Here is a 57168-nt window from a genome sequence, read left to right on the forward strand (position 1 = left end):
CAGCATCGCTGTCGTGTTGAGCACCGGAGCATTGCGTGCACACCTGCTGGCCGCCCGGTTGGCAGGGGCGGAGGGGGCGAAAACCGCTTTGCCCCCGCCACCCGGGTACGTCATCGCAGCTCCTCCGGGCACGGGGTTCCCCGGGGGAGCTGGTACGGCGCCGCGAGGCGGTAGGTGCCCGGGGTCGGGGCCAGGAGCTCCGTCCACTTGTCGCCCGCCGCGGTTTCCGGCGTCGGCATCAGACAACCGTTCAGGTTGTCGTACGACTTGGGCGCACCGTCCCCCCGGTGCTTGGACGCCGCCGTCTCCCGCGGTACCTTCACGCTCTTGCCGCCCGCGTCCACGATGCTCAGCCAAGGAGAGTACGGAATGCGGATCAGAATGCGCCCGGCCTTCTTGACCTCGATCGTCAGCTCCCCCTGCTCCGCCCGGTCGACCACGGCGTTCGGCTCGGCGAGCGGCGCCGGATCCGTCACCGCGAACAGCTGCCAGTTCGCGTCCCCCCAGATCTGCCGGAGATAGGGCATACCCCGCTGCACCAGCTCACGCTCGCGTTCCCCCCCGTCCCCGTCCGGCTCCCCCTTCGGCAGCACCACGTAGTGCACGGCCCAGCGCTGCAGCCACTCGTGGTAGTTCGCGGAGTTGAGCGTGTCGTCGTAGAAGAGCGGGTTGCGCTCCATGTCGGCCTGCCGGTTCCAGCCGCGGGCGAGGTTCACATACGGCGCGAGGGCGGAGGCCTCCCGGTGCGAGCGGGCGGGTACGACCTCCACGCGGCCCTTCTCGGCGCCCACCACCTGGAGCTGGTTGACGAGCGGCGCCAGCTCCCGCGCCCAGGACGCCGCCGGAGTCGTATGGACGATGTCGTCGACCGACTTGAACCCGATCCACCCGGTGAACCCGACCAGGGCGAGGACGATGGCGTACCACTTGCGCGAGCGCGGCACGGCGAAGGGCAGGGCGGCCAGCAGCACGACTCCCGCGAAGAGCATCGCCAGGCGGGTGATGTTGGAGCCGATCTGCGAGCTGATCAGCCAGACGAGGAGGACACCGATGCCGTACACCGCGGAGGTGATGCGGACCGTCGTCCACTCCTTGGGGACGAGGACGAAGACCAGGACGGCGTACAGGAGCGGCAGGATGACCGAGTAGAAGGCCATCGGCTGGGTGCCGGAGAAGGGGAACAGCCAGGCCGAGACGGCCACCACGACGGTCGGCGCGATTCCGAGGGCGTATGCGCCGGGGCGGCGTTTTTGCAGGAAGAGGGCCACCGCGACCAGGCCCACGAACAGTCCGGCCACCGGCGACGCGGCGGTCGCGAGCGCGGCGAGCGGCGCCGCGCACAGGGCCTTCGCCCAGCGTTTGTAGCGCCACCGGTGGGGCCAGCAGAAGACGACGGCGGCCGCGGCGAGCGCGAACACCATGCCGAGCCCGTACGTCACCCGGCCCGAGGCGGCGTTGCACAGCAGAGCGAAGACGCCCGCGAGCGCCGGCCACAACGGCTTCCGTACCGCACGGCTGCGGATGAGGATCATCGTCAGCAGGCCCGCCGAGATCGTCCCCGCGATCATCATCGTCGTACGGACGCCGAGCACCGACATCAGATACGGCGACACCACGCTGTACGACACCGGGTGCATTCCGCCGTACCAGGCGAGGTTGTACGCCGAGTCCGGGTGCCGTCCGACGAACTCCGCCCACGCGTCCTGCGCGGCGAGGTCACCGCCGCTGTTCGCGAACGTGAAGAACCAGACGAGGTGGAGGACTCCGGAGAGGGCGGTGGTGAGGGTGACGGGGTGGTGCAGGAAACGGCTCAGGCGGGTACGGGGTGCCGCCTCCGTGCTGCCGGGTCCGCCGTCGGATCCCTCGGCTCCGTCGTGAGTTCCCCCATGGCCAGAGGCGCGCGGCGGTATTCGCGGGCCGGTCTCCGGTCCCGGATCGGCGTCGTCGGCGTGTGTCGTCTCCGCTGTCGCCACTGCAAGGCACTCCCCGTGTCCCGTGTCCCGTTTCCGTTGTCGGCCGGGACCCGCGGCCCGCGACCTGGCCGCTTAGCGACGCTAGCACGCACCCCGCCGGGGAGCGCCCGGGCGGGGCGCTGTCGGCGGGGTGCGGGGCGCGTGCCCGTGACCGGCGTACGTCACCGATGCGCATCTCGGAACGTCATCGGTGGGTACGTCCGTTCAGCTGACGCGGGTCAGCTTGGCGCCGAGGCCTGGCTCGGCGAGGTCCGACTGCAGCGCCACGGGGATCGTCGCGGCGTGCCGGGAGCCATCGCCGACCGTCAGCACGCCGACGGTCCTGCCCGCCTTGCCGGAGTGCGGGACCGTCTCGTCACCCTCGCCGATGGAGAGCTTCGTCTTCAGACCGGGCCAGCCGACCGCCGTCATGTCCTTGGTGGCGACGACGGGCGTCTGCCCGCCGAGCTGGTCGTCCACATAGCCGACGACCTGGCCCTTCTTCACCACCGTGGCCGAGGTCAGGCTCTTTTGCACCTTGTCGATCAGCTTCTGGCTGTTGACGAGGGCGAGGTGGAGGCTGTCCCACACCTTGCCGGTACCGGCGTTCTGGTTCATCACCGCGCCGTAGATCGTCTGCGTCTTGCCGTTGACCGTCTTGGTCGCGGCCCACACCAGGTTGCCGCCGGCGGGCGTCGACGAGCCGGTCTTCAGGCCGATCACGCCGACCTGCTGCACCAGCAGGTCGTTGTTGTTGTAGATGGGCTTGTCCAGGCCGGGGATCTTCGCGCTGGCCATGCCGACGATGCCGCGGAACACGGTGTCCTGCATGACCGCCTTCGTCAGCTTGAGCTGGTCGGTGGCGGTGCTCACCGTCGTCTTGTCCAGACCGCTCGGGTCCGTGTACGTCGACTTCGTCATGCCGAGCTTCTTGGCCGCGGCGTTCATCTTGCCGACGAAGGTCTTGTTGTCGGAGTCCCAGCGGGCCAGCAGCCGCGCCGCGTTGTTGCCGGACGGGATCATCAGCATCTGGAGCATCTGCCGCTCGGTGAACTGCTGGCCCTTCGTCATCGCCGCCGTCGACTCGTCCTCGTTCCTGGACTCGTCCTCGGCCTGCTGGTCCACGGTGATCTTCTCGCCGCCCGCGTTCCCCTTCAGCGGGTGCTCCTGAAGGATCACGTACGCCGTCATGATCTTGGCGACGCTGGCGATGGGCGCGGGCGTCTGCTTGCCGTCGGTACCGAGGCTGCCGACGCCCTCTACCTCGACCGCCGACTGGCCCTGACCCGGCCAGGGCAGGTCGAGGGTGCCGCCGTCGAAGGTGTACGTCTGGTTCGCGGTGAGCGCGAGTGACGGGGTCGGGAGCGGGCGTACGGCCTGTGCTACCGCAAAGATCACCGCGAGCAGCAGGACCAGCGGGGTCCAGATCTTGACCCGCCGCACGATCGTCCGGACCGGGGTCTGCGGGGGCGGCGGCGTGTTCGTCAGCTCCGCCAGCAGGTCCAGCGGGGGCTTCGGCGGAAGGGGCTGCTGGGTGGTGCGCTCGGGACCGACCCGCGGGAACGCGGCGGTGGCTGACGCCGGCTTGTCAGCGGGGGCCGCGGGCGGCTTGTCAGCGGGTTGGTCCAGCGGCTTGAGGGCGACGAACTTGCTGGTGCGCTCGGGGTCCGATTCCCGCTTGGGCTTCGGCTTGGTGACGGGCTTCTCTGTGGCCGGCTTGGGGGTGCCGCCCAGCTTGAGCATGGTGGTGGGCTGGTCCACCGCGGGGGGCCGGGGCGCCTTGAAGATGGCGGTGGGATGGTCGACGGGAGGCTCGGACGTGTCCTCGCCATCCGCCGCGGCGCCCTTCGGGAAGTCCTTCGCGTCGCCCTTCGAGCCGGGGGCGGCGTCCTTGACCGGGCGGCGGCCATCCGGCGTCTCGCCGTCGGCCCCGGACGTGGACGCGGTCTCGCCCTCGCTCTCGGAGGCGGAGGCGGCTTCAGAGTCGGCCTCGGTGAGGTCGTCCCCGGACTCGCCCTCGGACGCGGACGCCGAGGCAGAGGCTGAGGCTGAGGCTGAGACTGAGACTGAGACTGAGGCAGCGTCGGCCTCGGTGAGGCCGTCCCCGGACTCGTCCTCGGACGCGGAGGCGGAGGCGGAGGCTGAGGCAGCTCCAGCCTCTGCCTCGGTGACGTCATCCTCGGACGCGGCGGCGGACTCGGACTCGGTGACGACGTCCCCGGACTCGCCCTCGGACGCGGCCACGGACGCCGAATCGGCGGCAGGTTGAGCCTCGGTGTCGTCGCCCGCGGATGCGGAGGCGGCTTCAGCCTCGGCCTCGGTGACGTCGTCCTCGGCCTCGGCCTCGCCCTCAGGCGCGGACGCAGACGCTGACACGGACGCGGCTGCGGAACCGGGCTCGGAAGCGGCCCCAGCCTCGGCCTCGCCATCCCCGGGCTCGCCCTCAGGCGCTGACAACGCGGATGCGGAACCGGGCTCTGAGGCGGCATCAGCCTCGACGTCGTCGTCCCCGGGCTCGCCCTCGGACACAGACGCGGACTCGGGCTCGGAAGCGGATTCAGCCTCCGTCTCCGTCTCCGTGTCGTCATCGCCGGACGCGCCCCCGGCCTCGGGCTCATCGGCCACCGGAGCATCGCCGGAGGCGGAGTCCCGCACCTCGTCGGTGTCGGTGTCGGTGCCGCCGACACCGGCCCCTGCGCCAAGTTCTGACGCCCCGTCGGACGCGTCCTCAGCCTCCTCCGACGCCTCAGCCGCCCCCTCCGCGTCACCGCCACCGCCGCCCTCGACGTCGGCCGTCGACTCAGCGGCGCCCTCGGCGTCGGCACCGGCACCGGCGTCGGCACCGGAAGCGTCGCCCTCTCCCTCCGCCACGGAGCCAACGGAGCCCAATGAGCCCACAGAGCCCCCGGAGTCCTCCGCCCCCGCCACCCACGCGGCCACCGCCGCCCGTAGCCGGGAGTCGCCCTCGGCGCCCTGGTCGCCGGCGTCCGGCGTCCGATCGGCCTCCTCCGCCGCCAAGGCCTTCGTGGAGAACACCGCCGTAGCCTGATCCACCCGTACCGTGGCCGCCCGTTCACGGGCCATCGCGATGCGGGGGTCGGCCGAAGCCGAAGAGGAAGCCGCGGCCGGGGCCGGGGCCGAGGTCGGAGCCGGGGTCGAGCCGGACGCAGTCACCCGCGCCGGACCCGGAACCGTGGCTGGTGCCCCCGGCGTCGGTTCTGCCGACGACGCCGACGACTCGTGCTGCTTCGACCTGTCGGGGGACTCGCCCGCCACCGATGCCTCCTCCATGCGGCACACGCCCTCCGTGCGCCAACCGAACCGTCAAACCCTGAACCACCGCCCGGACACCGCTGTCCGAACCATGTACCAGTGTCCTGTGTGAGGGCTTAACCCCTGCGGTAGACGAGAACGACATAGTTACCGGTTCCACTACATTCCGGTCACGCGCTCTCGACAGACCAATGTGAGAGGGGTCACCCTGTCATTCATCCACGCGGGGAGGCATGGATGGGCAGGAGCCGCAGAACACTTCCGGAGGAGCTTCTGCTGCTGGCGTTGGACCCGACCACGGGTACCACCGCACAGCCGCAGTCGCTCGACCTCGGTCTGGCCGGAGCACAGCTAGTGGAGCTGGCGCTGGCCGGACGGATAGCCCCAGACGGGGATCGTATCGCCGTGGTGGCCCCACGGCCGACTGGAGATCCAACACTCGACTGTGCGTTGGAACTGCTTCGCCGACGCGGAGCACCCGTACGCGCGGTCAACTGGATTGGCGGACCCCGACTGGGGCTGCGCCAGACCTATCTCTCGCATCTGGAGAGGTGCGGCATGGTCCATGCCGTGGCCGGCCAGATGTGCGGGGTGCTTCCGACGACTCGCTACCAAGCGACGGACACGGAGATCAGCCGGGAGATCAAGGCCCGGCTGGACAACGCGATCCGCACCGGCGTCCCGCCGGACCCGCGGACCGCGGCGCTCGCCGCCCTGGCCCACGCGGTCGGTCTCGGCAAGCACCTGTACCCGGGGAACGAGGGACGCTCGTCCCGCTCCCGGCTGCGGGACTTGATCAGGCATGACCCCATGGGCGGCCTCGTGGCCCACGCGGTCATGGACGTCCAGAACGGCGTGGCCGCTCAGCCGCGCCGCAGCCCGGCACCGGCAGGCCGTCCGGCCACCGCCGGAGTCAGGTCCGCGCCGGAACCCGCACGCGGTGTTCCGATGCAACCGCGCCGCGGTTCCATGGCGCGCGCCGTGGCCCACTGAGCCGCAGTCCCACGGCACCACCGCAGTACCAGCACCGCCGCACCGCCGCACCGCAGTCCCCAAGACCCGGTTCGGGAGCCGCTGGCTCGCGCGGGGCGATGAGACCGTACGTCCGGACGACGACACGGTCCCACCGCCCCGCGCGGCCGCATGTGCGCGAGCCCAACGGGGCCGGGAAACCCGCATATACACGCCGGAACCCCGAACTGGCGCCTACCCAGCGCATATCCGCTGTTTCCCAGCGGCAGAAAGCACCTTGGTGGCAGTCTGCTCAACAGCAGATACGCAAAGTAGAGGCCCGCAGCCGGAGGTGCACGTCCCGTGGCGTCCAATGTCAATCCCACCGTCCGGCGGCGCCGACTGGGCCAGGAGCTGCGCCGGCTCCGCGAGCTCAAGGGCATGACGGCCGAAGAGGTCGCCGAGCGGCTGCTGGTCTCGCAGTCGAAGATCAGCCGCCTGGAGAACGGGCGGCGCAGTATCAGCCAGCGCGACGTCCGCGATCTGTGCGGGGTCTACGAGGTCGAGGACCATCGCATCGTCGACTCGCTGATGCAGATGGCCAAGGACTCCCGCCAGCAGGGCTGGTGGCACGCCTTCGGCGACATTCCGTACAGCGTGTACATCGGTCTGGAGACCGACGCCGCGTCGCTGAGAGTCTACGAGTCCCAGATCGTCCCCGGCCTGCTGCAGACCCGGCCGTACGCCGAGGCACTCATCCAAGGTGCGCTGCCCGAGACCTCGACCACCGACGTCGACAAGCGCGTCCAAGTGCGGCTGCGACGACAGGAACGTATCTCCACCGAAGAGAACCCTCTTCGCCTGTGGGCGGTACTGGATGAGGCCGCCTTGCACCGGATCGTCGGAAACCGGCAGGTGATGCGCGAGCAGCTGGAGCATCTCGCGGGGATGTCCCAACTGCCTCACATCACCGTGCAGGTACTGCCGTACGAGGTGGGGGCCCATCCTGGGCTGAATGGCCAGTACGCGATCCTGGAGTTCCCCGACGCGGCTGATTCGAGCGTCGTCTACATCGAGGGCGTCACCAGCGATCTCTACCTGGAGAAGGCCGCGGATGTGCAGAAATACAGCGTGATGTACGAACACCTCCGGGCTCAGGCCCTGAATGTGGACCAATCACGCCAATTCATCTCAGACATCGCGAAAGAGTACGCGCGCTGACGGTCGTGAAGCCGCCCGCCGCGGGGGGTGCCGGAAGGTACACCGTTACCGCACCGGAGCGGAAGACCCTGTGGAATATGCCATCCGGTCGAGTGAATCGCTCCTTCGGGGAAGGATGTTGGCGAGTAGCGTCGATCACGCCATCAAGCAACAACGTTGGCGCAAACCGAACCGCGGGTTCCGCAGCGATCCCGCAGCGCGGTGACAGCAACTCAACGACTGGCTACCGGAGCAACCATGGCAATTCTGCAAGGCATCACGGAAACGTGGACAAAGTCGTCATACTCCGCTGGAAACGGTGCATGCATCGAGGTCAAGTCCCCGATTCCGTCAGCGCTGGCCGTACGGGACTCCAAGATTCCCGGAGGGCCCACGCTGGCCTTCCCGGCGGAGTCATGGAACGCCTTCGTGGCAGAGGTGAGCCGGGGGGCATTCGACCTCGACTGACACATGGACACTCACAACTTCATACGCACCACTGAAAGAGCCCTCTCGACCGGCCCGCCGTCCCTGCCGAGGGGGCTCGGTCTTTTCCCGCCCGCGCCCGCTACCGCAGCCGGTCCACGTACTTGTCCGTCCCCGGCACCGTGGGAAGGAAGGGCGCCACCAACTCCACGTTCCCGAGGCCCGCTTCCCGTACCTGCGCGTCCAGCCCGGTGAAGTACCCCTCCCAGCACTCCCGTGGATCCGCCTCCAGGAACCACAGCAGCGTCAGCCGGGTGTCCACGCCCTCGACCTGCTTGACGTACGTCATCCGGTCGCCGGGCAGCGGGGTCGGCCGGAAGACGGTGACCAGGGCGGCGGGTGAGCCGGCGAGGCGCTTCGGGAGGTGGCGGGAGCGCAGCCACTCCAGCAGCTCGGCGCGCTGTGCGGCGGATTCGGCGTCGATGACTTCCAGCACCAGGCCCGCGTACGGGTGGTCGAGGGCGTGGAAGTCACGGGGGCCCGCGGGCCCGTCGCGGTACACGGTGGCCTCGTGGTCCTGAAAGGCCGTGAAGACGTGCGTACGGTCCTGGTAGACGCGGGCGTCGCGGTTGAGCCGCTTGTTGATCCCGACGGTCCACTTCATGTGGTCGTCGTAGCGGCCCTCGGTGACCCAGTACGTGGAGAGGTAGCAGCCCGCGGTGACCGGCTGGGCGACCGCCGACTTCTCCGGGTAGCGCAGGAGCTGGAGATCGCGGGTGGCGACCCAGCGGCGCCCGGCGTACATCCAGGGCATGGCCATCGCGCCGGCGTAGTAGTGGTCGTCCTCGTACCAGCGGTTGTACGCGTACTCGTGGCCCGGGTGCGGTTCGACCATGGTGATCAGGGCATGGCCCGGACGGACGCCGTACGGGCCGAGTGCGGCCAGTTCGGCGTACGTCTCGCTGCGGGTCTCCTCCGACATGACGATCCCCTTCCTTCTTCCGCCGGACGCCCATACTCTGACGCTCCGTCAGACAATGCGCCAGGGTCAGGGAGGCCTCCGATGTCACTGCTCGCGGGCAAGACCGTCGTCGTGTCGGGGGTCGGGGCCGGGCTCGGTCATCAGGTCGCGGCAGCCGTCGTGCGGGACGGCGGGAACGCGGTGCTCGGGGCGCGTACCGAGGCGAATCTCGCCAAGGCGGCGGCCGAACTCGATCCGGACGGCGCGCACACGGCGTACCGGGCGACGGACATCACCGACGAGGGGCAGTGCGAGGAACTCGCCGCGGTGGCCCGGGAGCGGTTCGGGCGGATCGACGCCGTCGTCCATGTCGCCGCCTGGGACAGCTACTTCGGGGGTCTCCAGGACGCCGACTTCGCGACCTGGCAGTCGGTCATCGACGTGAACCTGCTCGGCACGCTGCGGATGACCCGCGCCTGCCTGCCCGCACTGAAGGCGCGCGGGGGCTCGGTCGTCATCATCGGCACCCAGTCGTCCGTGGCCGCCCCCTCGCAGGTACGGCAGGCGGCGTACGCGGCCTCCAAGGGCGCGCTGACCAGCGCGATGTACTCCCTCGCCCGCGAACTCGGTCCGCACCGCATCCGCGTCAACACCGTGCTGCCGGGCTGGATGTGGGGCCCGCCGGTGGAGGCGTATGTGCAGTTCACCGCGCACACCGAGGGCGTACCGGAGGCGGACGTACTGAAGCGGCTCGCCGAGCGGATGGCGCTGCCCGAGCTGGCCACGGACGGGGACGTGGCGGACGCCGCCGTGTTCCTGGCGTCCGACCGGGCGCGGGCGATCACGGGGCAGTCGCTGCTCGTGAACGCCGGGGAGTTGATGCGGTAGCCCGGATCGAACCGTTTGAGATGCTCTGTCGTTCATGTAGCTGAATCAAGGTCAGCAATCAGAACGATTTTACCCCCTCTTGACCATACGGTCGCTTGTCGGCGCCGTGCTGGCGAACCCACGATGAGCGGGCACTTCGCGGCCTTCCTCGCCCTTACCCCGCTCAGGCGAAGTGCCAGCCAGCTGGGCGGTGTTCACAAGGCGGACCCTGGAAGGGGGCACATGAACGGTCTCGACTGGGCCGTCCTGGTCGCGTACTTCGGCGTCATGACGGCGATCGGCGTCTGGTCCCACAAGCGGGTGGACGATGTCAGCGACTTCTTCACCGCGGGCGGCAAGATGCCGTGGTGGCTGTCCGGCATCTCGCACCACATGTCGGGCTACAGCGCGGTGATGTTCACCGGGTACGCCGGCATCGCGTACACCTATGGCATCACCTCGTACGTCACTTGGTCGCTGCCCATCGCCATCGGCATCCTGATCGGTGCCAAGGCCTTCGCGCCCCGGATCAACCGGCTGAGGTCACGGCTGCACGTCGCCTCGCCGCTGGAGTATCTGAAGGACCGCTACAACCTCCCGACACAGCAGGCGCTCGCCTGGTCCGGCATCCTGCTGAAGATCGTGGACGTCGGCGCGAAGTGGGCGGCCATCGCCACGCTGCTCAGCGTCTTCACCGGCGTCACGCTCACCCAGGGCATCATCATCACCGGCGGCATCACAGCCGTGTACTGCACGATCGGCGGTCTGTGGGCCGACGCGCTGACCGAACTCGGCCAGTTCGTCATCCAGTTGCTGGCCGGTGTCTCGATGCTGATCATCGCGCTCAACAAGATCTCCGACCAGGGCGGCCTGTCCAAGGCGCTCGACTCGCCGAAGCTGGACGGTCACGCGGACGGATTCGCGGGCCCGTACCTCACCGTCTTCTTCATCGCGTATCTGTTCATCAAGCTCTTCGAGTACAACGGCGGCATGTGGAACCAGGCCCAGCGCTACATGGCGACGGGCAGCGCCAAGCAGGCCACGCGCTCGGCGTTCCTGTCCGCCGGGCTGTGGTTCGTGTGGCCGGTGATCCTCTTCATCCCCATGTGGCTGTCGCCCTTGCTCGTCACGGCGAAGAAGCCCGACGGGTCGGACGCGTACGGCCTGATGACCGAACAGCTCCTGCCCCACGGCCTGTTGGGCCTGGTCGTCGTCGGCTTCTTCTCGCACACGATGGCCATGTGCTCCTCGGACGCGAACGCGATCGCCGCCGTGTTCACGCGGGACATCATGCCGGTGCTCTCGAAGGCCGCGCGGGCCTGGGACACCCGGGCCGGGCTGATCGCGGGCCGCGTCACCACGGTCGCCTTCCTCGGCTTCTCCATGGCGGTGGCCACCCAGGTCAACTCCCCCACCTTCAAGGACATCATCACGGTCGTCATCAAGTGGGTGGCGGGACTGATGGGCCCGATCGCGATCCCGTTCATGCTGGGCCTGCTGCGTCCGTTCCGTAGGTCCGGCCCGACGGCGGCCCTCACCAGCTGGGCCTGCGGTCTGCTCGGCTTCTTCTTCGTCAACTACAACCTGGACTTCTCCCAGCGCACCGACGTCAAGCTGGAATACCAGGTCTCCGTCCCGATGGTCATCTCCCTCGTCCTGTACATCCTCATCGGCTTCCTGAAGCCCGAGGACACCCCGGAGCGGGACGCGGTCATCGATAAGATCAACACCGATGACGACGGAACGACGGCGGCGGCGATCCCGGCCCCGGCGGAGGCCGCCGACGGGGTGCTGGGCACCCCGGTCAAGGACTAAGCGCGCGGATACCGGGCCAGCCACCCGGGCGACGACCCGCCCGGCCCGTGCAGGGCCGGACCCTGCGTCATCTCGATCGCGAAGTCGTCCGCCAGGACCAGGATCGTGGGACGGCCCTCCAGCTCGGCCAGCCAGGCCGGCGGGAGGGCCGTCTCGCCGTGCAGGGCGCCCAGCAGGCCCCCGGTGAGGGCGCCCGCCACCCCAGAGGCCCCACCGTGGTTCACCGCGAGGCACAGACCGTGCCGGATGTCCTCCCCGACCAGCGCGCAGTACACCGCGACCGCGAGCAGCCCCTCCGCCGTACCCTCCCCGGCGAGTTCCTCGACCCGCCCCGGCGAGGGCATCCCCTGCCGTACGGCGCCCAGCGCGTGCTGCAGCGCGTCAGCCACCGGCTGCTGCCCCGGCCGCGCGGCCAGCAGACCCAGCGTCCGCTGCACCGCCCCGTCGAGGCTCTCGCCCCGCGCCAGGCCGTGCACGATCACGGCGTACGCGCCCGCCGACAGGTACGCCGTGGGATGCCCGTGCGTCTGCGCCGCGCACTCGACGGCGAGCTGCATCACGAGCTGCGGCTCCCAGCCGACGAGCAGTCCGAAGGGCGCCGAGCGGGCGGCGGCCTCCGGGCCGGGCTCACCGGGGTTCTTCGGAGCGTCCAGCGTGCCCATGATGTCGTCGCCGAAGCCGAGCAGACAGACCCTGGCCGGGTCGCGGCGGGCGTACAGCCACTCCTCGCGGGCCAGCCAGCCGTCGTCCTTGCGGCGCTCGTCGGGCCCCCAGTCGCTCTGGGTGGCGGCCCAGCGGCGGTAGGCCCGGTGGAGGTCGGTCGGCGGATGCCAGGCGCCGGTGTCGCGGCGCACCTGGGCGCGGATCAGCCCGTCCACGCTGAACAGCGTGAGCTGGGTGAGATGGCTGACGGCGCCGCGTCTGCCGTACCCGAAGGCCAGGTCGGTGAGCCCCTCCGCGCCGTACGCCTCGCGGATCTCCTCCAGGCTGAGCCCCTCGAGCGGCGCGCCCAGCGCATCGCCGACGGCGGCCCCCAGGAGCGTTCCGCGCACCCGGCCGCGGAAGTCCTGCTGTTCGCCACGGCCCCAGACGGCACCGGCTGTCGCACCCACCGAGACCTCCCCAGGCACCGTCCGAACGTCCGACAGCTCAGCACTGTAATCGAACGAGAACGGTCGGTTCAGGGCCTGGCACGGTATGCGAAATGTGACCCGCCTGAACCAAGTGGTCACTTATGGACGGCGTTCAGCGGGCATTTCCGGCCCCGTGCACGAGGGCCGGGATCAGCCGTTCCAGGTCACATTGCCCACGTAGCGCACTCTTGGCGTGGCACGGTCAGGAAACTGATCAAGCCACGCCCGCCGAGAACGTCGGACTCGCGCACACCGCCCTCTCGGTCGAGAGGCCCCGCCGACCTTCACAGACTCATGACCGAGCGCCGCCAACTCGGCGGCGAGCCGCTCGACCTTCGCCTCGGGCGCCTCCCGGATCGCGCGGACAGGGCGCGCGGCCCGCGTTCACGGCCGTCGCCTGGGCCGAATTCGTGGGCTTCGCGGGTCAGTGCGCGTAACGCGCCCGGACGGCGTCGCGGGCCGATGTGACCGCCGCGAGGCGGGGGGTGAGGCGGGAGAGGTCGGCGCCAGGGCTGTGCAGCAGGTCGGTGAGGATCTCGACGAGGTCCGCCAGGTCGTCCCAGGCGGGCTCCGTCGCCAGGACTGCGGCCAACCCCCGGTCGGCGTCGGCCCAGTCGGCGAGGGCCCAGCTGACGATGCACCGTCCCGACAGGCGCATTGCTTCGTCGAGTTCGCCCGTGCCCAGGACCCGTGCCAGTTCATGCCAGAGGGGTTCCGCGGCCTCCAGTCCCCGGGACCTGCTCTCGATCATCGCCAGTTGGAACGTGCCCGGGACCACGTCATGCTCGCGGAACCGCTCGGCGAGACGTCGGGCCTGTGCCCACCGCCCGGTGTGCCGGAAGGCCTCGATGCGCAGGTAGTCGAGGTCGTCGTCCGGGGCCGCCGCCCGGTCCGCGTCGGCCATCCGGGCCAAAGCCTCGTCCCATCGACCGCAATAGATCAGTGCCCCTATGGCTTCGTTGCGGGCGTCCGGGTCCCGGTCCAGGGTGAAGCACCGGTCCCAGTCGGCCAGGGCCTGCTCGGTCCGCCCGGTCACCAGGCAGACGCGCGCACGCTGGTCGTACGCCCACGGGTAGTCCGGGTTCGCCCCCAGGGCGCGGTCCAGATACGCCAGAGCTTCCGGGTAGGCCTTCAGGAGACGGTGCGTCGCTCCCAGACTGGCCAGCGCCGAGGCGTTGTCGGGATCGCGTTCCACCACGTGGTGGAAGACGGCGATCGCCTCCTGGTGCCTGCCCGCGAGCCGGTAGGCGTCGCCCAGTTCGGTCTCGATCCAGTTGTTGTCAGGGCTCGCCGCGACCGCTCGGCGCAGATCCTCGAACATGCCGGCCCGGTCCTCCAGCCGGCGCCTGACGCGCGCCCGCATCACCAGGGCCCAGGAGTAGTCCGGGTCCAACTCGATGGCACGGTTCAGGTCGGCCAGGGCCTCCTCGGTCCGGCCCAGCTCGTGGCGGGCCATTCCACGGCCGGCCAGGGCCGATGCGTGGTCGGGGTCGAGACGGACGGCTCGGCCGAGCTCGGCGACGGCCTCTTCGAACCTGCCCGTGGCCCGAAAGGCCTCCCCCCGCTCCGAGGCGACCCAGGCGGAGTCGGGTGCGAGACGGGCCGCCCGATCCAGGTCGGCGAACGCCTTGTCCAGCTCCTCCCTGTCCCGGAACAGGCGAGCCCTGCGCACGAGCGCCCACAGGTAGTCCTCATGGAGGCCGAGGGCGCGGTCGAAGTCGGCGAGTGCTTCGTCGTACTGCCCGGCGAAGTGGCGGCACACCCCCCGGCTGGCCACGGGCTCCGGATCGGTCGGGTCGAGGGTGACGGCCCGGTCGAAGTCGGCGACGGCCTCCTCGAACCGGCCCGCCATCCGATAGGTCTCACCGCGCTCCACGAGGATCCAATCGGCGTCGGGCACCAGTTCGTCCGCACGGTCGAAGGCGGCCAGGGCCGCCGGATAGTCGTCCATCAGCTGGTGGGTGAGACCACGGCCGTAGTAGGCCTGAACCAGGTCCGGATCGAGCTCGATCGCCCGGTCGTACTCGGCCAGCGCGCGCTCGTACTGTCCGCCATTGCGCAGCTCCCGTCCACGTACCCCGTGCGCCATGGCCCGGCCGTCCTGGTCCAGGCCGGGGCGGGCCAGCAGCAGATCCATCGCCCCGGTCAGCCCGTCCGCGTCGTCCGCGAGCACCTCACGCAGGTCCCGGCCCCAGTCGCGCACGGCCGGGGCGGCCGCCGCGACGCCCGCCTCCTCCAGCATCCGGGCCCAGTGGCGACCGAGTACCTGGTCCTCGCGGCAGGCGGCGACGACGTCGCGCAGTGCCCCGGCCAGTGCCGTGCGCGGCCGGGCACACAGCGAGTGGTACACCTCCTCCAGCCGCAGCTCGCGCCACTCCTCGTCCTCCCACTCCAGCGCGGGCCGCAGATCACTCCCCGCTTCCGCACACCACCGCCCGAACACCCCGGCGAGCCTCTCGTGCCGCTCGGTCCAGCCCCGCGGGGAACGCCGCCGCTGCAACCGGAGCATCGGCTCGCGCACCAGGTCGTGGTACTGCACCCGGTCGCCACGGTCGTCCACGAACGGCAGCCCGCGCAGCCAGCCGAAGAGCGTGTCGCCCGCCGCGGTAGCGGCTGATGTCACAGCCTCGTCCGGGCAGTCCACGGCCGCCCGGAACACATCCGCGTCCAAGCGCCGAGGCAGCGCGCACGCGAGTGCCGCCGCCCGGCGTACGGGATCCTGCTCCCACTTCAGGAAGCGTGCGACGGCCGTTGCGCTGGGGTCGCCAATGCCGTCCGGGTCGGCGGGACGCTGCTCGGCCAAGGTCGAGACGAGTACCGGCAGACCGCCCGTGAGCCGCAGTACCTCCTCGACCACCGGCTCCGCCACCACCCCTTTTTCGGCCAGCAGCCCGCGCGCCTCCGCCTCCGTGAACGGCCCGAGCGGCGCCTCCGTCACGAAGTCCGCGAGGCCACCCCAGCGGGCGGGGTCGAGGGAGTGTTGCCCGGCGATGACCACCACGACGTTCGCCGGCAGGGCGCCGCCGTACCGGTCCGTGGTCATCACGTCGTGCAGCCAGCCATCGAGGAAGGGGCCGGTCCGTTCGTACGTGTCGAAGACCAGGACCAGCCAGGGGACTTGGGCCGCCGCCTCGGCCAGTTCCTTCAGAAGCACGGGGGTGAGGACGCGCTCGGGGGCCAGGACCAGTTGCACGTCCTCCTGGCTGCGGAAGCGCGCGCTCATTCCGGCCCGTAATCTGTCGGCGCCCTGGGCCAGTTGAGCCGGATCCAGAGCTCCCGCGAAGGCACCGACGCCCGGCACCAGGCCCAGCCCCACCAGGCTCGCGCGGGCCGCCGCCATGCTCGCGGCCGACGGCTCCCCCGGCTCGGGACCGGCGTCCACGACCGCCGCCGCCTCGTGCCGCCGCTCCCGCTGCGTGGCCAGCAGCCGCTCCAACTCCTTGAAGCGGTGGCCCTGACGCACGAAGTGCTCCGCGATCACCCCCATCGCCTCCGGCACGCTGCCGACCGACTCGTCGACGTAAGCGGTCAGGGCGCCGCGTTCCCGCGCAACCTGCTCCAACTCCCTTACCAGGAAGGTCTTTCCGACACCCGCGTTGCCGTGCACGTGGAAGAGGAAACGGTGCCGCTCGTCCTCCGGCGGCAGCTCCAGATTTTCCCGGAAGGCGGCGCGTTCGGCACCCCGGCCGACAAAGCCCCGCCGTCTGCGCTGCGCGATCAACTGCTGCATCGACCGCCGCGTGTTCACCATTCGTGCGCCCCCTCGCCCCCAGAGCCCGACAGTCACCATTCTGTCTCAATGCGTACGGGAGGCGGCGGCCGGCGCAGGGAAGGAGACCGGCATGGCCACTCCCACTTCCCGCACCCTCCCCCTCACCTCCGCCCTCCTCACCGCCACCGTCGCGCTCTACATCACGCTCGTCGCCTTCGGGAACATCACGGACTTCGGCACGAACCAGCAGTTCGTACGCCATGTCCTCGCGATGGACACCACCTTCAAGGACGACGACCTGATGTGGCGGGCCATCACCTCGCACGCCTGGCAGGACACGGCGTACGTCGCGATCATCGTGTGGGAGACGGTCGCGGCACTGGTGCTCATCGCCGGGACGTATCTGTGGGCCCGGCGCGACTACCCGCGCGCCCGCCGGACCTCCGCCCTCGGCCTGCTGATGCTTCTGCTGCTCTTCGGCGCCGGTTTCATCGGCATCGGCGGCGAGTGGTTCGCCATGTGGCAGTCGAAGGACTGGAACGGCCTCGACGCCGCCACGCGTGTCTTCACGCTGAGCGGGATCGTCCTTGTGGTCATCCATCTGCCGTGGGGCGGCGGACCGGAGACGGCCGGGCAGCCCGGGCGCCGAAGCGATGAGGAATCCATCCGCGTTTGAACACCCTGCGCCGCCTGCCGTCCCTCTTCGTGGGAGGTTCGGCAGGTGGCGTCTGGCGTCGCGCTCCACGTTTCGTCGGCGGAGCCGATGGTGGCCTCGACGAGCACGTACCACCGGTCGGCCGATCCCGCACTCACCGCGTCGTTGCCTGCTTCCCGGGAGTTTCCAACACAGGGAGGAGCTCGGGTAGATGCCCGTCGGAAGCCGAGGCGGCCCGCTGCCGTTCCTCCGCCACCTCTCCGTAGAGCGTCGTACGCGGTTTCGCCGGGCGGCCCGCCGCCTCCGCCACCGCGATCAGGTCCTTGACGGACTTGTACGAGCCGTACGACGAGCCCGCCATGCGGGAGATGGTCTCCTCCATGAGGGTGCCGCCGAGGTCGTTGGCGCCCGAGCGGAGCATCTCCGCCGCGCCCTCCGCGCCCAGCTTGACCCAGCTCGTCTGGATGTTGGGGATGTGCGGGTGCAGCAGCAGCCGGGCCATCGCCACGACCGCGCGGTTGTCGCGGGTCGTCGGGCCGGGGCGGGCGATGCCGGCCAGGTAGACGGGGGCGTTGGTGTGGATGAAGGGGAGGGTCACGAACTCCGTGAAGCCGCCGGTCTGTTGCTGGATGCGGGAGAGGGTGCGGAAGTGGCCGAGCCAGTGGCGGGGCTGGTCCACATGCCCGTACATCATGGTGCTGCTGGAGCGGATGCCGAGTTCGTGCGCCGTGGTGATCACCTCGATCCAGGTCGCCGTCGGCAGCTTGCCCTTCGTCAGGATCCAGCGGACCTCGTCGTCGAGGATCTCGGCGGCGGTGCCGGGGATGGAGTCCAGGCCCGCCTCCTTCGCCGCCGTCAGCCACTCGCGGATCGACAGGCCGGTGCGCGTCGCGCCGTTGACGACCTCCATCGGGGAGAAGGCGTGCACATGCATGCCGGGGACGCGTTCCTTGACCGCCTTCGCGATGTCGAAGTAGGCGGTGCCGGGCAGGTCCGGGTGGATGCCGCCCTGCATGCACACCTCGACCGCGCCGACGTCCCAGGCCTGGGCGGCACGGTCGGCGACCTGTTCCAGGGAGAGCGTGTACGCGTCGGCGTCCGTGCGGCGCTGGGCGAAGGCGCAGAAACGGCAGCCGGTGTAGCAGACGTTGGTGAAGTTGATGTTCCGGGTGACGATGTACGTGACGTCGTCGCCGACCACGGACTTGCGGACGTCGTCCGCGATGCGGGTGAGCGCGTCCAGGGCCGGACCGTCCGCGTGCAGGAGGGCGAGGGCCTCGTCGTCGGTGAGCCTGGTGGGGTCGTCGGCGGCCGTCGCGAGCGCCGCGCGGACGTCCGTGTCGATACGGGACGGCACCATGCCGGGCGCGGCGGCCTCCCGCAGCGCCGCCCAGTCGCCGTAGACGAGGTCGAAGTCCTCCCGGCGGTCGCCCGTACGGCCCTCGGTGTCGATGGTGTGGTGCAGATCGGTGCGGCCCGACGCCGTGAACGCCTCCTCGGGCTCCTGCCAGGGGTGGCCCTCGACCACCGCGTCCGCCCGCGCGAGGCCCGTCTCCGGATCGGCCAGCGCCCGTACGTGCGGCAGCAGCCGCGGGTCGAGCCAGGGCTCACCGCGCTGCACGAACTCCGGGTACACACAGAGGCGTTCCCGCAGCTCGAAACCCTCCGCGGCCGAACGGTCGGCCAGCTCCTCGATCCGCGGCCACGGCCGCTCCGGGTTCACATGGTCGATGGTCAGCGGCGAGACCCCGCCCCAGTCGTCGATCCCGGCGCCGATGAGCCGCCCGTACTCGCTGTCGACCAGGTTGGGCGGCGCCTGGAGGCAGGCCGCCGGGCCCATGATGTGCCGGGCCACCGCGACCGTGGCCACCAGCTCGTCCAGCTCCGCGTCCGGCATCCCGCGCATCGCGGTGTCCGGCTTGGCGCGGAAGTTCTGGATGATGAGTTCCTGGATGCCGTGGTACGACCGCGACACCCGGCGGAGCGCGAAGAGGGACTCGGCGCGCTCCTCGAACGTCTCCCCGATGCCGATCAGCAGCCCGCTGGTGAACGGGACGGAGGAGCGGCCCGCGTCCTCCAGCACCCGCAGCCGTACGGCGGGCTCCTTGTCCGGCGATCCGTAGTGCGGCCCGCCGGGCTCGCTCCACAACCGGGTCGCGGTCGTCTCCAGCATCATGCCCATGCTCGGCGCGACGGGCTTGAGCCGCTGGAAGTCGGTCCACGACATCACCCCCGGGTTGAGGTGCGGCAGCAGGCCCGTCTCCTCCAGGATGCGGATCGAGATGGCGCGTACGTACGCGATCGTGTCGTCGTAGCCGTGCGCGTCCAGCCACTCACGGGCCTCCGGCCAGCGGTCCTCCGGCTTGTCGCCGAGGGTGATGAGAGCTTCCTTGCAGCCGAGTTCGGCGCCCCGGCGGGCGATGTCGAGGACCTCGTCGGGGGACATGAACATCCCGTGGCCCGCCCGGCGCAGCTTGCCGGGCACCGTGACGAAGGTGCAGTAGTGGCAGGTGTCCCGGCACAGCCGGGTCAGCGGGATGAAGACGCTCTTGGAGTACGTGATGACGCCGGGGCGGCCCGCCGCGGCGAGGCCCGCGTCCCGCACCCGCGCGGCGGACGCGGTGAGGTCGTCGAGGTCCGCGCCGCGGGCCTGCAGCAGCACCGCCGCCTCGGTGACGTCGAGCGCGACGCCGTCACGGGCGCGTTTGAGGGCACGCCGCAGGGAGTTCGCCGTCGGCCCGGTTCCGGGAGTCGCGGAAGTCGTCATCCTTCGAGCATACGATCGCGGTGATCAGGCATTACAGGGCCCGGCCGGATTCCTCGGGTGCGGCGGATCGTTACAGAGTGGCACTGGTGTCCGGCGCCCGCTCACTGTCGGCTCGTGCGAAAGCTGCCGATTCCCTTCCCGTGCCCCGCAGTTCACGGCTGACCACCAAGCTTGTACGTGTCATGTCACCGCCACGCTTCGACACCGGGGAGCAGCAGCATGTGCGAGGACGACCACGGAAACGGAATGGCGAGACGCGCTCTGTTCGTGACGGGCGCCGCCGCCGCGCTTACGTTGGGAAGCGTGAGCTTCTCCCACGGCCCCGAAGCCGAAGCGGCAAGCAACCAGGAGACGAAGACGGTGCGCGGCACCCTGCCCACCGGTTCGCCGGACTTCGTGTACGTACCCGTCGAAGTCCCCTCCGGCGTACGCGAGATCAAGGTCGCGTACACCTACGACAAACCGTCCGTCCCGGCCGGCACCGCGGGCAACGCCCTGGACATCGGCATCTTCGACGAACACGGCACCGAGCTGGGCGGCCGGGGCTTCCGCGGCTGGTCGGGCGGGGCGCGCACGGAGTTCTTCATCCGCGGTGACGACGCGACCCCCGGCTACATCCCGGGCCCGATCCGCCCCGGCACCTGGCACATCGCCCTCGGCCCGTACACGGTGGCGCCGCAGGGCCTGCCCTACGAGATCACGATCACGCTGACGTACGGGGAGCCCGGTGCCGTCGCGCAGCCGACGTACCCGCCCTCGCGGGCCAAGGGCCGCGGCCGTGACTGGTACCGCGGCGACTGCCATCTGCACTCCTGGTACTCCGACGGCCGCCGCACCCCGGCGGAGATCGCGGCGCTGGCGAGGGCGGCGGGCCTGGACTTCATCAACACCTCGGACCACAACACCCACGCCTCCCACCCGCATTGGGCGGACCAGGCGGGCGACGACCTCCTGATCATGCTGGGCGAGGAGGTGACGACACGCAACGGCCATGTCGTGGCCCTCGGCACGGACCCGGGCACCTTCGTCGACTGGCGCTACCGCGCCCGCGACAACCGCTTCGGCAAGTACGCGCGCCAGATCCGCCGCGCCGGGGGCCTCGTCGTCCCCGCCCACCCCCACGCCACCTGCATCGGCTGCTCCTGGAAGTTCGGCTTCGGCGAGGCGGACGCCGTCGAGGTGTGGAACGGCCCGTGGACCCCGGACGACGAGGTCTCCCTGGCCGACTGGGACAACACGCTGGTCGCGTCCGCACGCTCGGGCTCACGCGACTGGCTCCCCGCGATGGGCAACAGCGACGCCCACCGCGACCCCGACCCGGTCGGCACCCCCCAGACGGTCGTCCTCGCCGACGACCTGACCCGCGAAGCCATCCAGGCCGGCATCCGCGCGGGCCATTCATACGTGGCCGAGTCGAAGTCGGTCTCCCTGACCTTCACGGCATCCGGCGCGAAGGGGGAGCACGCGGGCATCGGCGAGCGGTTGGGGGCGGACCGTGAGACCCCGGTGACGGTCAGGCTGGAGGCGACGGGCGCACCCCGCTGCACGATCCGCTTCGTCACCGACCAAGGCGTCCTTTTCACCAGCGACCCCCTCCCCGTCTCCGGTGCCGGAACGGCCGAGTGGCATACGACGGCGGCGTACGCGGCCTACGTACGGGCGGAGTTGCGCCACGAGGTGGCGCTGGGCCCGCTGCCGGGGGCGTTGGCGGCGTTCACGAACCCGATCTTCCTGGGGGCGCACGGGAAAGCGGAATGACACGAGCGGTGCTGTGGCTCCACCTCCCAGTACGGCGCCGACCGCCCGGGACGGGCATCGCGCACTGCTCCCCACGGCCCGCGCAGCCCCGCTCACCACGTCGCCACCCCGCGTCCGCACTCGGCCCACAGCAGCTTGCCGCCCTTCGACGCGCCCAGCTCGCGCAGGACGGACGCGCCCCAGGAGTCGGCGCAGGCCCGCACGAGGTACAGGCCGCGCCCGTCCTCGGCATCCTCCGGGGGTACGTCATCCGGGGCGCCCGGCGGTGTCTGCGCGAACCCGGGCGGGACCCTGGGGTCCGAGTCCCACACCGCCACGCACAGCCGGTCGGGCTCGGTCGCCCGGAGGCGGAGGGCGTACGGGCCCTTGGTGTGGCGGTGCGAGTTCGTGAGCAGTTCCGCGGCCAACAGCTCGGCTGTGGGGACGAGTTCGGTCATTTCGTGGGCGGCCAGAATCAGCCGGAGGGCTCCCCGGGCGATGCCCGGAGCTCTTGGGTCGTGCGGAAGTTGCAAGGTGTAGGACCAGGGTGGGGATACGGTTGCCATGGAAGTTTCCGATCAGGAGAGGGAGTTGGGGGCCCAGTGACGGTGCCGCTCCGTCGAGCGGGGTGCTTCTGGGTGGGCGCCTGAGTACGAAGCTAGGGCACTGACAAATAACATTTGGCAGATCCGAGAAAACTTCGAGATACTTCCCTCGTGTGGGTGACACCAACTCGGTGTGGAGCAAGAGGAGTTCACATGCCCCCGAGAGCCTCAGCGTCGGCCCGGCGCATCCGGCTCGCCGTTGAGCTGCGCAAAATGCGCGAGCGCGCGGGCATGACGGCGACCGAAGCGGCCCGCACACTCGGGATCAGCCAAGGGCAACTCAGCAACATCGAATCGGCCCGATTCGGCGTCAGCCCCGACCGGCTCAGAGCGATGGCCCGGGCGTACACATGCCCGGACCAGGACTTCGTGGAGGCCCTGGTCGCCATCGCGACCGACAAGACGCGTGGCTGGTGGGAGTCGTACCGGGAGGTTCTGCCGTCGGGCCTACTCGACCTCGCCGAACTGGAACACCACGCCACCGCCGTGCGCACCGCGTACACGACCCACGTCTCGGGGCTGCTCCAGACCCATGACCACGCCCGCGAGATCTTCCGCCACGTGATCCCGGCGCCCACGCCGCCAGAGGTCGAGCACCGCGTCTCGCACCGAATCAAGCGGCAGGACGTCATCTACCGGGCGGACCCGATCCCTTATCGCACCGTGATGCATGAAGCGGCCCTGCGCATGCGCGTCGGCGGCCGGGACGTGGCGCGCGCCCAGCTCCAGCACCTCCTCGACGTGAGTGAGTGGGAGCACATCACCGTCCGGGTGCTCCCCTTCGATGTAGGCGCGTTCCCGGGCTCGGGACAGTCCATCAACTACCTGCACGGCCCTGTCCCACAGCTCGACACCGCTCAACTCGACCAGTTCCACGGTCCCGTACTCCTGGATGCCGAAGCACTCTTGGAGAAGTACCGGAACCTGCTCGACGTGGTGGAGGCCACCGCCCTCAGCCCAGAGAAGTCCCGGGACCTGATCCACGCCATCGCCCAAGACCTGTGAAGGAGCCCCATGCCCACGCATGACTGGCAGAAGTCGTCCTACTGCCAGGAGGGCGACGCCTGCGTCCACGTCGCCGCCACCGCAGAAACGGTTCGTCTGACCGAGAGCGGCGACCCCGACGGGGTCATACTCTCGGCCGACCCCGACGCCTTCGCGGCGCTCCTCCGGGCGGTCAAAGGGAACTGCGGCTGAGTCTCGGCTGCTCCTAGGCCCCCGACGTGTTCGAGAGGCGGTCCAGCCACTCCGTCAGCAGGCCCGTCTCGGCCGGGGTGAAGGCCGGGCTCGGGGTCTGGCGGAGAAGGGCCCCGAGGCGGGTCGCGGTGGCGGGGAGGCGGGACTCGGTCGGCTCGCTCGGCGCGGTGTCGGGGCCGGAGTCCGTCACGTCCGTGGTGAAGACCGCCGCGTGTACCGCGTCTCGTACGCGGCGGGAGATCGTCCGGTCGGTGAAGGTGGCCGGGCGGGAGACCAGCATCAGGGACACGCCGACGTTGGCGGACATGATGATCTGGGCGGCGAGTTCGGGGGCGAGGCGGAGTTTGCCCTGTTCAGCGGCTCGCTGGAGGTCGGCGGTCAGGATCTGGTGGGACTCCAGGGCGGCGGCCGGCGGCGTACGCATGGCCGGGGAGTTCATGAGGCGGTAGAGGTTCGGGTTGCGCAGGGCGAACTCGGTGTGGGTGTCCCAGCCGTCGCGCAGGTCCTGCACCGGGTCCGTGCCGGGGCGGCGTCGGCGCTTGGTCGCCAAGTACTTGTCGTAGCCGTGGTCGACGACGGCCGACAGCAGCCCCTCCTTGTCCCCGAAGTGGCGGTAGAGCGCCGGGGCACCGACCCCGGCGGCCTCGCACACCGCCCGGGTCGAGACATCCCCGTTCGGGGACTCGGCGACCAGGGCGGCCGCCACTTCGAGAATGCGCGCTTTCGTACTCACGGGAGCGACGTTATCCCCCGAGGTCACCCGGCCTCCCGGTGCGGGGTCAGCAGGTCGGCCAGGCCGATACGGGTGAGGAACTCGGCACGGACGCGGTCCGCGACCCGGCTGACCTCCTCCGAGCCGTCGTCCGCCGGGTCGACGTGGACGCGGAACGGGCGCTCGCCGTGCGGAGTCCCGACGACCTCCACGATCGCGTCGGCGACCAGGGACACGTCGGCGTCGGCCGGGGCGAGGGCGGCGAGGCGCCGGGCGACCTGGTCCGTCAGGCCGGCGTAGCGTTCCTCGTACGCGGGGATCATGGTCTGCTCGGATGGATGCCCGCCCGTGGCGAAGTGGTTGGTGCCGGAGGTGAAGGCGCCCGGCACCACGATGGTCGTCTCGATGCCGAAGCGGGCCAGCTCGGCGGCGTACGACACGGCGAGCGCGTCCATCGCGGCCTTGGCGGCGAAGTACGGCGCCAGATAGGGCGGTGTACCGCCCCGGCTGGACGTGGAGCCGATCCACAGCAGCAGGCCGGACTGCCGGGCGCGCAGGTGCGGGAGCGCGGCCCGGTTGACGCGCTGGGTGCCGAGTACGTTCGTGTCGTAGACCGCCGCCAGTTCCTCGGGCGTGAACGCCTCGGTCGGGCCGGTCACCATATGGCCCGCGTTGTGCACGAGCACGTCCAGGCCGCCCGCCTCCGCGAGGACCGTGGCCACGGCCGTGTCGGCCGACTCCTGGGAGAGCACGTCCAGTTCGACGGTGCGCAGGTCCACCCGGTGTTCGGCGGCGTACGCCTTGGCGTCCGCGACGCGGGGCGCATTGCGGCCCGTGGTGTCGCGCAGTGCCGCGTAGACCGTGTGTCCGGCGCGGGCGAGGGCGCGGGCGGAGAGGGCGCCGAAGCCGGAACCCGCGCCGGTGATGAGGATCGTCTTGCTCATGAGGGGCTCCAGGGAGAGAAGGGCGACGGGATTACGCGATGCCGCCGTTGGCCCGGATCACCTGGCCGTTGACCCAGCGGCCGGCCGGGCCCGCGAGGAAGGCGACGACGCCGGCGATGTCCTCGGGCGTGCCGAGGCGCTCCAGCGGCGGCTGGGCGGCCATCCGCGCGACGGTCTCCTCGTCCTTGCCGTCCAGGAACAGCGCGGTGGCGGTCGGGCCGGGGGCCACCGCGTTGACGGTGATGTCCCGGCCGCGCATCTCGCGGGCCACGATCAGGGTCATCGCCTCGACGGCGCCCTTCGTGGCGGCGTACGCGCTGTAGCCGGGGAGGGCGAGGGCCAGTACCGAGGTGGAGAAGTTGATGATCGCGCCGCCCGGGCGCAGCCGGCGCACGGCCTGCTGGTCGACGACGAACGTGCCGCGGATGTTGGTGCGGTGCATGCGGTCGAGGTCGGCGAGGTCGAGGTCGGCGAGCGGGGCCAGCGTCATGACGCCGGCCGCGTGCACGACGACATCTACGCCGCCGTACGCCTTTTCGGCGGCGTCGAAGAGGGCGGCGACGTCGGTCTCGTCGGCCACATCGGCGCGGTGGGCCAGGGCCTGGCCGCCGGCCTCCGTGATCGTGGTGACGGCCTTTTCGGCCTCGGCCGCGTTGCCGGCGTAGTTCACGACGACGGCGTATCCGTCGGCGCCGAGGCGCTCGGCGGTCTCGCGGCCGATGCCGCGGGAACCGCCGGTGACGATCGCTACGCGGGGGGTGGTGGTGGGGTTGGTGGGCTGCTCGCTCATGAGGTCGCTCCTGCCGGTGGCTGGGGTAGCGGTGACTCGCACCCCGACAGAAACAACGCTAACACTTCTACGTTAGCGGCGCTACAGCGGGGAGGGGCGGGTCGCCGGTAACGCCGCTACCGTGTGGCGTTTCCTCGCCCCCTCCGCTTTACCCGTCCCGCCTGGGAGGCTCCCGCCCCCCAAACCCCCCTTATCGCGCTTCGCGCTCGTCCTCAAACGCCGGACGGGCTGGAACCCAATTCCTCACCCCGGCCACACGATCGCCTGCACCTCGCTGTACGCCTGCAGCGCGTACGACCCCACGTCCCGGCCCACCCCGCTCTTCTTGAAGCCGCCGAACGGGGCCTCCATGTTGCGGCCGACCGTGTTGACGCCCACGCCTCCCGCCCGCAAGCGCCGCGCGACGCGGAAGGCGCGGGCGACGTCGCCGGACCAGACGTAGTCGATGAGGCCGTAGTCGCTGTCGTTGGCCAGCGCGATGCCCTCCTCCTCGTCGTCGAAGGGGACGACCACGACGACCGGGCCGAAGATCTCCTCGCGGACCACTCGCATGTCGGGGGTGCAGTCGGCGAGGAGGGTCGGGGCGACGTAGAAGCCGCGGGCGAGCGCGGGGCGTTCGCCGCCCGTCACCACCCGCGCGCCCTCCTTCCGCCCGAGTTCGACATACGACTCGACCCGGTCGCGATGCGCCGCCGAGATGACCGGGCCGACCACCGTGCCCGGCTCCCGCGGATCCCCCACCTTCACATGCCGGGCGTACGCCGCCAGTTGCTCGACCAGCCGGTCGTGCACCCCCCGCTGCACCAGCACCCGCGTCGGGGCCGTGCAGATCTGCCCGCTGTAGAACGAGAACGTCGTGCCGATCCCCGACACCGCAGATTCCAGGTCCGCGTCGTCGAAGACGACCGCCGCGCCCTTGCCGCCCAGCTCCATCAGCTGCCGTTTCATGGACCGGCCGCACACCTCGGCGATGCGCTGCCCGACGGCCGTCGAACCGGTGAAGCTGACCATGTCGACGTCCGGCGAGTCGACGGCCGACTCCCCCACCTCCGCCGCCGAGCCGCTGACCACGTTCACCACCCCCGGTGGCACCCCGGCGGCCTCCAGGGCCTCCGCCATCCGGTAGACGGACAGGGGATCCTGCGGGGCCGGCTTCACCACCACCGTGTTGCCCATGGCGAGGGCGGGGGCGATCTTGCCGGCCGGGTTGGCCCAAGGGTTGTTGTACGACGTGATGCAGGTGACCACGCCGACCGGCTGGCGTACGGCCAGCGCGCCCATCACGGCCGCCCTGCCGAAGGGCCCGGCCTCGTTGATCTGCGGCGGCAGCGGCTGCTCGACGGGTTCGACCCGCGCGTACCGCCGGAAGCGGGCCATCCCGACGCCCACCTGCATACCGCGCGCCGTCCCGGTCGTGGCGCCGCTCTCGGCCTGGGCGAGTTCGGCGTACGGGACGAAGTTGCGCTGGATGACGTCGGCCGCCCGGGCCAGCACGGCCGCCCGCTCCTCGGCCGGCGTGCGCGACCACGCCCCGAAGGCCTCGCGGGCCGCGGCCGCCGCCGCGTGCACCTGGTCCCGCGAGGCCTCCGGCGCCCGCCCGACGACCCCTTCGCTCGCCGGGTCGATCACCTCGTAGTGCCCGTGGTCGGGCGCCAGCCACGAACCGCCGATGAACAACCGCTGCTCGTCGGTCATGTGGTACTCACCGTCCGGGTGTCACGGCCGGAGCGGAGCACCTTCCCGGGCACGGAACCCGTCACCACATCACCCCGTATCACCTCGACCCCGTTGACCCACACGGCCGTTACGCCGATCGCCCGGGAGTCCAGGCGCGGGCTCTCTCCCGGCAGGTCGTGCACCAGGGTGGCCTTTCCGGCGTCGATCCGCTCCGGGTCGAAAAGCACCAGGTCGGCATGGAATCCCACCTCGAGGCGTCCTCGTTCGCGCAGCCCGAAGAGCCGCGCCGGGTCGTCCGTCAGCATCCGAACGGCCCGCTCCAGCGTCACCAACTTCCGCCCGCGCACACAGTCGCCGAGGAAGCGGGTGGTGTACGGGGCTCCGCACATGCGGTCCAGATGGGCGCCCGCGTCGGAGCCGCCCAGCAGGACGTCCTGGTGCTGCCAGGTCTCGGCCCGCAGCGCCCACGAGTCGGGGTCGTTGTCGGTGGGCATCGGCCACAGCACCGTACGGAGGTTGTCGGCCGCGCAGATCTCGACGAGGCACTCGAACGGCTCCTGGCCGCGCTCGGCCGCGATGTCCCCTACGACCCGCCCGGTCAGGCCCTCGTTCGCCGCGCTGTACGTGTCGCCGATGACGTACCGCCCGAAGTGGGCGAGCCGCCGGAATACGCCGGCTTCCTTCGAAGCGGCCCGCCGGAGCATTTCCGCCCGGACCTCGGCGTCCCGCAACCGGGCGATGCGCTCCGGCACGGGCAGCCCCAGTACCTCGCCCCAGCCGGGGATCAGGTTCAGCGCGCAGAAAGTGCCGAGGGACATGTTCATCGGGGTGAGGATCGGCATGGTGAGCGCGACGACGCGGCCGCCGGCCTTGCGGGCACGCTCGCTCGCCTCCAGCTGGCGGGGGACGCGCTCGGGGACGGCGGCGTCGATCGTCAGGACGTTCCAGTTGAGGGGGCGTCCCGCCGCCGTGCTCATCTCCACGAACAGGTCGATCTCGTCGTCGCTGAACTGGTCGAGGCAGCCGGCCACGATCGCCTCGATCTGCGTGCCCTCGTGCTCCCCCACGGCCCTGCTGAGTGCCAGCAGCTCCGCCGGTTTCGCGTGCCGGGAGGCGACCGGCTTGCCGTCGCCGTCGGAGTGGGTGGAGGACTGGGTGGTGGACAGGCCCCAGGCACCGGCGTCCATGGCCTCATGGAAGAGGGCGAGCATCTCGCCGAGTTGTTCTTCCGTGGGCTGCCCGCCCACCGCCGCCGGACCCATCACATACCGCCGCAGCGCGCAGTGCCCCACCATGAATCCGGCGTTGACCGCGATCCGGCCCTCCAGTGCGTCCAGGTACTCCCCGAAGGTGTGCCAGCTCCAGGGCGCGCCCTCCTCCAGAGCGACCAGGGACATCCCCTCCACCTTGGACATCATGCGGCGGGTGTAATCGGCGTCGCCGGGGCGGGCCGGGTTCAGCGGGGCGAGGGTGAAGCCGCAGTTGCCGCCCGCGACCGTGGTGACCCCGTGGTTGAGGGAGGGAGTGGCGTACGGGTCCCAGAAGAGCTGGGCGTCGTAGTGGGTGTGCGGGTCGACGAAGCCGGGGGCGAGGACCAGCCCGGCGGCGTCCTCGCTGGTACGGGACGGCTCGGTCACCGTACCGATCACGGCGATGCGGCCGTCCCGTATCCCCACGTCGGCGGTGTACGCGGGCGCGCCCGTCCCGTCCACGACGGTCGCGCCCTTGATCAGATGGTCGAGCATGACCGCAGCACCCCCTACGCGGACTGGCGGAACCGGGTCGTGCGGTGCACCGGATCCGTGTCGATCTTCGGGATGACGTGCTCGCCGATCAGCCGGATCGTCTGGAGCGTCTCCTCCTTCGGCACCCCGACCGGCAGACCGAAGCTGAGCTGGTCGGCGCCCGCCTGCTCCCAGCGTTTGCACTGGGTGAGCACCTCGTCGGGGTCGCCGCAGATCAACAGCTCCTCCTCGATGAGGAGTTCGACGAACTCCGGGGTGTACTCGGGGAGCGTCTCCGGCCAGACGGGGAAGCCCTCGGGGCGCGGGAAGGTGTCGTGATAGCGGAAGACGAGGGAGGGGAGGTAGTGCAGGCCGCCGCCCACCGCGATCCGGATCGCCTCCTCGTGTGTGGGGGCGCAGATGGCGGTGGTCGTCACCATGACGTTGTCGTTGACGAAGTCCCCGACCGGTTCGGCGTTCACGACCGCCGTCTTGTACTGCTCGAGCACCCACTCCATGTCGGAGACCTTCTGCACGCTGAAGCCGAGCACCCCGAGGCCCTTGCGGGCGGCCATGGCGTACGAGGGCGGCGACCCGGCGGCGTACCACATGGCGGGGTGCGACTTGCCGTACGGCTTGGGCAGCACCTTGCGGGGTGGGAGCGACCAATGTTTGCCCTGGAACCCGGCGTACTCCTCCTGGAGCCACATCTTCGGGAACTCGGCGATGGTCTCTTCCCAGATCTCCTTGGTGTAGTTCATGTCGGTGACGCCGGGGATGAAGCCGAGGATCTCGTGCGAGCCGGCGCCTCGTCCGGACCCGAACTCGAAGCGGTTCTCGGAGAGATGGTCGAGCATGGCGACCTTCTCGGCGACCTTGACCGGGTGATTGACCTGGGCGAGCGGGTTGAAGATGCCCGAGCCGAGGTGGATGCGGTCGGTCGCGTGCGCCAGGTATCCGAGGAAGACGTCATTGGCGGACAGGTGCGAGTACTCGTCCAGGAAGTGGTGCTCGGACGCCCAGGCGTACTTGAAGCCGGACTTGTCCGCCTGGATGACGTACTCGGTCTCCTCCATCAGCGCCTTGTGCTCCGCGAGCGGGTCCGTCTCGGCGCGCTTGCCCACGTATCCCTGTACAAAGAGCCCGAATTCCAAGGAGGTTCACCGTCCCCATCCAGATACCCGACAGATATCTGACGTACCGTCAGATTCATTGAGCCGACTGTTCCACCGCGCACGTGGACCGTCAATAGCTGACGCCACGTCAGAGAACGCTCACGCCCGCCAGCCATCCCCCGTCGATCACGAACGGCTGTCCGGTGATGTACGAGGAGTCCTCGCCGGTCAGGAAGAGGGCGAGGCGGGCCACCTCCTCCGGCCGCCCGATCCGTCCCAGCGGCACGAGCTTGCGGTACAGCTCGTCGAGCGCCTCGGAGGCCGCCGCGCTGTCGGCGGGGTCGGCGCCCGGGTCGAGCTGGGCCGGGTTGCTCATGGCGGTGTCGATGGCCCCCGGGCAGACGGCGTTGACGCGGATCTTCTTGGCGGCCAGTTCGAGGGCCGCGACCCGCGTCAGGCCCACGATGGCGTGCTTGGTCGCGGAGTAGGCCCCCACCCACGCCATGCCCGTGAGCCCCGCGTACGAAGCCGTGTTCACGATCGTGCCGCCGCCCGCGGCCTCGATCTCGGGCGCCACGGTCTTGATCCCGAGGAACACCCCGACCTGGTTGACCTGCACGATCTGCTGGAACTCGTCCAGCGGCGTGTCGACCAGCTCGTTGAAGCGCAGGATGCCGGCGTTGTTGACGAGCCCGTCGATCCGCCCGTACGCATGCTTGGCGGCCCGCACCGCCTCGTGCCAGTCGGCCTCCTGGCTGACATCGAGGTGGACGTATCGCGCCCCGATCTCCTTGGCCAGCGCCTCCCCCTGGTCGTCGAGCACATCCGCGACGACGACCGCGGCGCCCTCCTCGACGAACAGCCGCGCCTCCCGCTCGCCCTGCCCGCGCGCCGCACCGGTGATGAGGACGACGCGTCCGTCCAGCTTGCCCATGGCTCTCCTTGAGGCTCAGAGGTGAGGCGCGACGTCCGCGCCGAAGGCGGCGATCTGGTCGGTGAGTTCGCCGCGGCTCCTGCTGCGGAACCGCACCTGTATCTGGTGGACGCCCATCGCCCGGTAGGCCCGCAGCGACTCGGCGAGCTCCTCGGGCGCCCCGTGCAGGGTGCGCCGCCCGACATCCCAGCCGGGCGCGCCGACGTACAGCGGCTCGGTGATGGCGCCGACGGTGACGGGCTCTTCGATGCCGGCCTCCGCGCGCAGGTCCTTGAGCCGGGCGATCTGCCCCGGCAGCCGGTCGCGCGGGTCCCCCTGCGGCAGCCAGCCGTCGCCCCGCAGCGCGGCGCGGCGCACGGCGGCGGGCGAGGAGCCGCCGACCCACACGGGTACCCGCTCCTGCGCGGGCCGGGGCCGCTGCCCGAGCCCCTCGAAGTCGTACACCTTGCCGTGGTGGACGGGGTATTCGTCCCTCCCCAGCGCGGCCCGCAACGCGTCGATCGACTCGTCGAGCACCGCCCCGCGCCGCTCGAAGTCCGCCCCGACCGCCTCGAACTCCTCCTGTACGTGTCCGGCGCCCACTCCGAGGATGAGCCGCCCGCCGGAAAGGTGGTCGAGGGTGGCGTACTGCTTGGCCGTGACGAGCGGATGCCGCAGCCCGACGATCGCGACATGGCTGAGCAGCCGTACGCGCTCGGTCACGCCCGCCAGGTAGGCGAGGGTGGCGACGGGGTCGTACCAGGTCGTGCTCATCGCGTCCGCGAGGCGCCGTGGGATGGCGACATGGTCACAGCTCGCGAGGTAGGCGAAGCCGGCGCGGTCGGCGGCACGGGCGATCCCGACCAGGTCTTCAGGTCCGGCCTCCGCCTCCCACGCCTCCGCGTAGAGGGTGCTCTGCGACTGGACGGGGAGCTGCATCCCGTACGCCAGCCGGCCTTCGGGCAGTACGCGCATGGACGGCACCCCTTTATCTGACGAGTCGTCATCTCCGCTCATGGTGGTAGCTGACGACCCGTCAGACAAGAGGCGTGCACCGTTTACGGCGCCCAGAGGCCCTCGGGCGTCAGCCCCAGCAGCTCGATCGCGTTGCGCCGTACGATCCGGTCGACCACGTCCGCGTCGAGGTGGCTCATCTGGGCCTCGCCGACCTGCCGGGACTGGGGCCAGGTGGAGTCGGAGTGCGGGTAGTCGGTCTCGTACAGGACATTGCCGACGCCGATCGCGTCGAGGTTCTTCAGGCCGAAGGCGTCGTCGAAGAAGCAGCCGTAGACATGGTCGGCGAAGAGTTCGGACGGCGGGCGGTGGACCTTGTCGGCGACGCCGCCCCAGCCGCGGTTCTCCTCCCACACCACGTCGGCGCGCTCGAGGATGTAGGGGATCCAGCCGATCTGGCCTTCCGCGTACATGACCTTGAGGTTCGGGAAGCGCTCGAACTTGCCGCTCATCAGCCAGTCGACCATCGAGAAGCAGCAGTTGGCGAAGGTGATGGTGGAGCCGACGGCGGGCGGGGCGTCGGCGGAGGTGGACGGCATACGGCTGCTGGAGCCGATGTGCATGGCGATGACCGTGCCGGTCTCGTCGCAGGCGGCGAGGAAGGGGTCCCAGTCGTCGGTGTGGACGGAGGGCAGCCCCAGGTGGGGCGGGATCTCGGAGAAGGCCACCGCGCGTACGCCACGGGCGGCATTGCGCCGTACCTCTTCCGCCGCGAGGTGCGCATCCCACAGCGGTATGAGGGTGAGCGGGATCAGACGCCCGTGCGCGGCCGGCCCGCACCACTCCTCCACCATCCAGTCGTTGTAGGCCCTTACCGCGAGAAGGGCCAGCTCACGGTCCTTGGCCTCGGTGAACGTCTGCCCGCAAAAGCGCGGGAAGGTGGGGAAGCAGAGGGCGGACTGGACGTGGTTGACGTCCATGTCGGCAAGACGCCGAGTGACGTCGTACGAACCCGGTCGCATCTGCTCGTACGTGATGATCTCGAGCTTGATCTCGTCGCGGGAGTAGCCGACGGCGGTGTCGAGGCGGGTGAGGGGGCGGTGCAGGTCCTCGTACACCCACCAGTCGCCGATCGGGCCGTCGTCGCCGGGGCTGCCCATGACGGGCGCGAACTTGCCGCCCAGGAAGGTCATTTCCTTCAGCGGCGCGCGGACTATACGGGGTCCGGTGTCCTGGTACTTCGCCGGCAGCCGGTCCCGCCAGACGTCGGGGGGTTCCACCGTGTGGTCGTCCACCGAGATGATCTTCGGGAAGTCCTGGCCGGTCGCGGGGGTCTTCATGGTCTCCATACCGGCCACGGTAGCGCTGATCTGACGACCCGTCAGCTACTGGGAAGGGGGACGCCGGATGCGCGCCTGCGTGCGGAGGTGATGTGAGGACCTTGTGGTGTACCGTGCGGCGCCCTGTGATCGCCGTCTCCCACGGCTGACGCATCCGCCATGAACAAGGCAAACTGGCCTCCTTGCACTGACGGTTCGGCAGGGGGACAGCGATGGACGGTGTGCCGCGAGTACCGGAGCAGCGGCGTCCCGAGGAATCGGCGGCGCTGCGCTTCAGCGTGCTCGGCCCGGTGCGCGCCTGGCACGGTGACGAGCCCCTGCCTGCGGGGTCCCCGCAGCAACGCGCCCTGCTGGCCGCGCTGCTGCTGCGCGACGGCCGCACGGCCACGGCTTCCGAACTCATCGACGCCCTGTGGGGCGACGAACCCCCCTCCCAGGCACTGGCCGCCGTGCGCACGTACGCGTCCCGGCTCCGTAAGGCACTGGGGTCCGAGGTCCTGGTGAGTGAGTCGGGCGGATACGCCATCCGATCGCTCACTGAGGGCGCGCTCGACCACGCCCGGGCCCAGGACCTGGCGGCCGACGCCGAGAAGGCGCGCAGCGCCGGGGATCTGTGCCGGGCCCGCGAACTGCTGCGGGACGCGCTCGGACTGTGGGACGGGGAGCCGCTGGCGAGCGTTCCCGGGCCGTACGCGGAGACACAGCGGGCCCGGCTGGAGGAGTGGCGGCTGCAACTCCTTGAGTCGCGGCTCGACATGGACCTGGAGCAGGGCTGCCACGCGGAGGCGGTCTCCGAACTGACCGCGCTGACGGCGGCGCATCCGCTCCGCGAGCGGTTGCGGGAGCTGCTGATGCTCGCGCTGTACCGCAGCGGCCGCCAGGCGGAGGCGCTGGCGGTGTACGCGGACACCCGGCGCCTGCTGGCCGACGAACTCGGCGTCGACCCGCGCGCGGGCCTGAAGGAACTCCAGCAGCGGATCCTGCAGGCCGACCCCGGCCTCGCGGAACCCTCCGCCCCCGCCGCCGAGCCCACCGCCGCCCCCGTACGCCCCGCCCAGCTCCCCGCCACGGTCACCGACTTCACCGGCCGCTCCTCCTTCGTCCAGGAACTGAGCGACGTCCTGGCCTCCGCCTCCTCCGCCGAGGGCCGGGTGATGGCGGTCTCGGCGCTGGCGGGCATCGGGGGCGTGGGCAAGACGACTCTCGCGGTGCATGTCGCGCACCAGGCACGCGGGGCGTTCCCCGATGGGCAGCTGTACGTCGACCTGCAGGGAGCGGGGTCGCGAGCGGCGGAGCCGGAGACGGTGCTCGGTGCTTTCCTGCGGGCCCTGGGTACGGCTGATTCCGCCATCCCGGACTCGCTGGAGGAACGCTCGGCCCTGTACCGCTCGGTGCTGGACGGCCGCCGCGTCCTCGTGCTGCTGGACAACGCCCGGGATGCGGCGCAAGTGCGTCCGCTGCTACCGGGGATGGAAGGCTGCGCGGCCCTGGTCACTTCCCGGGTGCGGATGGTGGACCTGGCGGGCGCCCATCTGGTGGATCTGGACGTGATGTCGCCCGAGGAGGCGTTGCAGCTCTTCACGAAGATCGTGGGCGAGGAGCGGGTCGCCTCGGAACGGGAGGCCGCGCTCGACGTGGTCGCGGCGTGCGGCTTCCTTCCCCTGGCGATCCGTATCGCCGCCTCCCGCCTGGCCGCGCGCCGCACCTGGACGGTGTCCGTGCTGGCGGCCAAGCTCGCCGACGAACGCCGCCGCCTGGACGAACTCCAGGCGGGCGACCTCGCGGTGAAGGCCACGTTCGAACTGGGCTACGGCCAGCTGGAGCCGGCCCAGGCCCGCGCCTTCCGTCTCCTGGGCCTGGCGGACGGCCCGGACATCTCCCTGGCCGCCGCGGCGGCGGTCCTGGACCTCCCGGTCGAGGACACCGAGGACCTCCTGGAGTCCCTCGTCGACACCTCCCTCCTGGAGTCGGCGGCTCCCGGCCGCTACCGCTACCACGACCTCGTACGCCTCTACGCGCGCGCGTGCGCTGAGCGGGACGAGCAGCCGCCGAGCGAGCGGGACGCGGCCATGTCCCGGTTGCTTGACTTCTATTTGGCTACGGCTGCGGGGGTCTACGAGATCGATCGGCCCGGGGACCGGCTGGTGGACCACCTTGAGGCCACCGAGTATCCAGGGCTGGTGTTCGAGGACCGGCATCAGGCTCAGGACTGGTTGTACGCCGAGGCGGTCTGCACCCTGGCGTGTGTGCGGCAGTCGACGGGACCTCAGACCCTGCCGCGGGCCGTCGATCTCCTGTGGGCCGCCGTCGACCTGGCGGAATCAGGAGCGAACTCCAAGGAGTACGAGGCCATCGCCGAGGCCGCGCGCACCGCCGCGCAGAAGATCGCGGCGCCACGCGCCGAGGCCCGGGCGCTGACGACGCTGTCCTTCGTGCACCACATCACCGGGCGTTTCGACTCGGCGGACCGGGCCGCCACGCGTGCCCTCGAGCTGGCCCTCGCCACCGGTGATCCTCTGACCAGCTGCTGGTCGTCCAACATCCTCGGCGTGATCGCGCTGTACCAGAACCGGCATGAGGACGGCGAGGCACACCTGAGCCGCGCCATCGAGAACTTCCGCGCCTGCGAGGACCGCCCGGGCGAGGCGAGCGCCCTGTGCAACCTCTCCCGCATTCACCTCGCCGCCGGGCGGACCGCGAGCGCGGTGACCCTGGCCGAGCAGGGCACGGCCATGTACGACGACATGGGCCACGCGCTGAGGGGGGCCAATGGCCGGTACGCCCTGGGGCTCGCGCTCACACAGAGCGGTCAGCTCTCCCAGGCCGTCCACCGTCTGCAGGAAGCCCTCGAAGTGTTCCGGGACAGCCGCCAGCGGCTGTGGGAGGGCATGACGCTGTTCCGTCTCGCCGAGGCGGACCTGGCCGCACGGCGCCCGGCACAGGCCGCCGCAAACGCCGAGTTGGCGCTGACCGTTCTCCGGGGGATCGGCGGCGAATGGCGACGCGGCAACGTTCTGTCGGTGCTCGGCCGGGCCCTGAACGGTATCGGCCAGATCGGTCGCGCCCAGGTCTGCTGGCAGGAAGCCCTCGACATCTACGAGACGTTGGGCGCCCCGGAGGCCGCTGAGGTGCGGGTGCTTCTCAACCCTCTCGCCGTCGCCTGAGAGCGCGCGCCTGCACGTTCATCGTTCGTTTATCGCCACCCGGCACTCTCGACGTGTCGATCCGTCGCGTCGGGGGGCAGACGGGGTGACACGCGGCCGCACCTTTAAGGTGAACCGGCCCAGAAGTGCCCGTCCGGCGACCCTCGGGGGAGTTGCCGGGCGGGACCTTCCCGACTACCGCATCGAGAACTGCAGGGGAGCCAGTCATGAGCGACGAGACCAGCACCGACAACGTCCACGCCACCGACGAGCCGACGGTCGGCACGGACAACGTGCACGCCACCACCGAGCCCCTCACGGGCAAGAACCCGATCGCCCCGGGCGAGGACACCGGCGACGCGTCCACGGACAACGTCCACGCGACGGACGAGCCGGCCTGACCAGACCACATCACACGGGGATCGGCCGCGGCGGCGCGGAGGGGGAGCCGCCGCGGCCGACGTGTGTCCGGGCGGGTGCGGCTCCACTCCTCCGGAGAGCCCTGCCGGTCGACGTCGGCCGCCCGCGTGCGCGAGCCTCATCGAGCTGATCACGTGGTAACGCCGCGAAGCTGCCCCTTCATCACCTTCCCACTCGCGTTCCGAGGCAGTTCCCGCACGAACTCCACCGTCCTGGGCACTTTGTAGTTCGCCATTTCGCGGCGGGACCAGGCGATGAGGTCGTCGGCGGTGAGGGGGGAATCCGGGCGGCGGACGACGTACGCCTTGCCGACCTCGCCGAGGCGGTCGTCCGGGACGCCGATCACGGCGACGTCGGCGACGTCCGGGTGGAGGCCGAGGAGCTGTTCTATCTCGGCGGGGTAGGCGTTGAAGCCGCCGACGATGAACATGTCCTTGATGCGGTCGGTGATGCGGAGGTTGCCCGCGGGGTCGAGGACGCCGACGTCGCCCGTGTGCAGCCAGCCGTCGGGGTCGAGGACCGCCGCCGTGGCCTCCGGGTCCTCGAAATAGCCCCGCATGACGTTGAAGCCCCGGACCAGGACCTCTCCGGGAGAGCCGGGGTCGACAGGAGCTCCGGAGGCGTCGGCGACCCGTACCTCCGTGTCCGGGATCGCCCGGCCCGACGTCGAGGCGATCACCGGCGGTGCGTCACCGCGCCGGCACATCGTGACGATCCCGCTGGCCTCGGACAGGCCGTACGCCGTGAGCACCGTGCCCACGCCGAGTTCCGAGCGCAGGCGTTCCACCAGGCGCAGGGGAACCACCGCCGCTCCCGTCACCACCAGCCGCAACGCCGAGAGGTCGTACGTGTCCCTGGACGGGTGGTCCAGCAGCGACTGGTGGAGGGTGGGCGGGCCCGGCAGGACCGAGATGCGCTCCGACGCCACGTTCGCCAGCACCGTGTCCACGTTGAACACCGGCTGCGGGATCATCGTCGCGCCGCGCATCAGGCAGGCCACGATGCCCGCCTTGTAGCCGAAGGTGTGGAAGAAGGGGTTCACGATCAGATAGCGGTCGCCCTCGCGCAGCCCCGCGAGGTCGCTCCAGATGGCGTAGCCGCGGAGGGTCTGCGCATGGGTGATCAACGCGCCCTTGGGGCGGCCCGTCGTGCCCGAGGTGAAGATGATGTCCGAGGGGGAGGAGGGGGACACACCGTCTCCCCGGCGGCGTACCTCCGCCGCTCCCACCCCGTCCCCTTCCGCCAGGAAGTCCTTCCAGGTGAGGAAGTCGGCGGGCGCGTCGTCCGCGAGCACCACCACCTGCTCCAGGTGCGGGATACCGGGCAACGGGCCCGGCCCTCCGGGCCCTTCTCCCGCCGCCCGCCGCAGCGACGCCACGTACGACGTGCCCAGGAACGTGCCCGTCACGAACAGCAGGCGGGCCCGGCTGCGAGCCAGGACGTACGCCGCCTCGCTTCCCTTGAAGCGTGTGTTCAGCGGGACCAGGACCGCGCCCGCGGACACCGCGCCGAGGGCGGAGACGATCCAGTCGAGGGTGTTCGGAGCCCAGATGGCCACCCGGTCGCCCGGTCGCACCCCGTTCGCCATGCACGCCGCCGCCGCGTGTTCCACGCGGGCGCCCAACTCGGCGTAGGAGATGCGCGTACGGCCCTCGACGACCGCCTCACGGTCCGCGAAGCGTGTCGCCGCCGAACGCACCAGTCCGGGGATGCTGCCCCACTCCAGGTCACCGCGCATCGCGCACCTCCCGCTGACGCACCACTAGCTGACTGTCCGTCAGATTAGCTGTAGCCTGACGCCCTGTCAGCAGCCGGGACGTCCGCGGAGGTGCACGCATGCCAGGGATCAAGGACGCCACAGCCGTCGTCGGGATCGGACAGACGCCCTTCGCCCGGCAACTGCCCGAGTCCGAGAAGGCGTTGGCCTGTCGCGCCATCCTGGCCGCCCTCGACGACGCCGGGATCGCGCCCGCGGAAGTCGACGCACTCGCCTCCTACACCATGGAGGAGACGGACGAGGTGGAGGTGGCCAAGGCCGTCGGGCTCGGCGACCTCACTTTCTTCAGCAAGGTCGGATACGGAGGGGGCGGCTCCTGCGCCACCGTCGCCCACCTCGCCGCCGCCATCGCCGGCGGTCAGGCCACGGTGGGTATCGCCTGGCGGTCGCGGAAAAGGGGCAGCGGACCCCGCCCGTGGAAGAACACGGCCGTCCAACTCACCACTCCCGCCCAGTGGACCCGCCCCTTCGGCCTCCTCCGCCCCGCCGACGAGATCGGCATGCTGGCACGCCGGTACATGCACGAGTACGGGGCCACCAGGGACCATCTCTTCAATGTCGCCCTCGCCTGCCGCAACCGGGCCAACCAGAATCCGGCCGCGATCATGTACGAGCGCCCGCTGACCCGCGAGATGTACATGACCTCCCGCTGGATCAGCGAACCCCTGTGCCTCTTCGACAACTGCCTGGAGACGGACGGCGCGTTGGCGTGTGTGATCGTGTCCGCCGAGCGCGCCCGCGACTGCCGACAGCGGCCCGTGTACGTCCACTCCGCCGCCCAGGGCCTGCCCGCCCAGCACCACGGCATGGTCAACTACTGGAACGACGACCCGCTCACGGGCCCCGCCTGGACTGCCGCCCGCCACCTGTGGAAACACGCCGACTTCACACCGGAGGACGTGGACGTGGCGCAGATCTACGACGCGTTCACCCCCCTCATCCCGCTCTCGCTGGAGGGATACGGCTTCTGCGGGAGAGGGGAGGGCGCGGCCTTCACCGAGGGCGGCGCCCTGGAGATCGGGGGACGGCTGCCCCTCAACACGGGGGGCGGCGGACTCAGCGAGGCTTACGTGCACGGCTTCAACCTCATCAACGAGGGCGTGAAGCAGTTGCGGGGCACGAGCACGGCGCAGGTGCCGGGGGCCGCCACCTGCCTGGTCACCGCCGGTGAGGGAGTACCGACATCCGCGCTTCTTCTCAAGGTCTGAGGAGCCGACATGAACGAGCCCCTTCTCTCCCCCGTCCTCGACGACGACGGCACGCCCTTCTGGCAGTACGCGGCCCAGGGTGAACTCCGCATCCAGGCGTGCGCCGACTGCGGCGAACTCCGCTTCCCGCCCCGGCCCTGCTGCCCGCACTGCCACTCCTTCGAGAGCGAGTGGCGCAAGATGAGCGGGCGCGGGCGCGTGTGGTCGTACGTCATCCCGCACCCGCCGCTGCTGCCCGCCTACGCCGAGCAGGCCCCGTACAACGCGATCGTGGTCGAGCTGGCGGAGGCTCCCCGGATACGGCTCGTGGGGAACCTGGTGAGGGGGCCCGGCGCGCCGCTCAACTCCGTTCCGGCGGAACGCATACGGATCGGGGCGCGGGTGCAGGCGGTCTTCACGCAGGTGGGTGGCGTGAGCGTGCCCCGGTGGATTCTGGAGCGGGCGTGAGGAGCGGGGGCGGGGGGCTGAGCGTCGGGATCGACAAGGACACCGGCGTCGGCGTCCTCACCCTCGACCGGCCCGGCAAGCTCAACGCCATCGGCCTCGACACGGCGGCCGAACTCGCCGCTGCCTGGCGGGAGTTCCGGTACGACGACACCGTGCGGGCCCTCGTCGTCACCGGGGCGGGCACGCGGGCCTTCAGTACGGGGATCGACCGGGACGTGGAGGTTCCGCAGCCCAACTCGCCCTACATGGTGGACGATCCGCTCGTCGCCATCGGGCCGAAGGCGAACGACCTGTGGAAGCCGGTGATCGCCGCCGTGAACGGGATCGCCTGCGGGGGTGCCTTCTATCTGCTGGGGGAGGCGGAGTTCGTCGTGGCGGACGAGACGGCGACCTTCTTCGATCCGCACACCACGTACGGGATGGTCAGCGCATACGAGTCCGTGTACATGGCGCAGCGGATGCCGGTCGGGGAGGTGGCTCGGATGGCGTTGATGGGGACCGCCGAGCGGATGTCCGCGCGGCGGGCGTATGAGGTGGGGCTGGTGTCCGAAGTCACCTCGCCGGGCGGTGCGTTGGCGGCGGCCGTCGAGTGCGCGGCCGTCATCGCCTCGTATCCGGCCGAGGCCGTGCAGGGCACCGTGCGAGCCCTGTGGCTGGCCGGCGAGGCAGGGCGGGCGCAGGCCCTCGCGCACGCGCCGCAGCTTGTGTCGCTGGGGAATCTGCCGGGGGAACGGCAGGCGTCGCTGTTCTCCGGCCGTCGGCCCGGGTTTCGGCTGCGGTAGGCGGCGCCCGCGTGGCGGGGGCGTCATACCCGGCGTAGCGTCTGCACCGACGGCCGCCGTCCGGAGTCCCTTCCGTGCCCGGTGCGACGGCCGTCACAGCGGTTCTCGCCCCCTCCGCCCCTGCCCGTCCCGTACCTGAGGGGCTCCGCCCCCCAGACCCCCCGTATCGCGCTTCGCGCTCGTCCTCAAACGCCGGACGGGCTGAAGCCCTCCGGCGATTGAGGGGCGGAGGGGGCGAAAAACCGCTCACGTCGTCCGCGCCGTCCCCGTCCCCTTCTCCGCGTCCAGCGCGTACACACAGCGGTCCTTGCTGCAGGCGTACACCACGCCGTCCTTGACGACGGGCGCCCCGGTGATCTCGCCCCCGGTGGCGAGCTTCCAGCGCAGGCGGCCGTCGTCGGCCTTGAGCGTGTAGAGCAGGTGATCCGTCGAACCGAAGTGGATGCGGCCCTCGGCCACCGCGGGGGCGCCCACCAGGTCGCCGCCCGCCTGGAAGCGCCACTTGGGCGTGCCGGTCACGGCGTCCAGGGTGTACAGCCCCTTGCCGCTGCCGACGTGGACGTGACCGGCGGCGACGAGGACCGGCTCGATGGAGGCGCGGGACTCGGTGGCGATGCGCCAGCGGTCGCGTCCGTCGGTGGCGTCGAGGGCGTACACCGTGCCGAGGTAGTCGGCGAGGTAGACACCGCCACCCGTGACCGCCGGTCCCGGCGCGAAGGTCGGCGCACAGAGGAAGACCGCCGGGGCCTCGAAGTGCCAGCGGACGTGCCCGCTCGCCACGTCGATGGCGAGGGCGCGGGTGCCCGCGGAGACGTAGACGTAGCCGTCGGGAGCGTGCGTCAGCCGGACCGGCACGCCGCCGCAGGAGGCCGCGTCGCCGATGGGATACGACCAGCGCTCGTCGCCGGTTCGGGCCTCCAGCGCACGCAGACGCGCGTCCTTCCATACGTACACCGTGCCGTCGTGGACGGTGGGCCCGGCCTCCGGGGACTCGAAGTCCGTCTGGGCGCCGGTGATCTCCCACAGCTTCTGGCCGTTGGAGGCCTCCCAGGCCTGGACACCGCCGCCGCGCGTGCCGGTGACGACGGTCCCCCGGTCGGCCTTGAGTGAGTACACCCAGGCGTCGGTCGACAGACGCCACAGGTCGGCGCCCTCGCGGGCGTCCAGGGCGAAGAGGGTGGGGCCGTCGGAGGCGTGGATACGGCCGTCGGCCACCGCCATCGACCAGGCCACGTCGCGCGTCTTGAAGCGGCGCCGGCCGGTCGCGACATCCAGGGCGTGGACCTCGAAGGAGGTGACGTAGACGAGGTCGCCCGCCACCGACGGCGTACCCCATACGTCGTTCGACATACGGAAGCGCCAGGGGCGCCAGCCGGAGGGTGAATCGGGCGCGGGGGGCGGCGCGACGGTCGGCACGGGTGCCGGATCGGCGCCGTTCACGCCGGCGCGCGGCCGGGACCAGGACGCCGCGAGGCCCGCCTCGGGAGGGGGCGCCTTCACGGCCGCCGCGCGGGCGTCCGCGACGCGCGGGCCGGGGCCGATGGGCACCTGCGCGCCCGCGAGGCGCACGGGGCCGGTGTCGGGGGCCCCTACGGGTACGGGGGCGTGCGAAGGGGGCGCAGGCATCACCGCGCGCCCCCCGCCACTGCGCCCACTCCCGCCAGGCGACGGCTTCACGGCCGGGCGGCCCCCGCGACGCGCCTCGATCAGGCCCACCGCGCGCTCGGGCAGCCACGCCGACGCCGTACCGCTGTCGTCGGAGCCGGAGCCGAAGAGATGGGGTGCCAGTTGGGCCTGGAGGTCGGCGGGATTGGGGCGGCCCGTCGCCTCCATCTGCATGCAGGACTCGATGAGCGGGCGCAGTTCGTCGGGGAGGCCCGCGAGGTCCGGGCCCTCCCGGAGCAGCATGAAGACGGTCTCGACGGGATTCGCTCCGTGGAAGGGGGCGTGCCCGGTGGCGGCGAAGACGAGCATCGAGCCGAGCGAGAAGACGTCGCTCGCGCCGGTGACGCTGCGCGAGTCCTTCGCCTGCTCGGGCGACATGTACGCGGGCGTACCGACGGCGACGTTCGTCATGGTCAGACGGGTGTTCGAAACGCCGGACGCGATACCGAAGTCGATCACCCGCGGCCCGTCCTCGACCACCAGGACGTTCGAGGGCTTCAGGTCGCGGTGGACGAGACCGGCGCCGTGGATGGACTGCAGCGCCTCCGCGACGCCCGCCGCCAGCCAGCGCACCGCCTGGGCCGGGAGCGGCCCGCACTCGTTCACTATTTCCTCGAGCGAGGGCGCGGGCACATACGCGGTGGCCAGCCACGGCACCGCGGCGCGCGCGTCGGCGTCGACCACGGCCGCCGTGTAGAAGCCGGACACGGCGCGGGCCGCCTCGACCTCGCGCGAGAAGCGGACCCGGAACAGCTGGTCCTCGGCGAGTTCCGTCCTGACCGTCTTGATCGCCACGCGCCGGCCGGACGCCGAGCGCGCGAGATAGACCAGCCCCATGCCGCCGGCACCCAGCCGTCCCAGCACCTCGAACGGCCCGATCCGCCGCGGATCGTGCTGCGTCAGCTGATCCACCACTTGCCTGCCACCTCCCCGTACGGCCACATCATCCACGTATGAACGCGGCCCCGTGCAGCGTCTCACCACCGCACCGCCCTGGCGGCACGCACCCTGATTCTTCCTGGCGGAGCCACAGGTTGCGAACCCGGGGGCGGACCGGGGTGTCTCGGGACAAAAGGGGCCGCGTCGTCGCCGAAGCACGGCGCGCGTCACCGCTGGAGCACGGCGAACGACGCTCCCTGATTGTCCGTGACCACGGCCACCCGCCCGTACGACGTGTCGAAGGGTGGCGCCTGGACCCGGCCGCCGAGCCGGTTCACCGTTGCGAGTACCGCGTCGCAGTCCTCGACGCCGAAGTGGACGAGAAAGTGGGGCGGCATCTCGGCCGGGAAGACATCGGAGATGCGGGCGCGGCCGAAGTCGGCGGACGCGTCGGCGCCGAAGAGGGCGTCGCGAAAGAGGGTGCCGTAGAAGCGGTCGACGGTCGCCGTGTCCCGCGCGTACAGCTCGGCCCAGCAGAAGGAGCGCCGTTCGTGCCGCGTGCCGAAGCCGGAATGGGTGCCGGCCTGCCACAGGCCGAAGACGGCGCCCTCCGGGTCGGCCGCGAGGCCCGCCGTGCCCAGCGAGTCGACCGGCGCCGGTGCCGTGATGATCTGGCCGCCCGCGTCCGTGATCCGGCGGGAGAGCGCGAAGGCGTCGGGCGTCGCGAAGTACACCGTCCATACGGTGGGCATCCGGCCGTCCCGCTTGGGTGTGAGGGCCGCGACGGGCTCACCGTCGAGGTGTGCCCAGCCGGCGGGGCCGTATCCCTGCGCGAAGGTCCAGCCGAAGAGCTCCCCGTAGAAACGCTTGCCCGCTTCCACGTCCGGGAGCTGCGCGTCGACCCAGCAGGGCACGCCTTCTGTGAATACGGCCATGCGGCCAAGCTAACGGCCTTTCATCCGCCGCGCTCGGCGGCTCGCACCGTCGCGCGCGACGCCCGCACACCGTCGCGCGCGACGCCCGCGCGCCGCCGCGTGTGGTGCCCGCACACCGCCGCGTGTGGTGCCCGCGCGCCATCGCGCGCGACGCCCGCACACCGTCGCGTGTGGTGTCCGCACACCGCCGCGTGTGGTGCCCGCACACCGTCCACACCCCATTTGCAGTCGGCCGAATCGCGCTCCGATCACCCCTCGGTAAGCTGACGGCATGACAGGACAAGTGCGTACCGTCGACGGCCGCGTGGCCGGACGGCGTGGGCAGGCGACTCGGCAGAAGCTGCTCGACTGCCTCAGCGAGATGCTCAGCTCCTCGCCCTACCGGGACGTCAAAGTCATTGATGTCGCCCGGAAGGCAGGGACTTCGCCCGCGACCTTCTACCAGTACTTCCCGGACGTCGAAGGCGCCGTCCTGGAGATCGCCGAGCAAATGGCCGCGGAGGGCGCCGGGTTGACCCAGCTGCTCGAAGGGCGCTCCTGGGTCGGCAAGGCGGGCTGGCAGACCGCGCAGGAACTTGTCGACGGCTTCCTGGAGTTCTGGCGCAAGAACGACGCGATCCTGCGGGTCGTGGATCTGGGCGCCGCCGAGGGCGACAAACGGTTCTACAAAATTCGCATGAAGATCCTTAACTCCGTGAACAACTCCCTTACGGACACGGTCACCGAGCTGCAGTCCAAGGGCAAGGTCGACAAGGACGTGAACCCGGCGGCGATGGCGGGCTCCCTCGTCGCCATGCTCGCGGCGGTGGCCTCGCACCAGAAGGGCTTCCAGACCTGGGGTGTCAAGCAGGCTGAGCTCAAGCCCAATCTGGCGCTGTTGGTGCACCTGGGCGTGACCGGCAAGAAGCCCACGAAGTAGCGCCTTCTTCCCCCTTTCCAACTCCTGTCATGCGGGCGGCAGTCCACCGGTGTGGACTGCCGCCTGTCGCGCTATGCGGGCAGCGGCCGGTCGGTGACGACGTGCTTCATCACGAGGGTGGACGTCAGCCGCTGCACGCCCGGCAGCGTCGCCAGCCGGTCGTCGTAGAGCCGCTGGAAGGCCGCGAGGTCGGCGGTGGCGACCCGCAGCAGATAGTCCGGCTCCCCGAACAGCCGTTGCGCGTCGAGGACATGGGGGATGTCGGCCAGCGCCCGCTCGAAGTCGGCGACGGTGTCCCGGTCCTCCTGGCGCATCGACACGAAGACCAGCGCCTCGAAGGTCAGACCCACGGCGGCCGGGTCCACCACCGCGCGATAGCCCCGGATGGCACCGGAGCGCTCCAGCTCCCGCAGCCGCCGGTGACACGGCGAGACGCTCAGCCGCACCCGCGCGGCCAGCTCCGTCACGGTCAGCCGCCCGTCCTGCTGCAGCTCGGCAAGAATCTTCTGGTCCACGGCGTCCATGAGGCAGATCTTCCCTCACATCAGGCGATCTCGAGCAAACTTCGGAAACACCTTTGGGGCAATCACGCCTAATGTCCCCTGTATGGATTGGGGAATGGTCACGGCGTTTCTTGCCGTGGATCTGCTGCTGGTGTGCGTGCCGGGCGCCGACTGGGCGTATGTGATCTCGGCGGGACTGCGAGGACGGTCGGTGGTCCCGGCCGTCTCCGGACTCGTCGCCGGGTACGCCGTCCACACCCTGCTCGCGATGGCCGGGCTGGCGGTACTGGTCGCGGGCTCGCCTGGGCTGCTCACCGGGCTGACGGTGGCGGGAGCGGGGTATCTGGTGTGGCTGGGGTGGGGGGTGCTCCGGAGACCCGCGACGCCGGAGACGGCTTCGGGGCCGGCCGGGGCCGAAACCGCCGCCTCGCAGGCCGGCGCCGTCACCCCGCCCGCCTCGCCCGTTCGTACGTTCCTGCGCGGCGGCGCCATCAGCGGGCTCAACCCCAAGGGGCTGCTGCTCTACCTCTCGGTACTGCCGCAGTTCCTCAGGCCGGCCGGGGCGCACCTCCCCGTGGCCGCGCAGACAGGCGTCCTCGGAGGGGTCCACATGGCTTGCTGCGCCGCCGTGTACCTCACCGTCGGCGTCCTGGCCCGTGCCGTCCTGCGGGCCAGGCCCACCGCGGCCCGCGCCGTGGCCCGCACCTCCGGGGCGGCGATGCTCGGCATCGGCGGGTTCCTGCTGGTGGAGCGCCTGGCCACGCTGTGACTGTCGGTCAGCGGGATGCCTCAGCGCCGTACGATCCGGAACAGCCGGATCTCCCGGTCGACCCGCGCCTGATACGTGGCGTACGGCGGCCAGAACGCCAGCACCGCCTTCCAGGCCGCGTCCCGCTCCTGCCCCGCGAGCAGACGGGCGGTTACGGGGATGTCCTCGCCCTTCCAGCTGATCCCGGCGTCGGGATGGGCGAGGAGGTTGGCGGTCCAGGCGGGGTGGTCCGCACGCCCGAAGTTGGAGCCGATGAGGATCCAGCTCCCAGGACCGGCATCGCCCGACGCACCCCCAGCCCCGCCCTCGGGCATGCAGGCCAACGGAGTCCGCCGTTCCAGCCCGCTCTTCGCGCCGCGCGCCGTGAGGACGACGCCCGGCAGCATCTGGGCGCTGAGCAGCACCTTGCCGCGGGTGAGCCGGTGCACGGCGCGGTCGAGAGCGGGGACGAGGTGGGGGGCCAGCTTCGCGAAAGTCCGGGTCGAGGACACCTTCTGCACCAGCCGGACTCCGGGGACTCTCCTCGGCCCCGTGCCCGGACCCGTGTCGCGTCGGGCCATCAGACTGCCACCTCCCCGCCGTCGAAGAGCCGCGCGGCGTCGGCCGCGTGCCCGCGCAGCCGGTGCACGGGGCCGAAGAGCAGCTCGTCGCCGGACGCGCGCTTGAAGTAGAGATGGGCCTCATGCTCCCAGGTGAAGCCGATGCCGCCGTGCAGCTGGATGCCCTCGGAGGCGGCGGTGCGCAGCGCCTCCAGGGCCTGGGCGAGTGCGAGCCCGCCCACGCGTTCCGTGCCGGTGCCGGTCGCCCAGGCCGCGTAGTACGCCGCCGAGCGTGCCGCCTGCACCCCCACATACACGTCCGCCAGCCGGTGCTTCACCGCCTGGAAGGACCCGATCGCGCGCCCGAACTGCTCGCGCCGGCGCACGTACTCGACGGTCCGCTCCAGCGCGCGGTCGGCGGCGCCCACGGCCTCGGTCGCGAGTACGGCGGCGGCCGTGTCGCCGACGGCGGCAAGCGTGCCGGGCACGTCGGAACCGTCCTCGCCGAGCAACTCGGCCTCCACGTCGCGCAGTTCGAGGCGGGCCTGTGGCCGCGTCTCGTCCAACGACGTCTGCCGCACCCGTACGAGGCCGTCGGCGTCCGCCCGCACCAGGAACAGCAGCGTCCGCGAGCGGGCGAAGCCCCCGGTGTGCGCGGCCACCACGAGCAGCCCCGCGCTGTGTCCGTCGAGCACCTGCGCCGCCTGACCGTACAGACGCCACGCGCCCTCGGCCCGCCGCGCCTGCACGCCCCCGGCGCGCCCGCCTCCCGCCCAGTCGCCGTGATTGTCGCCGATCAGCCCGAGCGCGGTGGCGAGCCCCGCGCCCGGTACGGCGAGGGCGGCGGTCAGCTCACCCGAGGCGAGGCGCGGCAGCAGTTCGGATCGCTGGGCCGCGGTGCCGAGAGCGAGGATCAGCGGGGCGGCGAGGACGTCCGTGGACAGCAGCGGCGAGGGAGCGAGGGCACGCCCCGACTCCTCGCAGACCAGGGCGAGTTCGGTCGCCGAGCAGCCGACACCTCCGTAGGCCTCGGGGAGGGCGAGTCCGGGCAGCCCTAGCTGCTGGGCGAGCGCCTCCCACAGCGTGCGGTCGTATCCGGTGGGAGTGCGCACGGCCGCCCGCAGCTCCTCCGGACCACACCGTTTGACCAGCAACTCCCGCAGCGTGCGGCGGATCTCGTCCTGTTCGGCGGTGAAACGGGCGTCCATGGGCGGACTCCTCCCCGGGCCGGTCCCCCAGGCGTTGAATCTGATGAAATGAATCTGACGAGCCGTCACATTAGTTCCCCACCAGGCGGATTCCCAGAGATACGACGACCTCCCGCGCTCCCAGCCATCTGATGTACCGTCAGATCTATGACTCCGACTCCGGGGAAGCGCAAAGTGAAGCGCAAAGTGGCCGCGGTGGGTGTCTCCCTCGCCGACTGCGGCCGGGTGGATGAGGCGACGCCGTACACGCTGCACGCGCAGGCGGCCCGACGAGCGGTGGCGGACGCGGGCCTGGACCGGTCGGTGGTCGACGGTTTCGCGTCGGCGGGCCTCGGCACGCTCGCCCCGGCCGAGGTCGCCGAGTATCTCGGCCTGCGGCCCACCTGGGTCGACTCCACCTCCGTCGGCGGCTCCACCTGGGAGGTCATGGCGGCCCACGCGGCCGACGCGATCGCGGCGGGCCACGCGAACGCCGTCCTGCTCGTCTACGGCTCCACCGCCCGCGCCGACATCAAGGCGGGCCGCCGCACCGGCAACCTGTCCTTCGGCGCCCGGGGACCGCTCCAGTTCGAGGTCCCGTACGGCCACACGCTGATCGCCAAGTACGCGATGGCCGCGCGCCGCCATATGCACGAGTACGGCACGACGCTGGAGCAGCTCGCGTCGGTGGCCGTGCAGGCGCGGGCGAACGCGGCGGCGAACCCGGAGGCGATGTTCCGCGCCCCGATCACCGTCGACGACGTCCTGTCCGGCCCGATGATCGCGGACCCCTTCACCAAGCTGCACTGCTGCATCCGCTCCGACGGCGGCGCGGCGGTACTGCTCGCGGCCGAGGAGTACGTACGCGACTGCCGTACGGCCCCCGTGTGGATCCTCGGTACCGGCGAGTACGTCTCGCACACCACGATGTCCCAGTGGGCGGACTTCACGGTGTCCCCGGCGGCGGTGAGCGGCCGGCTCGCGTTCGAACGCGCCGGGATCCGTCCGGACGAGATCGACCTCGCCGAGATCTACGACGCCTTCACCTATATGACCCTCGTGACCCTGGAGGATCTCGGCTTCTGCGCGAAGGGCGAGGGCGGCGCCTTCGTGGAGAAGGGCCGGCTGACGGTCGGCGGGGAGCTGCCGGTGAACACCGACGGGGGCGGCCTGTCGGCCCAGCATCCCGGTATGCGGGGCCTGTTCCTGCTGGTCGAGGCGGTACGGCAGCTGCGGGGCGACGCGGACGCACGACAGGTCCGCCGCGCCGACGGCTCGCTGCCGCGACTGGCGGTGGCCTCGGGGACGGGCGGGTGGTTCTGCTCGTCAGGGACGGTCGTACTGGGACGGGGTTGACCTGTAGTCGCGGGCGCGGGGTCGAGGGAAGCGTCCCCGCAGGCGCGGGTGCCGAGGGAAGCGTCCCCGCGGGCGCGGGTGCCGAGGGAAACGTCCCCGCAGGCGCGGGTGCCGAGGGCGTCCTCGCAGGCGCGCATGCCGAAGGAAGCGTCCCCGCGGGCGCGGGTCTCGAGGGAAGTTCCTCTTCTCGAAGCGGGCGGGCAGGTCGGTGAGGTGTTCGTCACCGTTTCCCGCTGAAGACCGTGATGGTGGCCTCGTCGTTGGCGGGGTCCGGGTCGCGGCGGCCGTTGTCCCACTCGCCGGCCGGCTTCTTGTCCTGGAGGCTCAGGCTTCCCTCGCCCGGTTCGCCCAGGCGCATGGTGAACTCGAAGGTTCGGGTCTTTCCGGGCTTGAGTTCGCCGACCTCACAGGTGTACGCGAAGCCGTTGCTCTGGCAGTAGGGCCTGAACACGTCGTCGTCGTATTCCTCCATGGGCTGCTTCAGCATCGTCATGCCGAGAGGCGGGCTGAACACCAGCTGTGTGGAGGGCCCGGAGTCGGCCGGCCCGTTGTTGCGGACGGTGAGGCGGAACGTGCGCTTCGTCCCGGGGTCACCATGCAGGTCGACGTCGGAGACCGCGTAGTCGGCGTGGGTGTCGAGGGACAGATACGTGTGACCGGCACCCTTGGCGAAGGGGCCCTTGGAGGGCTTGGTGGCCTCGGCCTCGAGGGTCGGGCCGTCGCCGTAGTCACCGCCCTTCGTGTAACTGCCGAACTGTCCCAATCCCATGTCCAGCGCCCAGGCCTGCCGGAAGAACGAGGGGTACATCTGCGTCTTCGGGACGCGCAGCCGCAGGGTCGGCCGGAAGACGACGGTCTCCCCCGGCGCGATCCGGAGATCGGGAAACCGGCACACCGCGTCATGACCGTGACTGATCTGCGGGTATCGGCAGTTGGCGTACCGCTGCGTGAACTCCAGTCCGCCGGAGCCGAGTTCCAGACCCAGCCCCCTGACCGGCACCTCTCCGGTGTTCCGGAGGACGACGGGAGCGGTCAACTCGGAACCGGGGCGGACGTTTTCGACGAACTTGGGGGCCAACAGCTCGACCACGGGCTCACCGACGACGACCCGCGTACGAGCGGTGAGCTTCTTGCCGCCCTTCGTCGTGTACGTGAAGCGCACGGTGCCCTTGTCGCCGGGCTTGCTTGCCTTCGCGGCGACCGGGGAGACGCGGGGCGAGTCCACGTAGTTGTCGTACTCGGCGCCCACCTCACACGTGACGTGCGTGGCGCTGCCCGTACAGCCTCCGCTCCTGCGCAGACGTACGGCGCCTTCCGAGCCGTCCACGACGTCCGCGGTGAGCGTCCGGCCGCCGGCCGTGCGTCCGTCCTTGGCCGAGAGGCGGAAGGGGGCCTTGTCGTGGGGGCCGGACGTGTCACCGACGGGGCGGAGGTAGAAGACCTCAGGGGCGGATATCGAGGGTTCTTCCTCGCCGGGGTCGCACGCGGTGAGGGACGCGAGTACGAGGGCGGTGACGGCCGCGCCGGGCAAGCGTCTCAACGGACGGTTCTCCTGCCTTCTGCTTGATGAGCTCCGCGTATTCCCAGGGATCGAGCGCCTCTGCCCGCAGGGTGCCGAAGAGGTCGAGCAGATCGCTCACCCGCTCCGGCTCGTGGATCAACCTATCGCCGCCCCGCCCCTCCCCGTACACCGAAATGCGCCCCTCCTCTGTGGTCTGGTGCTGAGGGCGCAGTTGTGTCGGACCCCGGAGTGATACTCGGGGGCATGGAACCGGATCTTCATGAGCTGCTGAGGTCGCTGCGGGTGTGGGACACGGAGCTGCCCTCCTTCGACCCGGACGCGGCGCCCGACGAGCCGCTGACCCTGTTCACGCGGTGGTTCGCGGAGGCGGTGGCGGCCGGGCAGAGCGAGCCGCACACCATGTCGCTGGCGACGGCGGACGCGGACGGGCTGCCGGACGTGCGGACGGTGATGCTGCACGGGGCGGACGCCGACGGGTGGTCGTTCGCGTCGCACGCGACGAGCCGCAAGGGGCGGCAGCTCGCGGCCCGCCCGTACGCGGCACTCGGCTTCTACTGGCCGGTGCGGGGGCGCCAGGTCCGCCTCCGTGGCCCCGTCACCCCTGCGCCGCCCGAGGAGAGCCAGGCGGACCTGCACGCCCGTTCCACGGGCGCGCTGGCCGCCGCCCTGGTGGGCCACCAGAGCCACGTCCTGCCGTCCCTGGAGGAGTTGGCGCGCGCGTCGGACGCTGCCTGGGAGCGGGCCGGCCGGGAGCCGGACGCCCCGGCCCCCACCTGGACCCTCTACCACCTCCTGCCCGACGAGGTGGAGTTCTTCCAGGGGGACGCCCGGCGACGGCACGTACGGCTCAACTACCGTCGTTCGGAGACCGGTTGGGCCAAGGAGCTGCTGTGGCCGTGACGTCGCATGCGAAGTCGTACGTCGCGAAATCGGAGACCGGGCGGTAACCAATGCGCTGGTAGAGGCCGTTGCTGGTCGGATTGGCGAGGTCGGTGAAGAGCAGTACCTCCTCGGCGCCGGCGGCGAGCGCGGCGCGGCTGACCTCGGCGGTGGCGGCACCGGCGTAACCCCGGCCGCGCAGAGGGGCCGGCGTGTAGACGGGCGCGACGCGGATCTGCCCGGCGATCAGGGGGGTCACGCAGGCCATGGCGACCGGGGTGCCGTCGGGGGTCTCCCAGAGAGTGACACCGCCGTAGGCGATCCGGTCGTCGGCCCAGGCGCCACCGTCGCGGGACGCGCCTTCACCGATGGCCGCGGCGAACTGGCCTTGCCAGCGGGCCAGTTCTTCGCGGTCCGCGCCGGTCGCGACGCGGGCCCGGCCGGGCGGGGCGGGCTCGGGGGGCGTCAGGAGGTGCAGGCGGTACAGCCGCTCGCGACTGCGCTGCGAGACGGTGGCCCCGGTCCGCCGCTGCCAGGCCTCGGCGAAGGCGGCGACGGTGGCACGGTCTCCGAAGACGCCGGGCGGGCTGTGTGCTTCCTCAGCCAGCCGTACGGCCAGGGCGTCGGCCTCCTCCCCGGACAGCGGCGTGACGTTCAGCCTGTACGGCGGCGTGCGGAAGAAAGCCGCCCGTACGGTCCCCTCCCGCTCCAGGAACCCGAAGACCGGCACGCCCGCCCCGAACCCGTGTATCCCGCGTCTGCGCAACGTGTCCGTCACCGACAGGGGCACGGTGTGCATCGCGGGCCGCGAGCGGAGAAACTCCCCCGCACGGGCGAGAAAGACGTCCAGATCATGGGTGAGCTGCCAGTTGTACGCAACAGGGGCCATGTCCGATGATCTCGCGGGCCGATGGCGCGGCGCCTCCGATTTACGCCCGGCCAAGCGTGGCCGACGGCCCGGTCAGACGGGGACCACGAGCAGCGTGCCCTCCAGCGCCGTGAAAGCGTCCGCGTTTCGCGTGCAGAGCGGCAGGCCTCTCAGCGACGGATCGCAGCCCGGCGTGTCTCGCAGTGCTACAGCCCGCTCATCACCTCCCGACCTCTTTCGGGACGTCGGGAAAGACCGATTCCGGATCCGTCGCCAGGCGTCCATGCAGATGTACGTCCCGGAACGCGTCGTGCCGCCCCACCTCGAACATCGCGCCCCGCACGATCCCCTCGTACCGGAATCCGCACCGCTCGGCGACACGGCAGGAGATGTCGTGGCCGAGGGCGTGGCCCAGTTCCAGGCGGTGCAGGGCGAGGTCGGTGAAGGCGTAGCGAGTGGCGAGGGTCAGGGCTCGGGTGGCGATCTGGCGGCCCCGGGCCTCCGGGAGGACCCAGTAGCCGACGCGGGCGCAGCTCATGACGTGGTCGATCTCGTTGACGCCGACGTGGCCGAGCGGCACGCCGGTGTCCGGGTCCGCGACGCAGAAGGAGACCGCGGTGCCCTCCGTCGCGCTCGCCGTGCGCGACCGAAGCAGCTCGCGGGCCCCGTCGATGTCCCGGACGAACCTGAGCGGCGTGTTCCAGCGCTGGAACTCCGGATCGGACAGTCCGCGCAGGTACGCCGAGGCGTCGATGTCGGACTCCGCGCTCCAGGGGCGCAGCCACAGCCCGTGGCCGCGCAGCTCGGGGAAGGGGTGGACGGCGAATTGCTCGTGGACATGGGACATCCCGCCATTCAAACGCGTCGACCTGAACGAGGCAGCCGGTCTTCGTTCGTACGTTCCTCGCTCGGGGTCGTCCGGGCCCTCGCCCGGGCCTTGGGCTGACGAGGTGCCCGTACACCGTGGAGGAGCGGGGCCGTCGAACAGGCCGGCGATCTGCTGGAAGCGTCGTGGCTCAGGCAGATGGACGAGTGGGCAGCTCGTACGGCGCGCCGTAACGATCAGCCGCTCATACGTTGCGCACAGTAACGCACGTGGCAGGGCTCACCTCCGAGGGCGCCTCGGGTCAATGCAGCTGCTGCCCCCGCGAAAGGTAGGCACATGTCCAGACCCCTGGCGATCGTCGGCGCGACTATGACGGTCCTTGCCGTCACGACCGCCACCGCGGCCCCGGCCGTCGCTCGCTCCGAAGCCCGCATCCGGTGCACACAGGCAGCCCTCAAGAACGCCATCCAGGACCTCAACCAGAACGGTGGCGGCAGACTGCGGCTCGCCCAGCACTGCACCTACACCCTCACCACCCCGGACAACACGGGGACGCCCCTCGGTGGCCCCAACGGTCTCCCAGTGATCACCAGCGAGATCACCATCGATGGCAACGGCAGCACCATCAGACGGAGCACGAAGAGCGGGACGCCGAACTTCCGTATCTTCCAGATCGACGGGCCAGGCGGAGATCTCACCCTCAGAGACCTCACCGTCCGCGACGGCCATGCGCTGAACCAGGGCGGCGGCATCTGGCTCAGCAGCACCGGCGCCAAGCTCGCGCTCAACGACGTTCAGGTCTCCAACAACACGGCCACAGCCCCTCCCCAGTTCTCCAGCGCCGGCGGCGGCATCGACAACGACGGGGGCACCGTCACCGCCCGGAACAGCACCGTCAAGGACAACTTCGCGACCGTCGGCGGAGGCATGGACCAGGACGACGGCACCGCGACGTTCTGGCACAGCACCATCAGGGGCAATACCGCCGTCAGCAGCGGCGGCGGCATCTGGGCGAGCGGCAGTCTGACCCTCAACGACAGCGAGATCATCAATAACTCGGGCGGGTACCGGGGCGTCCCCGGCTTCGGCGGCGGCGGTGGCATCAACCTGTTCGACGCCACAGCGACCATCGACAGCAGCGTCATCAGCCACAACACCCAGGGCGGACCGAGCGGCCACGGCGGCGGCATCCGCGTCGACGGCGGCCGGCTGAACATCAGCGAGAGCCGCATCTACGCCAACCGGACCACCGGTGTCGGCGCACAAGGCGGTGGTCTCGCCAACGTGAACGGCGCCACCACCACCCTCAGGGACAGCTCGGTCACCTACAACGTCGCCGAGACCGCTCCGGGCGGCATCCTCAACGACCAAGGCACGGTGACGCTCATCTCCACCGGAGTGCGGAGCAACCTTCCCACCAACTGCACGCCCAGCTCACCGGCGGTGGCGGGCTGCACCAACTGACGGCAGGACCCGGTCCCACCGCGCACCGGTCTGAGGCCGCCCTTCCCCACCAGGAAGGGCGGCCTCAGACCGATCAAGGCATGCCAGTCAGCTCGAAGGCACCGAGAGCCGATCCAGCGGAGCCCTCGGGGAACGCCGCCGGAAAACGGGCACCCCCGCCCGGAAGGCGACCTCCAGCTCCATCCCGATCCGCAGCGCGCCCTCCTCGCACTCCACCACCTCGGTCATCATCCGGGGGCCCTCGGCGAGGTCGACGACGGCGGCGACGTACGGCACCCGCTCGCCGAACGGCGGCAGGTCGTTGCGGTGGACGACGGACCAGGTGTAAAGCGTGGCCAAGCCACTCGCTCGCTCCCACTCCACGTCCTCGCTCCAGCAGTACGGGCAGAACTCCCGCGGGTAGTGATGAGCCCGCCCGCACCCACCGCAGCGCCGCACCAACAGCCGTCCTTGCGCGGCCGCCTCCCAGTACGGGCGGGTGAAGGCGTCCACCTCAGGGACGTCGAACCCCGCGCTCACTGAAACAGCCCGAACGCGCTGTCGAGCGACCACGTCTGCCACGACATCCCGAACAGACCGACCACCGAGATCAGCGCCATCATCGAGTTCTGTCCCTGCTCGGCCCAGTCGTGGATCATGAGGACGAGGTAGAGGACGTTCAGCAGGAGCCCACCGACCAGGGCGACGGGCGTCAGCAGGCCGGCCACCAGCCCGAGCCCGAGGGCCAGCTCCGCGTACACGACGACGTACGCCATCGTCCGCGGACGCGGCGCGACCACGACATCGAAGCCGGAACGCACCGCGTTCCACCGGTGCTTGGCCGCGACGTCCGCCGCCCACGCGATCCCGGTCCCCCGCTCGAACCAGCTCTTCTTGTCCTTGTGCCGCCAGCTCTCCAGCCACCACAGCCCGAGCCCGATACGCAGCACGGCCAGCCATTCCGCCCCGCTGAGCCAGATCGTGTCCATGGACTCCCCTGTCGCCTGCGATACCTGACGGCACGTCAGTTCAGCGCAGAGGAAGTGCCCGCGCAAGGGGCGTGCACCGCCGACTCCGCAGCACCGCAAGGCACGTACGGCATCCGCCCCTCCACGCTCCCACCACAATCAAGTGACCTACGCCACCAGCCCCACCCACACCTCCTACAGCCGTGATCAGTTCGCAACCGATTCCGGTCTTGACCGAGACCTATCAAGCGAGGGCGTGATTACGCTCGCGCTCATGGCCGACTCGACTGCTCCCTCGACGCCCCGCACGGTGCCGTCCCACGAAGACCGCCCCGTGTACGTGATCGGCGGCGGTCCCGGCGGACTCGCGACGGCGTACGCGCTGCGCGCCCAGGGCGTACGGGCCGTCGTGCTGGAGAAGTCCGACAAGGTCGGGGCGTCCTGGCGGCGCCACTACGACCGCCTGCATCTGCACACCACCCGGCGGCTGTCGGCCCTCCCGGGGATGGGGATGCCCCGCTCCTTCGGGAGGTGGGTGTCGCGCGACAACGTGGTGCGCTATCTGGAGAAGTACGCCGAGCACCACGAGCTGGAGATCGTCACAGGCGTCGAGGTCTCCCGCGTCGAACCCGCCCCGGGCGGCGACGGCTGGCTGCTGCACGCCACCGGCGGCCGGGAGCTGACCGGCAGCGCCGTGGTCGTCGCCACCGGCC

Annotated in this window: 47 protein-coding genes (1 of these 47 only partly in view); 20 read left to right on the forward strand and 27 right to left on the reverse strand. The window is 70.9% G+C overall.

The genetic code is table 11. The features are described from left to right. Window positions 1–110: 110 nt before the first annotated feature. Together AB0D27_RS15440 and AB0D27_RS15445 are read right to left on the reverse strand one after the other, a co-directional pair. Entirely contained in the window at window positions 111–1973 is a 1863-nt protein-coding gene (locus tag AB0D27_RS15440; protein WP_362507689.1) for an MFS transporter, read from the reverse strand. 204 nt (window positions 1974–2177) lie between these two features. Further along, a complete protein-coding gene (locus AB0D27_RS15445) occupies window positions 2178–4988 on the reverse strand; it encodes a serine hydrolase (RefSeq protein ID WP_362507692.1) in 2811 nt (936 codons plus the stop codon). Window positions 4989–5462: 474 nt separating this feature from the next. On the opposite strand from AB0D27_RS15445, the gene AB0D27_RS15450 reads away from it, so the two are divergent. The 3 genes from AB0D27_RS15450 to AB0D27_RS15460 all read left to right on the forward strand — a co-directional run bounded on the left by AB0D27_RS15450 (window position 5463) and on the right by AB0D27_RS15460 (window position 7844). Further along, window positions 5463–6218, forward strand: coding sequence for a GPP34 family phosphoprotein (locus AB0D27_RS15450; RefSeq protein WP_362507695.1), 756 nt, complete (start codon window positions 5463–5465; stop codon window positions 6216–6218). A gap of 321 nt (window positions 6219–6539) precedes the next feature. After that, the gene (locus tag AB0D27_RS15455) at window positions 6540–7397 is read left to right on the forward strand and encodes a helix-turn-helix transcriptional regulator (RefSeq protein WP_362507698.1); all 858 of its coding nucleotides are present in this window, start codon (window positions 6540–6542) and stop codon (window positions 7395–7397) included. A 237-nt stretch (window positions 7398–7634) separates the two neighbouring features. Next, window positions 7635–7844 carry a DUF397 domain-containing protein gene (locus AB0D27_RS15460; protein ID WP_362507701.1) on the forward strand — a complete coding sequence of 70 codons (210 nt, stop codon included), beginning with the start codon at window positions 7635–7637 and terminating at the stop codon, window positions 7842–7844. A gap of 100 nt (window positions 7845–7944) precedes the next feature. Here AB0D27_RS15460 and AB0D27_RS15465 read toward each other — a convergent pair whose 3' ends face one another. Then, on the reverse strand, window positions 7945–8784 hold the full coding sequence (locus tag AB0D27_RS15465; protein WP_362507704.1) for a hypothetical protein: 840 nt from the start codon (window positions 8782–8784) through the stop codon (window positions 7945–7947). A gap of 81 nt (window positions 8785–8865) precedes the next feature. Between AB0D27_RS15465 and AB0D27_RS15470 the strand changes: the two genes are divergently transcribed. Next, window positions 8866–9651 (forward strand): SDR family oxidoreductase, encoded by a 786-nt coding sequence (locus AB0D27_RS15470; RefSeq protein ID WP_362507707.1) that lies wholly within the window; start codon window positions 8866–8868, stop codon window positions 9649–9651. 222 nt (window positions 9652–9873) lie between these two features. After that, entirely contained in the window at window positions 9874–11445 is a 1572-nt protein-coding gene (locus AB0D27_RS15475; RefSeq protein ID WP_362507710.1) for a sodium:solute symporter family protein, read from the forward strand. Here AB0D27_RS15475 and AB0D27_RS15480 read toward each other — a convergent pair. Next, entirely contained in the window at window positions 11442–12557 is a 1116-nt protein-coding gene (locus AB0D27_RS15480; RefSeq protein ID WP_362507713.1) for an ADP-ribosylglycohydrolase family protein, read from the reverse strand. The two genes, AB0D27_RS15475 and AB0D27_RS15480, sit on opposite strands and share 4 nt — an antisense overlap. 445 nt (window positions 12558–13002) lie before the next feature. After that, entirely contained in the window at window positions 13003–16329 is a 3327-nt protein-coding gene (locus AB0D27_RS15485; RefSeq protein ID WP_362507716.1) for a tetratricopeptide repeat protein, read from the reverse strand. A 91-nt stretch (window positions 16330–16420) separates the two neighbouring features. Here AB0D27_RS15485 and AB0D27_RS15490 point away from each other — a divergent pair, with 91 nt between their 5' ends. Next, a complete protein-coding gene (locus tag AB0D27_RS15490) occupies window positions 16421–16966 on the forward strand; it encodes a DUF2165 domain-containing protein (RefSeq protein WP_362507719.1) in 546 nt (181 codons plus the stop codon). Between the two features lie 133 nt (window positions 16967–17099). Here the strand turns inward: AB0D27_RS15490 and AB0D27_RS15495 are convergent, their stop codons facing one another. Next, window positions 17100–19712 (reverse strand): bifunctional FO biosynthesis protein CofGH, encoded by a 2613-nt coding sequence (locus AB0D27_RS15495; protein ID WP_362507722.1) that lies wholly within the window; start codon window positions 19710–19712, stop codon window positions 17100–17102. Window positions 19713–19931: 219 nt separating this feature from the next. Between AB0D27_RS15495 and AB0D27_RS15500 the strand changes: the two genes are divergently transcribed. Next, window positions 19932–21470 carry a CehA/McbA family metallohydrolase gene (locus tag AB0D27_RS15500; RefSeq protein ID WP_362507725.1) on the forward strand — a complete coding sequence of 513 codons (1539 nt, stop codon included), beginning with the start codon at window positions 19932–19934 and terminating at the stop codon, window positions 21468–21470. A 92-nt stretch (window positions 21471–21562) separates the two neighbouring features. Here AB0D27_RS15500 and AB0D27_RS15505 read toward each other — a convergent pair whose 3' ends face one another. Next, window positions 21563–22015, reverse strand: a complete 453-nt coding sequence (locus AB0D27_RS15505) for an ATP-binding protein (RefSeq protein ID WP_362507728.1) — start codon at window positions 22013–22015, stop codon at window positions 21563–21565. A gap of 192 nt (window positions 22016–22207) precedes the next feature. Here AB0D27_RS15505 and AB0D27_RS15510 point away from each other — a divergent pair, with 192 nt between their 5' ends. Both AB0D27_RS15510 and AB0D27_RS15515 read left to right on the forward strand, forming a co-directional pair. Beyond that, the gene (locus AB0D27_RS15510) at window positions 22208–23059 is read left to right on the forward strand and encodes a helix-turn-helix transcriptional regulator (RefSeq protein ID WP_362507731.1); all 852 of its coding nucleotides are present in this window, start codon (window positions 22208–22210) and stop codon (window positions 23057–23059) included. A 9-nt stretch (window positions 23060–23068) separates the two neighbouring features. Further along, the gene (locus AB0D27_RS15515) at window positions 23069–23251 is read left to right on the forward strand and encodes a DUF397 domain-containing protein (RefSeq protein ID WP_362507734.1); all 183 of its coding nucleotides are present in this window, start codon (window positions 23069–23071) and stop codon (window positions 23249–23251) included. A gap of 13 nt (window positions 23252–23264) precedes the next feature. On the opposite strand, the gene AB0D27_RS15520 is transcribed toward AB0D27_RS15515, so the two are convergent. The 9 genes from AB0D27_RS15520 to AB0D27_RS15560 form a co-directional block, all read right to left on the reverse strand. Next, window positions 23265–23984 (reverse strand): TetR/AcrR family transcriptional regulator, encoded by a 720-nt coding sequence (locus tag AB0D27_RS15520; RefSeq protein ID WP_362507737.1) that lies wholly within the window; start codon window positions 23982–23984, stop codon window positions 23265–23267. 23 nt (window positions 23985–24007) lie between these two features. Beyond that, the gene (locus AB0D27_RS15525; protein ID WP_362507740.1) at window positions 24008–24907 is read right to left on the reverse strand and encodes an SDR family NAD(P)-dependent oxidoreductase; all 900 of its coding nucleotides are present in this window, start codon (window positions 24905–24907) and stop codon (window positions 24008–24010) included. A 31-nt stretch (window positions 24908–24938) separates the two neighbouring features. After that, on the reverse strand, window positions 24939–25697 hold the full coding sequence (locus tag AB0D27_RS15530) for an SDR family oxidoreductase (RefSeq protein WP_362507743.1): 759 nt from the start codon (window positions 25695–25697) through the stop codon (window positions 24939–24941). Window positions 25698–25940: 243 nt separating this feature from the next. Next, a complete protein-coding gene (locus AB0D27_RS15535; protein ID WP_362507746.1) occupies window positions 25941–27392 on the reverse strand; it encodes an aldehyde dehydrogenase family protein in 1452 nt (483 codons plus the stop codon). After that, on the reverse strand, window positions 27389–29119 hold the full coding sequence (locus AB0D27_RS15540; protein ID WP_362507749.1) for a D-aminoacylase: 1731 nt from the start codon (window positions 29117–29119) through the stop codon (window positions 27389–27391). Before AB0D27_RS15540 ends, AB0D27_RS15535 begins: the two co-directional genes overlap by 4 nt. 14 nt (window positions 29120–29133) lie before the next feature. Continuing rightward, on the reverse strand, window positions 29134–30252 hold the full coding sequence (locus AB0D27_RS15545) for an LLM class flavin-dependent oxidoreductase (protein ID WP_362507752.1): 1119 nt from the start codon (window positions 30250–30252) through the stop codon (window positions 29134–29136). Between the two features lie 109 nt (window positions 30253–30361). Next, on the reverse strand, window positions 30362–31147 hold the full coding sequence (locus AB0D27_RS15550) for a glucose 1-dehydrogenase (protein ID WP_362507755.1): 786 nt from the start codon (window positions 31145–31147) through the stop codon (window positions 30362–30364). A gap of 15 nt (window positions 31148–31162) precedes the next feature. Further along, window positions 31163–32101 carry an LLM class F420-dependent oxidoreductase gene (locus AB0D27_RS15555; RefSeq protein WP_362507758.1) on the reverse strand — a complete coding sequence of 313 codons (939 nt, stop codon included), beginning with the start codon at window positions 32099–32101 and terminating at the stop codon, window positions 31163–31165. An 83-nt stretch (window positions 32102–32184) separates the two neighbouring features. Beyond that, the gene (locus tag AB0D27_RS15560; protein ID WP_362507761.1) at window positions 32185–33429 is read right to left on the reverse strand and encodes an amidohydrolase family protein; all 1245 of its coding nucleotides are present in this window, start codon (window positions 33427–33429) and stop codon (window positions 32185–32187) included. A 203-nt stretch (window positions 33430–33632) separates the two neighbouring features. On the opposite strand from AB0D27_RS15560, the gene AB0D27_RS15565 reads away from it, so the two are divergent. Further along, window positions 33633–36584, forward strand: coding sequence for a BTAD domain-containing putative transcriptional regulator (locus tag AB0D27_RS15565; protein ID WP_362507764.1), 2952 nt, complete (start codon window positions 33633–33635; stop codon window positions 36582–36584). Window positions 36585–36790: 206 nt separating this feature from the next. Then, on the forward strand, window positions 36791–36964 hold the full coding sequence (locus tag AB0D27_RS15570) for a hypothetical protein (protein WP_362507767.1): 174 nt from the start codon (window positions 36791–36793) through the stop codon (window positions 36962–36964). Between the two features lie 149 nt (window positions 36965–37113). Here the strand turns inward: AB0D27_RS15570 and AB0D27_RS15575 are convergent, their stop codons facing one another. Beyond that, on the reverse strand, window positions 37114–38721 hold the full coding sequence (locus AB0D27_RS15575) for a FadD3 family acyl-CoA ligase (RefSeq protein WP_362507770.1): 1608 nt from the start codon (window positions 38719–38721) through the stop codon (window positions 37114–37116). Window positions 38722–38819: 98 nt separating this feature from the next. Between AB0D27_RS15575 and AB0D27_RS15580 the strand changes: the two genes are divergently transcribed. Genes AB0D27_RS15580 through AB0D27_RS15590 form a run of 3 tightly spaced genes read left to right on the forward strand, consistent with a single transcriptional unit; the run spans window position 38820 to window position 41197 of the window. Next, window positions 38820–39968, forward strand: a complete 1149-nt coding sequence (locus AB0D27_RS15580; RefSeq protein WP_362507773.1) for a lipid-transfer protein — start codon at window positions 38820–38822, stop codon at window positions 39966–39968. A 9-nt stretch (window positions 39969–39977) separates the two neighbouring features. Further along, entirely contained in the window at window positions 39978–40415 is a 438-nt protein-coding gene (locus AB0D27_RS15585) for an OB-fold domain-containing protein (protein WP_362507776.1), read from the forward strand. Beyond that, a complete protein-coding gene (locus AB0D27_RS15590; RefSeq protein ID WP_362507779.1) occupies window positions 40412–41197 on the forward strand; it encodes an enoyl-CoA hydratase/isomerase family protein in 786 nt (261 codons plus the stop codon). Before AB0D27_RS15585 ends, AB0D27_RS15590 begins: the two co-directional genes overlap by 4 nt. A gap of 246 nt (window positions 41198–41443) precedes the next feature. Here the strand turns inward: AB0D27_RS15590 and AB0D27_RS15595 are convergent, their stop codons facing one another. Together AB0D27_RS15595 and AB0D27_RS15600 are read right to left on the reverse strand one after the other, a co-directional pair. Continuing rightward, a complete protein-coding gene (locus AB0D27_RS15595) occupies window positions 41444–43777 on the reverse strand; it encodes a serine/threonine-protein kinase (RefSeq protein ID WP_362507782.1) in 2334 nt (777 codons plus the stop codon). 191 nt (window positions 43778–43968) lie between these two features. Next, window positions 43969–44676, reverse strand: a complete 708-nt coding sequence (locus AB0D27_RS15600) for a VOC family protein (protein ID WP_362507785.1) — start codon at window positions 44674–44676, stop codon at window positions 43969–43971. 283 nt (window positions 44677–44959) lie between these two features. On the opposite strand from AB0D27_RS15600, the gene AB0D27_RS15605 reads away from it, so the two are divergent. After that, window positions 44960–45595, forward strand: a complete 636-nt coding sequence (locus AB0D27_RS15605) for a TetR family transcriptional regulator (RefSeq protein WP_362507943.1) — start codon at window positions 44960–44962, stop codon at window positions 45593–45595. Between the two features lie 71 nt (window positions 45596–45666). On the opposite strand, the gene AB0D27_RS15610 is transcribed toward AB0D27_RS15605, so the two are convergent. Continuing rightward, window positions 45667–46119 (reverse strand): Lrp/AsnC family transcriptional regulator, encoded by a 453-nt coding sequence (locus tag AB0D27_RS15610; protein ID WP_189186274.1) that lies wholly within the window; start codon window positions 46117–46119, stop codon window positions 45667–45669. 82 nt (window positions 46120–46201) lie between these two features. On the opposite strand from AB0D27_RS15610, the gene AB0D27_RS15615 reads away from it, so the two are divergent. Beyond that, complete coding sequence (locus AB0D27_RS15615) at window positions 46202–46867, forward strand: LysE family translocator (protein ID WP_362507788.1); 666 nt, start codon at window positions 46202–46204, stop codon at window positions 46865–46867. A 20-nt stretch (window positions 46868–46887) separates the two neighbouring features. Here AB0D27_RS15615 and AB0D27_RS15620 read toward each other — a convergent pair whose 3' ends face one another. After that, window positions 46888–47427, reverse strand: coding sequence for a nitroreductase family deazaflavin-dependent oxidoreductase (locus AB0D27_RS15620; RefSeq protein ID WP_362507791.1), 540 nt, complete (start codon window positions 47425–47427; stop codon window positions 46888–46890). Then, window positions 47427–48614 (reverse strand): acyl-CoA dehydrogenase family protein, encoded by a 1188-nt coding sequence (locus AB0D27_RS15625; RefSeq protein WP_362507794.1) that lies wholly within the window; start codon window positions 48612–48614, stop codon window positions 47427–47429. The genes AB0D27_RS15620 and AB0D27_RS15625 overlap by 1 nt, the downstream gene beginning before the upstream one ends. A gap of 147 nt (window positions 48615–48761) precedes the next feature. Between AB0D27_RS15625 and AB0D27_RS15630 the strand changes: the two genes are divergently transcribed. Then, window positions 48762–49949 (forward strand): acetyl-CoA acetyltransferase, encoded by a 1188-nt coding sequence (locus AB0D27_RS15630; RefSeq protein ID WP_362507797.1) that lies wholly within the window; start codon window positions 48762–48764, stop codon window positions 49947–49949. A 220-nt stretch (window positions 49950–50169) separates the two neighbouring features. Here the strand turns inward: AB0D27_RS15630 and AB0D27_RS15635 are convergent, their stop codons facing one another. Then, window positions 50170–51489, reverse strand: coding sequence for a hypothetical protein (locus AB0D27_RS15635; protein ID WP_362507800.1), 1320 nt, complete (start codon window positions 51487–51489; stop codon window positions 50170–50172). A gap of 225 nt (window positions 51490–51714) precedes the next feature. Here AB0D27_RS15635 and AB0D27_RS15640 point away from each other — a divergent pair, with 225 nt between their 5' ends. After that, the gene (locus AB0D27_RS15640; RefSeq protein ID WP_362507803.1) at window positions 51715–52371 is read left to right on the forward strand and encodes a pyridoxal 5'-phosphate synthase; all 657 of its coding nucleotides are present in this window, start codon (window positions 51715–51717) and stop codon (window positions 52369–52371) included. Here AB0D27_RS15640 and AB0D27_RS15645 read toward each other — a convergent pair. After that, a complete protein-coding gene (locus tag AB0D27_RS15645; protein ID WP_362507806.1) occupies window positions 52319–53239 on the reverse strand; it encodes a GNAT family N-acetyltransferase in 921 nt (306 codons plus the stop codon). The two genes, AB0D27_RS15640 and AB0D27_RS15645, sit on opposite strands and share 53 nt — an antisense overlap. A 199-nt stretch (window positions 53240–53438) precedes the next feature. Next, window positions 53439–54065: a GNAT family N-acetyltransferase gene (locus AB0D27_RS15650; RefSeq protein WP_362507809.1), complete on the reverse strand. Its 627-nt coding sequence runs from the start codon at window positions 54063–54065 to the stop codon at window positions 53439–53441. A gap of 315 nt (window positions 54066–54380) precedes the next feature. On the opposite strand from AB0D27_RS15650, the gene AB0D27_RS15655 reads away from it, so the two are divergent. Continuing rightward, window positions 54381–55508 carry a hypothetical protein gene (locus AB0D27_RS15655; protein ID WP_362507812.1) on the forward strand — a complete coding sequence of 376 codons (1128 nt, stop codon included), beginning with the start codon at window positions 54381–54383 and terminating at the stop codon, window positions 55506–55508. A gap of 87 nt (window positions 55509–55595) precedes the next feature. Here the strand turns inward: AB0D27_RS15655 and AB0D27_RS15660 are convergent, their stop codons facing one another. Further along, window positions 55596–56027 (reverse strand): Zn-ribbon domain-containing OB-fold protein, encoded by a 432-nt coding sequence (locus AB0D27_RS15660; RefSeq protein WP_362507815.1) that lies wholly within the window; start codon window positions 56025–56027, stop codon window positions 55596–55598. Beyond that, on the reverse strand, window positions 56024–56476 hold the full coding sequence (locus tag AB0D27_RS15665) for a DoxX family protein (protein WP_362507817.1): 453 nt from the start codon (window positions 56474–56476) through the stop codon (window positions 56024–56026). Before AB0D27_RS15665 ends, AB0D27_RS15660 begins: the two co-directional genes overlap by 4 nt. Before the next feature lie 253 nt (window positions 56477–56729). Here AB0D27_RS15665 and AB0D27_RS15670 point away from each other — a divergent pair, with 253 nt between their 5' ends. Further along, window positions 56730–57168, forward strand: the beginning of a protein-coding gene (locus AB0D27_RS15670) for an NAD(P)/FAD-dependent oxidoreductase (protein WP_362507820.1). Its footprint extends 767 nt past the window's final position; only the first 439 of its 1206 coding nucleotides appear in the window; the start codon lies at window positions 56730–56732; the stop codon falls past the right edge of the window.

This window comes from Streptomyces sp. NPDC048415, assembly GCF_040651675.1.
Lineage (GTDB): Bacteria > Actinomycetota > Actinomycetes > Streptomycetales > Streptomycetaceae > Streptomyces.

What these genes read in the sequence shown, in the direction of transcription:
- AB0D27_RS15450 (WP_362507695.1), top strand. Translation starts at nt 5,463, where the DNA reads ATGGGCAGGAGCCGCAGAACACTTCCGGAGGAGCTTCTGCTGCTGGCG.
- AB0D27_RS15460 (WP_362507701.1), top strand. Translation starts at nt 7,635, where the DNA reads ATGGCAATTCTGCAAGGCATCACGGAAACGTGGACAAAGTCGTCATAC.
- AB0D27_RS15465 (WP_362507704.1), bottom strand. Translation starts at nt 8,784, where the DNA reads ATGTCGGAGGAGACCCGCAGCGAGACGTACGCCGAACTGGCCGCACTC.
- AB0D27_RS15470 (WP_362507707.1), top strand. Translation starts at nt 8,866, where the DNA reads ATGTCACTGCTCGCGGGCAAGACCGTCGTCGTGTCGGGGGTCGGGGCC.
- AB0D27_RS15475 (WP_362507710.1), top strand. Translation starts at nt 9,874, where the DNA reads ATGAACGGTCTCGACTGGGCCGTCCTGGTCGCGTACTTCGGCGTCATG.
- AB0D27_RS15485 (WP_362507716.1), bottom strand. Translation starts at nt 16,329, where the DNA reads ATGGTGAACACGCGGCGGTCGATGCAGCAGTTGATCGCGCAGCGCAGA.
- AB0D27_RS15490 (WP_362507719.1), top strand. Translation starts at nt 16,421, where the DNA reads ATGGCCACTCCCACTTCCCGCACCCTCCCCCTCACCTCCGCCCTCCTC.
- AB0D27_RS15495 (WP_362507722.1), bottom strand. Translation starts at nt 19,712, where the DNA reads ATGACGACTTCCGCGACTCCCGGAACCGGGCCGACGGCGAACTCCCTG.
- AB0D27_RS15500 (WP_362507725.1), top strand. Translation starts at nt 19,932, where the DNA reads ATGTGCGAGGACGACCACGGAAACGGAATGGCGAGACGCGCTCTGTTC.
- AB0D27_RS15505 (WP_362507728.1), bottom strand. Translation starts at nt 22,015, where the DNA reads ATGGCAACCGTATCCCCACCCTGGTCCTACACCTTGCAACTTCCGCAC.
- AB0D27_RS15510 (WP_362507731.1), top strand. Translation starts at nt 22,208, where the DNA reads ATGCCCCCGAGAGCCTCAGCGTCGGCCCGGCGCATCCGGCTCGCCGTT.
- AB0D27_RS15515 (WP_362507734.1), top strand. Translation starts at nt 23,069, where the DNA reads ATGCCCACGCATGACTGGCAGAAGTCGTCCTACTGCCAGGAGGGCGAC.
- AB0D27_RS15525 (WP_362507740.1), bottom strand. Translation starts at nt 24,907, where the DNA reads ATGAGCAAGACGATCCTCATCACCGGCGCGGGTTCCGGCTTCGGCGCC.
- AB0D27_RS15530 (WP_362507743.1), bottom strand. Translation starts at nt 25,697, where the DNA reads ATGAGCGAGCAGCCCACCAACCCCACCACCACCCCCCGCGTAGCGATC.
- AB0D27_RS15535 (WP_362507746.1), bottom strand. Translation starts at nt 27,392, where the DNA reads ATGACCGACGAGCAGCGGTTGTTCATCGGCGGTTCGTGGCTGGCGCCC.
- AB0D27_RS15540 (WP_362507749.1), bottom strand. Translation starts at nt 29,119, where the DNA reads ATGCTCGACCATCTGATCAAGGGCGCGACCGTCGTGGACGGGACGGGC.
- AB0D27_RS15550 (WP_362507755.1), bottom strand. Translation starts at nt 31,147, where the DNA reads ATGGGCAAGCTGGACGGACGCGTCGTCCTCATCACCGGTGCGGCGCGC.
- AB0D27_RS15555 (WP_362507758.1), bottom strand. Translation starts at nt 32,101, where the DNA reads ATGCGCGTACTGCCCGAAGGCCGGCTGGCGTACGGGATGCAGCTCCCC.
- AB0D27_RS15560 (WP_362507761.1), bottom strand. Translation starts at nt 33,429, where the DNA reads ATGGAGACCATGAAGACCCCCGCGACCGGCCAGGACTTCCCGAAGATC.
- AB0D27_RS15565 (WP_362507764.1), top strand. Translation starts at nt 33,633, where the DNA reads ATGGACGGTGTGCCGCGAGTACCGGAGCAGCGGCGTCCCGAGGAATCG.
- AB0D27_RS15570 (WP_362507767.1), top strand. Translation starts at nt 36,791, where the DNA reads ATGAGCGACGAGACCAGCACCGACAACGTCCACGCCACCGACGAGCCG.
- AB0D27_RS15575 (WP_362507770.1), bottom strand. Translation starts at nt 38,721, where the DNA reads ATGCGCGGTGACCTGGAGTGGGGCAGCATCCCCGGACTGGTGCGTTCG.
- AB0D27_RS15580 (WP_362507773.1), top strand. Translation starts at nt 38,820, where the DNA reads ATGCCAGGGATCAAGGACGCCACAGCCGTCGTCGGGATCGGACAGACG.
- AB0D27_RS15585 (WP_362507776.1), top strand. Translation starts at nt 39,978, where the DNA reads ATGAACGAGCCCCTTCTCTCCCCCGTCCTCGACGACGACGGCACGCCC.
- AB0D27_RS15600 (WP_362507785.1), bottom strand. Translation starts at nt 44,676, where the DNA reads ATGGCCGTATTCACAGAAGGCGTGCCCTGCTGGGTCGACGCGCAGCTC.
- AB0D27_RS15610 (WP_189186274.1), bottom strand. Translation starts at nt 46,119, where the DNA reads ATGGACGCCGTGGACCAGAAGATTCTTGCCGAGCTGCAGCAGGACGGG.
- AB0D27_RS15615 (WP_362507788.1), top strand. Translation starts at nt 46,202, where the DNA reads ATGGATTGGGGAATGGTCACGGCGTTTCTTGCCGTGGATCTGCTGCTG.
- AB0D27_RS15620 (WP_362507791.1), bottom strand. Translation starts at nt 47,427, where the DNA reads ATGGCCCGACGCGACACGGGTCCGGGCACGGGGCCGAGGAGAGTCCCC.
- AB0D27_RS15625 (WP_362507794.1), bottom strand. Translation starts at nt 48,614, where the DNA reads ATGGACGCCCGTTTCACCGCCGAACAGGACGAGATCCGCCGCACGCTG.
- AB0D27_RS15630 (WP_362507797.1), top strand. Translation starts at nt 48,762, where the DNA reads ATGACTCCGACTCCGGGGAAGCGCAAAGTGAAGCGCAAAGTGGCCGCG.
- AB0D27_RS15640 (WP_362507803.1), top strand. Translation starts at nt 51,715, where the DNA reads ATGGAACCGGATCTTCATGAGCTGCTGAGGTCGCTGCGGGTGTGGGAC.
- AB0D27_RS15645 (WP_362507806.1), bottom strand. Translation starts at nt 53,239, where the DNA reads ATGGCCCCTGTTGCGTACAACTGGCAGCTCACCCATGATCTGGACGTC.
- AB0D27_RS15650 (WP_362507809.1), bottom strand. Translation starts at nt 54,065, where the DNA reads ATGTCCCATGTCCACGAGCAATTCGCCGTCCACCCCTTCCCCGAGCTG.
- AB0D27_RS15655 (WP_362507812.1), top strand. Translation starts at nt 54,381, where the DNA reads ATGTCCAGACCCCTGGCGATCGTCGGCGCGACTATGACGGTCCTTGCC.
- AB0D27_RS15665 (WP_362507817.1), bottom strand. Translation starts at nt 56,476, where the DNA reads ATGGACACGATCTGGCTCAGCGGGGCGGAATGGCTGGCCGTGCTGCGT.